The sequence below is a fragment of the Cystobacter fuscus genome (genome assembly GCF_044360685.1).
Lineage (GTDB): Bacteria > Myxococcota > Myxococcia > Myxococcales > Myxococcaceae > Cystobacter > Cystobacter fuscus_C.
The window spans coordinates 8049665-8105197 of sequence record NZ_CP043491.1 but is presented as its reverse complement, the minus strand read 5'-3'; the positions used below and the strand labels follow the sequence as shown (position 1 = coordinate 8105197).

The following is a 55533-nucleotide window of genomic DNA, read 5'->3' as shown; positions in this document are numbered from 1 at the left end:
GCTCGATGACATCATCGCCGACGACAAGCGGGCGGGGGAGATCATCCGCCGCACGCGGGCGCTGCTGAAGAAGGACCAGGGGCCCTTCGTCTCCCATGACTTCAATGCGCTGGTCCGGCAGGTGGCGCAACTGGCCGGCAATGATGCGCAGCTACGGGGCGCTACCCTCACGCTGCAACTGGCGGACACCTCGCTGCCCGTGAGGGGCGATGGGGTTCAGCTCCAGCAGGTGGTGCTCAACCTGATCATCAACGCGCTGGATGCGGTGAACCCGTGCCCGCCCGGGGAGCGGCAGGTGTGGGTGCGCACCCAGCGGACGGAGGGGCGCGTGGAGCTGGTGGTGGAGGACACGGGTGTGGGCTTGAGCCCGGAGGCGCGCGAGCGCCTCTTCGAGCCGTTCTTCACCACCAAGCCGGCGGGACTGGGCATGGGCCTGTCCATCAGCCGCTCCATCCTCGAAGTGCATCAGGGCCGACTGCAGGCGGAGCCCCGGCCGGGCCGTGGCACCCTGTTCCGGTGCTCTCTTCCTTCTGATTGAGGAAGGCGCCCGAGAAGGTGTCCCCCGAGAAGGTGTCAAAGAACTCGTACCCTCCCGAGAAGGTGTCAAAGAACTCGTACCGGAGAAGGTGTCAAAGAACTCGTACCCCCCCGAGAAGGTGTCCGAGAAGGTGTCAAAGAACTCGTACCGAGAAGGTGTCAACCGAGAAGGTGTCAAAGAACTCGCACCCCGAGAAGGCCCGAGAAGGTGTCAAAGAACTCGCACTGACATCTCATCTCCCTACGAATCGTCTGACACATGGGACCGGTCGTCTGACACCTGGGATGGGATCAGACACCTGGGATCAGCGGGTGTTTGACCTCGAGAGCCCGAAGACCTCGCGCAACCCTTCCGGGAGCCGGGTGGGTGTGCGCCCGAGCAGCGTCTCGAGGTCGGAGCTGGTCTCGTCCAGTTGGTTGCTTCGGATGTCGGAGCAGAAGCCGAGGTACCGGCGGGCGAGGTGTTCCGTCAGGCCGGCCCGCACGGCGTCCGCGACGTACTCCTCTTCGGAGATCCGCGTGTAGCCGACGGTCCTGCCCGATACCTCGGAGAGGGCGGCCGCCACGTCGTCGAAGGTGTAGCCGCGGGAGGCGGCGACGACGTAGGTGCGGTCCGCGCCCTGGTGGTCGAGCATGGCATTGGCCAGGGCTTCGCCCATCTCGCGGCGCAGGGCGTAGGCGACCTTGCCGTCGTCGGCCGGCAGCCGGATGCCGGTCTCGAAGACCCGCGGGCCACCGACGTAGAGCGGAACGGTGTCGAGGTACAGGGCGTTGCGGAACAGCACGTGGGGCAGCCCGCTGCGCCGGATGCGATCCTCGGTCTCGAAGTAGTCGTGCATGAGCGTGTTCTCCGAGGCCTGGACGTCCCTCAGCGACCGGCTGGCGAAGCCGATCAGCCCGACACCGGCGCGCCGGGCCGCGTCGATGACGTTCTGGTGCTGCTGCACGCGGCGCTGGGGGGTGTTGCCCGCGATGAGCAGGACGCGGTCGACACCAGCCATCGCCAGGTCCAGGGCGGCGGTGTCGTCGTAGTCGCCAACCCGGACCGAGACGCCGCGCGCCGAGAGGTCCGCGGCCTTGCTCTCGTCCCGCGCGAGCGCGGCGATGTCCGCTCCGGCGGTGCGCTCCAGCAGGCGGCGGACGACGGCGGACCCGAGCTGTCCGGTGGCTCCAGTGACGAGGATCATGCGCGTTTCTCCCTGACGAGGTGCAGATGCATAGCGTGCTATGTAAATGGATAGCACGCTATGTGGTAGAACGACAAGCGATGGATATCGACTACGACACGGGCTACTTCGTCACCCGGACCGCCAGGGCGTTCATGCGCGTCGCCGAGGCGCAGCTACGTCCGCTGGGACTTGGCGTCGCCCACCTCCCGGTCCTGATCTGCCTGGCCGAGGAGGGGTCGCTGACCCAGGCGGAGATTGCTCAGCGCACGCACGTCGAGCAGCCCACTGCCGCCGCGCTGCTGCAGCGCATGGACAAGGCCGGCTTGATCGAGAAGTCGCCCGACCCGAGTGACCGCCGGGCCACCCGCATCCGCCTCAGCGCCCGTGCCGAGAAGCTCCTGCCGCGGGCGCTCGAGCTCCTCGGGCGCTCGAACGACGAGGCCACGGCAGGCCTCTCCGCCAAGGAGCTCGAGACGCTCCACGGCCTGCTGCGCCGCGTGCTGGCCAACCTCTCCGTGATGACCGACGACCGGGGCTAGGGAGGGACTCACGCCATCGCGCGAACCTCGCGCAGCAGCGCCTCGACGTCCTCGTGCGAGTTGAGCAGCCCGGGCGCGGCGCGCACGTAGCGCGTCACGTAGTGCGACACCGTGGTGATGATGCGCTTCTGCTCCAGGCGCTTGACCACCTCCGCGGGCTTGAGCGCGGGGACCTCGAAGCTAAGGGGGTGTCAAAGAACTCGAGCGACGAGACCCGGCACCACACGCGGCGGGAAGGAGAACAGCGGAAAGGGCGTCAAGAAGTCCCCCTTCCTCCACCGAGCCGCCGCCTCTCGGAACGCCGCGACGAAGGTCCGGTACCGCTCACGCAACTCCCGCAGCGCCTGGCGCGTGGAGGCATGCCCCAGAGGCCGCGGGCTGCGCTTGAGGTGCTCGGGCCGGGTATGGGGGTGCTGTGCCTTCACGGCGCTCGCCCCGAACACAGGCTTGTTGCGTGCGCGAGCCTCGGCTTCCACCTGCTCCACCAGTCCCCGTACCACACGCTGCCTTTCCTCTTCCCCCAATCCTTTCCAACACGGCAGGGGCGCCACCTCCAACTCCACGGGCTCGGCCCATTGCTCCGCGAAGCGTCCCCGCGCTCCAGCCCTGTCTTCGCTCCCCCTCTGGCTCCAGCGTTTTGTCCAATTGAACCACTGGAACACTCGCCGCGCCGGCCCCAGCAATTGCGGCAGACACGTCAGGCCCGGCCACTCGGTGCTCCTCTCCACCAGCCCCTCCTTCACTCCATGGGCCAGCACGTAGCGCAGCCGGCCCACCAGGGCCGTGTCGTCCAGCACCGGTTCCGCCGAGTACCGCCTCTCCCAGAAACCGCCGCTCCAGTCCACCAGCCTCCCCACCTTCTTGGACAGGTTGGAGCGCAGGTACTGCATGAAGGAGGCGAGCGCGGCCCCCCGTGCCCACACCAGCAGGTGGAAGTGGTTGGAGGCGAAGGTGAAGGCATGCAGCCGGACGGTACCCGCGCTGTGTTGGACGGCTCGCGCCAGCACGCCTCCCACCACCTCGTTCACTTCCACGCTGGGACGCAGCAACAGACGTCCCTGGAAGCACCTGGACGTGACGAAATAGAGCCCCTCCTCCTGGAACATCCTCAACGGCCAGCCCATCCCCATCCCCCGCGAGCACTCCGTCGGGTCGGTGCACCCCGTGGGCCAACTCCAAGTCCTCGGAAAGACTTGAAGCGCAATCGGGTACCCGTCCACGCCGAGCCTCGTTCTCGAGCAAGTCCCTCGTTTCGAGTCCTTTGACACCGTCTCGGACACCGTCTCGCGCAGCCTGGACGAGCGCGGTGACACCTTCCCCGAGTAGTGGCGATGGCTTGACTCGACCGCGCCTCGTCAGACGCGCCTTCCAGAGGTGATGTTCAGACTTCCTCGTCAGGCAGGAGCGTGAGCAGCAGTTCGTCGTCGGGTCCGAGTGGTCGCCAGCCGGGTGGCGGAGGTGAGGCACGGAGTGCTGCCCTGACCTGATCGACGCGATCCTCATGGGTTTCTGGAGTGTAGGCAGACCACATGCCGAGTGCCTTGGCGACCTTGAAACGGTTCGCGTCGTCCATGACAGTCGGCCATCCATCAGGGAGCGCCTCGTACAATTCGCGCACGAACTGTCCGCGCACCAGGCGCGTGAGCCGCTTGCTCCGCTCTGCTTCGGCTACCAGCCCACTGAATACCTGCACGCCGGTGATGTCATCCTCGCCGAGTTCCTCGGCGAGCGCTACCAACGAGGCGGTGGGACGCGCCTCGGCGAATGAGGTGAGCGATTCATAACCACGCTCGCGAACCCGCTCATAGAGACGGACCTTCCAATTGCCCTCCCAAGGATGAGCCCCGCTCATCGCCCACTCCAGGGAGTGAAGTTCACCGGGATTCTGTCGCGTTTCATCGTCGCCACGACGATGTCCAGGATCTCATTTCGCGTCAACATCCGGCCGGCATCGGTCTCGGCGTTTCTCAGCGCCCTCATGATCATCCGATTCCATTCGCCGGGCCATTGGCGACCCAGGCGCCAGTCACCACCACCATGGATGGCTTCGTGATGCGCCTGCTCCATCTCGACGCAGAACTGATCGATGTCCATTTCTCCGGTGAAGCCGCGCTTCTCGAACCACTCGCGGAACTCCTTGGGCAGGACGTGGTGTCGCGGTGGCTCGTTCATGCCAGCCCCGGTCCTGCTTGTTACACGCATGCCTCGTACCTCGGGCCCATCACCGAGTGCGTCGCGCACGCCCTTGGGCAACTCGTCGTGAGACTGCGCCATCATCACCTGGCCCGCCTGAATCCGTACGACCGCGCCGACGGCGGGAAGGGAGAGGACGCCCGCCCGCACCAACTGGCGCATCATCTCCACCCATTCGGCAGACACGATGAGGCGAGTGCCCATCATCACTCCGTCGCCTCCCATCATCAGGGCCAGTCCGAGCGTGGCGGGAGCCGACGGCGGCAGGGAGGGCAGAGAGAACTTCAACGCCGAGAGCAGGGTGAGCGCCTCGATGGACTCCTTGAGCACCAGGATCTTCTGGAGCTTCTCCGCCCCCATGCGCATGGCCTCTCGTGTCGCCGCGAATTCGCGGGTGAGATGGCCTACCAGCATGGGGATGTCTTTCGCCGCCGCCTCCACCTGTCCTGACTCCCCGGAGGAGAGTGCCACCATGGCGGGCTCAAGCATCTTCTGGACGCGGTCCAGGTCCACGAAAAGCCGCTCCACGCTGTAGAACTGCTGTTTGAGGGCGACGTCGGTGAGGTGGAGGAAGTCGAGCCAGACGGCGAGCAGGAGTGAGCCCAACATGGCGGCCTCGAGACGTGGACCGGCGAGGCGCAACAGGGCGAGTTGCATGTCCGGGTCCTTCACCTCCGAAGCGGCGTTGGCCAACCGGGTGGTGGCGGCGAGTTCGGCATCCAGCCACCGCAGTTGCTGGACTCCATGGTCGACGTAGCGGATGAAGAGGCCGGAGGCTCTGCCGGCGATGCCAGGAGTGCTGGCAGCGAGTCTGGAGAACTCGCTGGAGAGCCGACTTGTGGAGCCGGACACGTCGAGAACGGCACCGCGAAAGGCCAGCTGGGCCGCGAGGGCATTTCGCCACGCGGACTCCACAGCGCCGCCAGGGGCTGCCGCCATTACGGCTTCCCGGGAGCCACGGCGACGTTGAGGCTGCCCCGGTGCCTCGGGCGCATCAGGGGAGGAGGGGTAAGAGGCGAGGGCGAGTGGAGGCTTCGCACTCGCCCCTTCGCCTGATGATGGCACCACGGCCTCTCGCAGCGTGTAGCGCAGGTTCATCCCACGGCTGTGCGGTGGCGTCAGCGACGCACATCCTGTGGATGATAGCACCGTGACGAGCACCAATCCCAACCACCGTCCCCGTGGTGAGTCACTACGCATGGTCTACCCCATTCTGGGCCTGTTCGTGGAGAGGAACGTTATATTCCTTCTTCTCGCATGTTTTCGCTCTCCCTCTGCCCGAGGAGAGGGCGGAGAGGGTGTCAAAGAACTCGGGCGACGAGACCCAGCACCACACGCGGCGGGAAGGAGAAAAGCGAAAGGGCGTCAAGAAGTCCCCCCGCCTCCACTGAGCCGCCGCCTCTCGGAACGCCGCGACGAAGGTCCGGTACCGCTCACGCAACTCCCGCAGCGCTTGGCTCGTGGAGGCATGCCCCAGAGGCTGCGGGCTGCGCTTGAGATGCTCGGGCCGGGTGCGGGTGCTGTACCCTCACGGCGCTCGCCCCGAGCACAGCCTCCCACCACCTCGTTCACTTCCGCGCTGGGACGCAGCAACAAACGTCCCTGGAAACACCTGGACGTGACGAAATAGAGCCCCTCCTCCTGGAACATCCTCAACGGCCAGCCCATCCCCATCCCCCGCGAGCACTCCGCCGGGCCAGTGCACCCCGTGGGCCAACTCCAAGTCCTCGGAAAGACTTGAAGCGCAATCGGGTACCCGTCCACGCCGAGCTGCGTTCTCGCGCAAGTCCCTCGTTTCGAGTCCTTTGACACCGTCTCGGGAGCGTTCTCGCGCAAGTCCCTCGTTTCGAGTCCTTTGACACCGTCTCGGGGGGGAGTCCTTTGACACCGTCTCGGGACACCGTCTCGGGTGGAAAGTCAGATGATTCGACGGGGTTCCTTCGGAAAACCGAAGGATGACCCTCTGGAGGGTGGCGACCTGGACCAATGCCCCTCAGGAGAGTGGGAGGGTGACAGCCAGTCCGCACCTCCTGCACCGCGGCCATGCGGCCCTCGCTGCTCATGCCCGGAGGGATGAGCACTCATGACCTATGAATACGAGTCGCATGCACCATCGACGAGAGGAGCCGGGACGTCTCCAGCGGATCTTCCGGGAGAACGGGCTCTCGCTCGTCATGTTCGGTCTCTTCCTGATGTTCTGGCTGGGACAGAGCCTCGCGGGCCTGCATTCCTACAACCAGGATCAGCGTGAGCACGGACAACCCAGCGTGAGCTACTCCAGGTACCTGCTCTCGGGCGAGTTCATCGAGGCCACGTTCGAGAACTGGGAGAGCGAGTTCTTCCAGATGGGAGCCTTCGTCCTGCTCTCCTCCTTCCTCAAGCAGAAGGGATCGGGCGAGTCGAAGAGGCTCACAGGTGACAACGAGGTGGACCGGGATCCTCGGAAGGAGGTACGCCCGGACTCTCCCGGCCCCGTTCACCGGGGCGGGCTGGCCCTCGCGCTCTACTCCCGATCTCTCACGCTCGCGCTGTTCGGGCTGTTCCTGTTCTCGTTTGCCCTGCACGCCATCGGAGGAAGGATGAGTTTCAACGAGGAGCAACTCCAGCACGGGCAGCAGGCCGTGAGCTTATGGCAGTACGTGAGCAGTTCACGGTTCTGGTTCGAGTCCTTTCAGAACTGGCAGAGCGAGTTCCTCTCCGTCGGGGCGCTGGTGGTCCTTTCCATCTTCCTGCGCCAGAAGGGCTCGCCGGAGTCCAAGCCCGTCCATATGCCCCACCGCAGCACAGGAGAAGGCTGAGAGGGGCTGTACGGCCCCTCCTCTGGCCCCGCGCACAGCCTGGGTGGCACCCGTCAGCGGCCCGCTTCCTTGACCCCTCTGCACCCGCTCGCCACTCTCAAAAGTGCACCCATCCCTCTTATGTTTATGTTGGCGCCGCCACCTTCAGCGCTCGCTCGAGTCCTTCTTCGACTCACGAATCCAGGACATCATCTCGCGCAGACGCCGGCCCACATCCTCGATGGGATGCTCGCGGCCCTGCTCGCGCAGCTTGTCGAACACCGGCCGGCCCGCCTGGTTCTCGAGGATCCACTCGCGGGCGAAGACGCCGGTCTGGACCTCCTTGAGCACCTTGCGCATCTCCGTGCGCACCGAGTCGTTGATGAGGCGCGGTCCGCGCGTGTAGTCGCCGTACTCGGCGGTGTCGCTGATGGAGTGGCGCATCCAGCCCATGCCGCCCTCGTACATCATGTCCACGATGAGCTTGAGCTCATGCAGGCACTCGAAGTAGGCGACCTCGGGCTGGTAGCCCGCTTCCACCAGCGTGTCGAAGCCGGCCTGGACGAGGGCGGTGACACCTCCGCAGATCACTGCCTGCTCACCGAAGAGATCCGTCTCGGTCTCTTCCTTGAACGTGGTTTCCAGCACGCCCGCACGTGTGGTGCCGATGGCGCGCGCATAGGACATGCCCAGCGCCTTGGCCTTGCCCGTGGCGTCCTGGTGCACCGCGATGAGCGCGGGAGTTCCCCTGCCGTCCTGGTAGAGGCGGCGCACCATGTGTCCGGGTGACTTCGGGGCGATGAGCGCCACGTCCACATCCGCCGGAGGGCGGATCTGCCCGTAGTGGATGTTGAAGCCGTGGGCGAAGAACAAGGCCTTGCCCCGGGTGAGGTGGGGCGCGATGTCCGCGTCGTAGATCTGCTTCTGGGTCTGATCCGGGGCGAGGATCATGATGAGGTCGGCCCACTGGGCCGCCTCGGCGACGGACATCACCTCGAGACCCGCCGCTTCCGCCTTGGCGCGCGAGCGGCTGGCGGCATGCAACCCCACCCGCACCTTCACGCCGGATTCCTTGAGGTTGAGGGCGTGGGCATGTCCCTGGCTCCCGTAGCCGATGATCGCGACCTTGCGGGCGTGAATGGGCTCGAGGGAGGCGTCCTTGTCGTAATAGATGGTGGTCATGGTTTGGTCCTTGAGGCGGTAAGGGTGTGAAACGGTGGGGGTGGGACTAGGGAACGGCGGCCACCTGCCGCCGCTCGGTGGAGGGAGCCTGGGATGAAGCCTGGGGTTGAGGCGGCCGCGTGATCGCGCCCTCGGAGGCCGAGGACACCAGCGCGGCGTACTTCGCGAAGACACCCGAGGTGTAGCGGGGCGGAGGCGGCTGGAATCCCCGCAAGCGCTCGGCGATCTGCTCCGCGGAGAGCTCCACGGACAGCTGCCGGGCCTCCACGTCGATGGTGATGATGTCACCCGTGCGCACCGCCGCGATCGGGCCGCCCACGGCCGCCTCGGGGGCCACGTGGCCCACCATCAGGCCGCGGGTGGCGCCGCTGAAGCGCCCGTCGGTGAGCAGCGCCACGGAGTCACCCAGCCCCTGCCCGACGAGCGCCGCGGTCACTCCCAGCATCTCGCGCATGCCCGGGCCGCCGCGCGGTCCCTCGTAGCGGATGACCACCACGGAACCCGGCTGGATGCGGCGCTCCTTCACCGCCGCGAAGGCATCCTCCTCGCGGTCGAACACCCACGCGGGCCCCCGGTGGTGGCCGCGCTCGTGCCCCGACATCTTCACCACGCACCCTTCCGGGGCGAGGTTGCCCTGCAGGATGACGAGCCCGCCCGTGGAGCGGATGGGCTCGCTCAGGGGCCGGATGACCTGCTGTCCCGTCTTCTCGGTGGCGCTGATCGAGGACTCGGCCCAGGTGCGTCCCTCGATGGTCCGGGCGCTCCCGTCCATGAAGCCGCCCGCGATCAATCGCCGGGCGAGCAGCGGCACGCCTCCGGCACGGTCCATGTCCACCGCGGCGAAACGGCCACCTGGCTTGAGGTCCGCGATGAGGGGGGTGCGCCGGCTCACCTCGTCGAAGTCCTTCAGGGCGAGCGGCACGCCCATCTCCCCCGCCAGGGCGAGCAGGTGCAGCACCGCGTTGGTCGAGCCACCTGTGGCCGCCACGGACGCGATGGCGTTGTCGAACGAGGCGCGCGTCACGACGTCCCGAGGGCACGTGCCCCGCTGGAGCACGTCCATGATGAGCCGGCCCGCGGCGACGCTCGCCGCGTCCTTGCGCGCATCCTCCGCGGGAATGGTGGCGTAGCCCACCGGGGCGAGCCCGAGCATCTCGATGGCCAGGGCCATGGTGTTGGCGGTGTACTGGCCGCCACAGGCGCCCGCACCCGGGCAGGCGACGTTCTCGATCTCCGCGAGCGCCTCGAGGGACATCTTCCCGGCGGCCACCGCGCCCACGGCCTCGAACATGTCCTGCACGGTGACGTCCTTGCCCTTGTAGCACCCGGGGGCGATGGAGCCGCCGTAGAGGACCAGCGAGGGGATGTTCAGCCGGAGCACCGCCATGGCCGCGGCGGGGATGGTCTTGTCGCACCCCACCAGCGTCACCACCGCGTCGAACATGTGGCCGCGGCACATCAGCTCGATGGAGTCCGCGATCACCTCACGGCTGACCAGCGAGGCGCGCATGCCCTCGGTGCCCATGGTCACCCCGTCACTGACGGAGATGGTGTTGAACTCCATGGGCGTTCCACCCGCGGCCCGGATGCCCTCCTTCACCTTCTCCGCCAGGCGGCGCAGGTGGAAGTTGCAGGGCATGGTCTCGGTCCAGGTGTTGGCCACGCCGATGAGGGGCTTGGAGAGATCCTCGTCGGTGAAGCCAATGGCCTTGAGCATGGCGCGTGCGGGTGCGCGTTCGAAGCCTTCGGTGATGGCGCGGCTGTTGCGGCGTGTGTCTTGGGACATGGGGGTTCCTGGAAAGCCGTGAAGGAGAAGGAGGTGCTAGCGAGTGGGCCCGCCGAGCCGGTCGAGCACGGCCCGGCCCGCCTCCTGGGTTGCCACGGGCCGGGTGCCCGGAGGAACGAGATCGGCGGTGAGGACACCGGTCTCGAGTGAGGAGGCCACCGCGCTCTCCACGGCACGCGCCTCCTGCTCGAGCCCGAGCGAGTGGCGCAGCAGCATGGCCACGCTCAGCAGCGTCCCGTAGGGGTTGGCCACGCCGCGGCCGGCGATGTCCGGAGCGGAGCCGTGGATGGGCTCGTAGAGCCCGCGCCGGTTCGCGCCCAGCGAGGCCGAGGGCAGCATGCCGATGGAACCCGAGAGCATGGCCGCCTCGTCCGTGAGGATGTCGCCGAACATGTTCTCCGTGACGATGACGTCGAAGTCCGCGGGGCGTTTGATGAGGTGCATCGCACAGGCATCCACCAGCATGTGCTTCAGCTCGATGTCCGGGAACTCCTCGCGGATGACCCGCTCGGTCACCGCGCGCCACAGCCGCGAGGTCTCCAGCACGTTGGCCTTGTCCACCGAGGTGAGCCGCTTGCGGCGGGCCCGCGCGAGCGAGGCGGCGGCGCGAACCACCCGCACCACCTCGTCCACCGTGTAGACACAGGCATCGAAGGCCCGATCCTCCTCGCGGCGTTTCTCGCCGAAGTAGATGCCACCGGTGAGCTCACGCACCACCAGCAGATCCACGCCGCGCAGCACCTCGGGCTTGAGCGTGGAGGTGTCATGGAGGGAAGGGAAGGGCGCCACGGGCCGCAGGTTGGCGTAGAGGCCCAGCTCCTTGCGCAACGCGAGCAGCCCCTGCTCCGGACGAACCTTCGCGGGCGGGTCCCACTTCGGCCCTCCCACGGCGCCCAGCAGCACCGCATCCGCCCGCTGGCAGAGCGCGAGCGTCTCCGGAGGCAGCGGCGCACCGGTGAGATCGATGGCCACGCCTCCCATGGGGGCCTCCACCAGCTCGAAGGAGTGGCCGAAGCGCTCCGCCACCGCCCTCAGCAGGCGAGTGCCCTGCGCCACCACCTCGGGTCCGATACCGTCTCCCGGAAGAACCGCGATGAGCGCCTTCATGGACGGGCCTCCTCGAAGCGGGTGATGGCCTCTGCCTGGCCGAGCAGGAACCCCAGCTCGTCCACGCCGTTCATCAGGCAGTAGCGGGCGAACGGATCCAGCGGGAAGGCCGCCTCCGTTCCATCCGCGAGCCGCACCGTGCGGTGCTCCAGATCGATGAACACCTCCGCGCCCGGCTCGGCCAGCAGGCGGCCGTGGAACCCGGCGTCCACCCGCACTGGCAGCAGACCGTTCTTGACCGCGTTGTTGGAGAAGATGTCCGCGATGGAGGAACTGATGACCGCGCGGAAGCCCCAGTCCACCAGGGCCCACGGGGCATGCTCGCGCGAGGAGCCGCAGCCGAAGTTGTCACCCGCGATCAGCACCCGGGCGCCCCGGGCCTCCGGCTGCTCGAGGATGAAGTCCGGCCGGGGGCTGCCGTCGGGCTGGTAGCGCCAGTCCGCGAAGAGCCAGCGGCCCAGGCCGGCGCGGTGGGTGATCTTCAGGAAACGGGCGGGGATGATCTGATCGGTGTCGATGTTCTGCCGCGCCAGGACGATGGTGCGCGAGCGAAGCGTGCGGAACGGTTCCATGGGATTCACCTCAAGAGCTCGCGGGGATCGGTGACCTTGCCGGTGATGGCGGCGGCGGCGGCGGTCAGGGGACTGGCCAGGAAGGTCCGGCTGCCCTTGCCCTGCCGCCCCTCGAAGTTGCGGTTGCTGGTGCTCACCACGTACTGACCGGGCTTCGCCTGATCCCCGTTCATGGCGATGCACATCGAGCAGCCGGGCTCCCGCCACTCCGCGCCGGCCTCGCGGAAGATGTCGTGCAGTCCCTCGGATTCCGCCGCCCGTTTGATCTCCTGGGAGCCTGGCACCACGAGCGTGCGCACGCGGGAGTCCACCTTGCGACCCCGCAGGACATGGGCCGCGGCCCGCAGGTCCGACAGCCGCGAGTTGGTGCAACTGCCGATGAACACCACGTCGATGGGCTGGCCGATCAGACGTTGCCCTGGCGTCAGCCCCATGTAGCGCAGCGCGCGCTCCAGCGAGTCGCGGGCGCTCGTATCCGTGAGCTGGTGGGGAGCGGGCACGGTACCGGTGACGGGAATCCCCATGCCGGGATGGGTCCCGTACGTGAGCATCGGCTCGAGCGCGTCGGCATCCAGCGTCACCGACGCGTCATAGGTGGAGCCCGGATCCGAGGGCAGCGCGCGCCAGTGCGCCACCGCCTTGTCCCACGCCTCACCCTGGGGAGCGCGTGGGCGGCGGGCGAGATACTCGAAGGTGGTGTCGTCCGGGGCGATGAGACCCGCGCGCGCGCCGGCCTCGATGGACATGTTGCACACCGTCATCCGCTCCTCCATGGAGAGGCCGCGGATGGCGCTTCCCGTGTACTCGAGCACGTGTCCCGTGCCACCGCCCACCCCGACCTTGGCGATGATGCCCAGGATGATGTCCTTGGCGCTCACGCCAGGGCGGAGGCGGCCCTCCACGCGAACCTCCATCGTCTTCGGCCGGCGCTGCAGCAGGCACTGGGTGGCCAGCACATGCCCCACCTCGCTGGTGCCGATGCCGAAGGCCAGCGCGCCGAAGGCACCGTGAGTGCTGGTATGGCTGTCGCCACACACGATGGTGGAGCCGGGCAGCGTCAGACCGAGCTCGGGCCCGATGACGTGGACGATGCCCTGCCGCTCGGTGCCCAGCGCGTGCAGCTCCACGCCGAACTCGCGGCAATTGTCCTCGAGCTGGGAGAGCTGCGCCGCCGCCTCCGCGTCCGCCACGGGGAAGCGCCCTTGTGCATCCCGGGGGAGGGTCGGGGTGGAGTGGTCCATGGTGGCGATGGTCCGCTCGGGCCGCCGCACGCGCAGGCCCCGCTCGCGCAGCAGGCTGAAGGCCTGGGGTGAGGTCACCTCGTGCACCAGGTGGAGATCCACGTAGAGCACCGCGGGCACCTCGGCCGTCTCCGGCCGGACGAGGTGGGACTCCCAGATCTTCTGGAACAGGTTTCGGGGTCCAGGAGGGTTCATGTCACGCGCTCACTTCCATGGAGGGGACGTCGTGGCTGGAAACGGGGAGGGGGGTGGTGTTGGCCGCGCGGTTGAGGGCTTCGAGCAGGGCCCGGGCGCTCGCGACGATGATGTCGGTGCTCACGGCCCGGCCGCGGAAGCGGCGGGTGCCTGCTTCCACCTCCAGGTCGACATGCCCCTGGGCATCCTCGCCGTCGGTGACGCTCGTCACCTGGTAGCGGCACAGGCGGACCTGCTGGCCGGTGATGCGCTCGACGGCCTTGAACACGGCGTCCACGGGCCCATCGCCGCACGCGGCATCGCGGACCCGGCGCCCATCGGAGTGCTCGAGGCAGACGGTGGCGGAGGGGACGGTCCCCACCCCGGAGACACAGCTCAGCGTCTCCAGCTTCCAGGCCGGCTGCTCCCGAGGGCCGATGAACCCCTGGATGAGGGCCTCCAGGTCCGCGTCGAAGACCTCCTTCTTGTGATCCGCCAGCCGCTTGAACTCCTCGAACAGCTTGTCGATCTGCGGGCCATCGAGCTGGTAGCCGAGCTCCTTCACCCGCTGGCGCAGCACGTGGCGGCCGCTGTGCTTGCCCAGCACCAGGCTGTTGCCGGTGAAGCCCACGTCCTCGGCACGCATGATCTCGTAGGTGCCCCGGTGCATCAGCACGCCGTGCTGATGGATGCCCGCCTCGTGGGCGAAGGCGTTCTGCCCCACCACCGCCTTGTTGCGCTGGACCTGGAGGCCCGTGACGTTGGAGAGCAACCGGCTGGTGGGATAGAGGCGCTCGGTGCGGATGGCGGTCCGTACACCGAAGAAGTCATGGCGCGTGCGCAGGGCCATCACCACCTCTTCCAGGGCACAGTTGCCCGCCCGCTCGCCGATGCCATTGATGGTGCACTCCACCTGCCGCGCGCCTTCCACCACCGCGGCCAGGCTGTTGGCCACCGCCAGCCCGAGGTCGTTGTGGCAGTGCACGCTCAGCACGACGCGCTCGATGCCGCGCACGTGGCGCCGCAGGTATGCGATGAGGGAGGAGAACTGAGCGGGCATCGTGTAGCCCACCGTGTCCGGAATGTTGATCGTGGTGGCGCCGGCCTCGATGACGCGCTCCACCACCTCGGCGAGGAACTCGGGCTCGGTGCGCCCCGCGTCCTCGGCGGAGAACTGCACGTCCTCGAAGCGCTCGCGCGCATAGCGCACGGCCTCCACGGCGCGCCGGAGGACCTCCTCCTGGTTCATCTTCAGCTTGAACTCGCGGTGGAGCGGACTGGTGGCGAGGAAGACGTGGAGGCGCCGGCGCTCGGCCGCGCGGAGGGCTTCCCACGTGCGGTCGATGTCTTCCCGGTTGGCGCGGGCCAGGGCGCACAACGTGGGGCCCTCGACCCGCCCGGCCACGGTGGCGACGGCCTCGAAGTCCCCTTGCGAAGCGACCGGAAATCCAAGCTCGATGACGTCCACCCCGAGGTCTCGAAGCGCGAGTGCCACCTGTAGTTTCTGCGCCACGTTCATGCTGGCGCCGGGCGACTGCTCGCCGTCGCGCAGGGTGGTGTCGAAGATGATGACGCGATCCTTCGTGCTCTCCGTACTCATCCGTTCGCCTCTTCTCCTGTTCGGGGGACCGCTACCTGCCGGGTACGTAGGTCAACCACTCCGCGGCGCGTGGCAGCTCGCCACGGACGGCCGCGTGATAGGCCTGTTGAATCTTCTGGGTGATGGGGCCGGTGCGGCCGCTTCCGATGGTGCGGAAGTCGATCTCCCGCAGGCCGATGACCTCGGCGGCCGTTCCGGTGACGAAGACCTCGTCGGCCGTGTAGAGCTGATCCCGAGAGATGGGCTGGGCGCTGACCTCCAGGCCCATCTCGCGAGCCAGGATCATCACCGTGTCCCGGGTGATGCCCTCGAGGATCTGCCCCTCGGGCGGCGTCATCACCCGGTTGCCCCGGACGATGAAGATGTTCTCGCCGGTGCACTCGGCCACCATGCCCTGCGTGTCCAGCATGATTGCCTCGTCGAACCCCAGGCGGACCGACTCCGTCTTGGCGAGCACCGAGTTGGGATAGTTCCCCGCGACCTTCGACTTGGTCATCACCACGTTGGGGTGGTGCCGGGTGAACGAGGAGACGTTGGCGCGCACGCCCTTCTCCGCGGCCTCCGCGCCGAGGTAGGCGTTCCAGGACCACACGGCGATGCCCACGTGCGCCTGGCCGTTGTCGATGTTGAGGTTCCACCCTCCGCCACCGAGGTAGAGCAGCGGGCGGATGTAGCATTCCTCATGGCCATTGGCCCGGACCGTCTCCTGGCAGGCCTCGATGAGCTGTCCCACGCTGAAGGGCAGCTCGCGCCAGCCGAGGATCGTCGCGGACCTGTGGAGCCGCTCGATGTGCTCGCGAAGACGGAAGATCGCGGGCCCCTTCGCCGTCCGGTAGCAGCGAATGCCCTCGAACACCGCCATGCCGTAGTGCGTGGCGGGCGTGAGGAAATTCATCTGCGCCTCGGCGGCGGCCACCAGCTTCCCGTTCGTCCAGATGTACTTGCAATCCATGTGTGCTGCCTCTTTGGGTAATACGAGGGGTTCTTCCTCACGCCTCGGGAGCGGAGGGAGCGACTGAGTTGCCAATGACAGGGTTGTCCTACGCCGCCTGCTCCGGGGGCGCCGCGTCCAGCACTTCCGCGATGGGAGACCGGGCGCCCCGCGCCATCGCGACGGCGCCGGTGCGTACCAGCTCGATGATTCCGGAGGGGCGTAGCACCTCGATGAGCCCATCGATCTCGTCCGGCGTTCCGGTGAGCTCCACAACCAGTGCCGAGGGCGTCACGTCGATGGCGCGCGCGCGGAACATGTCGCAGACCCGCAGGAGCTGCGCGCGGGTCTCCTCGGTGGCCTTCACCTTGATGAGGGCCAGCTCGCGAACCAGCGGGCCCTGGTGCGTGACGTCCTCCACGTAGAGGACGTTGATGAGCTTGTAGAGGTTGGCTTCCAGCAGACGCGCCTCGCGGTCATCCACCACCACCACCAGGGTGATGCACGAGATGGCGGGGCGCTCGGTGCGTGCCACCGTGAGCGAGTCGATGTTGTAGGCGCGGCGCCTGAAGAGCGAGATGACGCGGTTGAGGACGCCCGGGCGATCCTCGACGTGAACGATGAAGGTCCGTTGATGGGATGGGCTCATGGCATTGGCTCCTCAGACGGCTCCGCTGCTCCACGGAGACATCGCGCAGACCTCGCTGTCGTCCTGGGGACGGCGGATCATCTCGTCGAGGTCCGCGCCCGAGGGGACCATGGGGTAGACGCTGTCCTCCTGCTCCACCCGGAAGTCGATGATGGTGGTGCAGGGACTGGCCCGCGCCTGGGCCACCGCCTCCGGAATCTCCTCCCGCCGGGTGACGCGCAGGCCGTTCAAGCCGTGCGCCTCGGCGAGCTTCACGAAGTCCGGGTTCAGCAAGGGGGTGGCGGTGTAGCGGTTCTCATAGAAGAACTGCTGCAACTGCCGCACCATGCCGAGATAGCCATTGTTGATGATGGCCACGTGGAGCTTGATGCCTTCCTGGGCACAGGTCGTCAGCTCGGCCGCCGACATCTGGAAGCCCCCGTCGCCCACCACCACCCAGACCTCCTCGCCGGGCTGGGCCAGGCGTGCGCCCATCGCGGCGGGCAGGGCGAAGCCCATGGTTCCCAGCCCTCCGGAGGTGATGAGTTGCCGCGGGCGCTCATGTCGGTAGTACTGGGCCTCCCACATCTGATGCTGACCCACGTCGGTGACCATGAGGGCCTTGCCCTGGGTCAGCCACCACAGGTCATGGATGACGTGGGCCGCGTGGAGCCTGCCGTTGTGCGGCATGTATTGGATGTCTCGCGCCGCCGAGCTGCTCTTGAGGGCCTTGATGTGCTGCACCCAGGGGGTGCAGGTGCGCTGCGCGACGCGGGGAAGCAGGTCCGTGAGCGTCCGGCGCAACTCCCCCGCCAGCGCGACGTCCACCTGGACGTTCTTGTTGAGCTCGGAGGGATCGATCTCGACGTGGATCTTCCGCGCCTTGCGCGCATACGTCTTCAGGTTGCCGGTCACCCGGTCGTCGAAGCGCATGCCCAGGGCGATCAGGAGATCGGACTCCTGGATGGCGGTGTTGACCCAGGCCTCCCCGTGCATGCCCATCATCCCGAGGCTGAGCGGGTGCGTCGCCGGAAAGCCGCCCAGGCCGAGCAGCGTGCTGGCCACCGGAATGCCCGTCTTCTCCACCAGCTCCCTCAGCTGCGCCGAGGCCTCGGCCTTGATGATGCCGTGACCGGCGAAGATGAGCGGCCGCTCGGCCGTGGCGATGAGCTCGGCGGCGCGATTCAGGTCCTCCGCGGACGGGTGGTGCGCGGGGCGATGGCCGGGCAACCGCACGGGCCGTGGCTGGGACTCGAGGGCGGCGGTGGCCTGCTGCGCATCCTTGGTGATGTCCACGAGCACGGGTCCGGGACGGCCCGAGCGCGCGATGAAGAAGGCTTCCCGGAGGGTGGGCGCGATGTCCTCGGCTCGCGTCACCAGATAGTTGTGCTTGGTGATGGGGAGGGTGACGCCCGTGATGTCCAGCTCCTGGAAGGCGTCACTGCCCAAGAGCGAGGAGGGGACCTGGCCGGTGATACAGACGAGGGGAGAGGAATCCAGCATCGCGGTGGCGATCCCCGTCACCAGGTTGGTGGCCCCCGGACCCGAGGTGGCCAGACACACCCCGACCTTCCCCGAGGCGCGCGCATAACCATCCGCCATGTGTGCTGCCCCCTGCTCATGGCGCACGAGCACGTGGCGGATGGGTCGCTGATGCAAGGCATTGTAGATGGGCATGATGGCCCCGCCCGGGTAGCCGAAGACGACATCGACTCCCTCACTGGCGAGCACATCCCAGACGATTTCGGCTCCGGTCCGTTGGGCCGTGCTCCTGGCGTATTCCGGAGCGGAGCTGTCCGAGTCATCACCTTGCCCCGTGGGTGCCTGCTCTCTCTTGGGGCTTGTGCCAGCTTTCGTCATTGCGTCTCCACTGCGAACCACGAGGGGTTGAGGACGCCGAAAAACGAGAAGCCCCGCCTCCGTTTCCGGGGGCGGGGCTTCTCGTTCAGGCCTGGATGCTCTCCAGTGTCAGAACGGTGGCCCGGCCCCCTGCGCAAGAAGAAGCGCAAGCAGCAGCACGGCTACCAGGACGACTACGAGCACCTCCACGCCGAGCGAACGCACGCCACGGTTCGTCGCCGGGCGGAGGTTCAGCTCGAGGGTGGAGAGGGCGTTCGTCATGGTTCGTTCAGTCAGAGGTCCGCGAGCATGCACCCAAACGGCCCCCAAAGGCAAATCAAAAAAGAGTCGGTTCACTTCCCATCACGTTCATCGCCGTGGGATGACTTTTGATTTCTCAATCGAAACGAAAAACCTGCCCACGGCCCGTCGGACGCCTTCAGCTGACGCCTTCAGCTGACGCTTTCAGCGGGCGCGTGCGAGCCGGCGCACCGCCTCGCGCAGCTCCGTGGGGTTGAGCGAGGCGAAGCCCAGGCGGAACGCCTCCGGCCCCTGTCCCTCCAGCGCGAAGGAATGGCCGGGCATCACGTGGACGCCCTCCGCGCGCGCCCGTTCGGCCCACCCGCTCGCGTCGCCCCTCTCCCGGAGGCGCACCCACAGGGCCAGCCCGCCAGCCGGCACCTCGAAGTCCACGTGCTCATCCAGGGCTCCGCGCAGGGCCTCCGCGAGCGCGTCCCGGCGCGCCAGGTACTCGCGGCGGGCGCGCCGGGCATGGCGTTGCAACTCCCCCTCCTCCAGCAACTCGGCCACGGCGCGCTCGAGGGGGGCATCCCCCTGGCGGTCCACCACCGCGCGCAGGGCGGCCAGTTGCCGCACCACGGGAGCGGGCGCGACGACGTAGCCGAGGCGCAACCCCGGAGCCATGATCTTGGAGAGCGAGCCCACGTAGACGACGCTCCCCGAGCGGTCCGCGCTCGCCAGGGGAAGCACGGGGCGGCCCTCGTAGTGGTACTCGTGATCGTAATCGTCCTCGACGACGGCCATCCCGGACTCCGCGGCCAGGCGCAGCAGCTCCACCCGGCGCGCGGCGGTGAGCGTGACGGTGGTGGGGTACTGGTGGTGCGGGGTGACGAAGACGGCCCGCACGGGCCCTTGGGTGAGCAGCGTCCGCAGGGCGTCCACTCGCACGCCCTCGCCATCCACCGGCAGCCCCACCAGGCGGGCGCCAGCGAGCCTCAGCGCGTCCCAGGCTGGCCGATAGCCGAGCGCATCCACGGCGACGACGTCCCCGGGGCGCACCAGGGTCTGGGCCACGAGGAAGAGGGCCATCTGACTGCCCCGGGTGACGAGCACATCGTCCTCGCCCGCGGCCAGGCCACGCGTCTCACTCAGCATGCGGGCCAGCGATTGGCGCAGGAGTGGCTCGCCGCGCGCATCCCCCGCCCCGAGCGTCGTCCGGGCGCGTCCCGTGAGGACGTGGCGGAAGGCGCGTGCCAGGGCCAGGGAGGGGGCGAGTCGCACGTCCGGGGTCCCGTCGTTGAAGATCAACACCCCCCGCGAGGCGGAGGCCGCCACGTCCTCCCGGACGCCCCGTGGCGCCTCGAGTGAGAAGGCGGGCTGCTGCGGCATCCGCTGCCTCGGTGAGCTGCCGAACCCCTTGGGCGTCTTCACCGGCAGGGTGGTGGAGACGAAGGTGCCGCGCGAGGGCTCCGCCGAGGCCCATCCCTGTTGAATGAGCTCGCGGTAGGCCGCATCCACGGTGTTGCGGTGGATGCCGAGCCGCTGCGCCATGGCGCGCGTCCCTGGCAGCGCGTCCCCTGGCGACAGGCGCCCTCGCTCGATGTCGCGCACGATGGCGCGCGAGAGCTGCACGAAGAGGGGGATGTTGGACGCCGGGTCGACCTCGAGGTTCATCTTCCAGGAGCGGAGCACCGGCCTAGTCTACTTCAAATAACCGGCACTTTCTGGGGTGCCGGTCGTTCTCTTAGGTTTCGTCCGTGCCCGACGCCCGGAGAGCAACTCCTCCGGAAACAACCGCGGCGGGCCCTTGGGAGACGCCATGAACCAGACCGTGGAAACGAAGAAGAAGTACGAGTCCGCCGACTTCGACAAGACGCCGCCCCGCCCGCGCGTCGTCATGCCGGAGCGGCTGGCCCACCCGAATGTCGAGGATGCCGGCCGCAACGAGGGCTACTCGAAGGAGCGCAAGCACCCCGTCTTCTTCGTGGACCTGCCCTCGCATGCCATCAGCATGACGATTGGTTGGCTGGAGCCCGGCCAGTCCTCCAACAAGCACCGCCACACCTACGAGACCATCCTCTACGTGCTGGAGGGGGAGGGGTACTCGGAGATCCAGGGCAAGCGCATCCCCTGGAAGCAGGGGGACGCCGTCTACATCCCCGTGTGGGCGTGGCACAACCACGTCAACACGCACCCGACGGCCCGCGCGCGCTACCTCGCCTGCGAGAACGCCCCCATGCTGCAGAACATGGGCGGCGTGGCGCTGCGCGAGGAGGTGGGTGAGAAGGGCCAGTCCCTGCTGCGCAACGGCGAGGAGGGATGACCATGAGCCGCAACGTTCCCATGCGCGGTATCATTGGTTACACCATCACCCCCTTCCGGGCGGAGGGAGGCGTGGACCTCGACACCCTCCGGCTGATCACCGAGCAGATGGCGGCCTCTGGTGTACATGCCATCGCCCCGCTCGGCAGCACGGGCAGCCTGCCCTACCTGGATGATGGGGAGCGCGAGGCCGTCACCGAGTCCACCATGAAGGCCGTGCGCGGCCGGGTGCCCGTCATGGTGGGCGTCTCGAGCCTCACCACCGAGCGCACCGTGCACCACGCGCGCTTCGCCGAGAAGGCGGGCGCGGCGGCGGTGATGATCATCCCGATGAGCTACTGGAAGCTCTCCGAGGAGGAGATCCTCCGGCACTTCGACCGGGTGGCGCGCGCCATCTCCATTCCCATCATGGCCTACAACAATCCGGCCACGGGTGGGCTGGACATGACGCCCGAGTTCCTCGCGCGGCTGCTGGAGATTCCCAACGTCACCATGGTGAAGGAGAGCACCGGCGACGTGGGCCGCATGCACCGGTTGCGTCAGGTGGTGGGCGAGGACGTGGCCTTCTACAACGGCTCCAACCCGCTCGCCCTGGCCGCCTTCGCCGCCGGAGCGCGAGGCTGGTGCACGGCGGCGCCCGCCCTCATCCCGGAGCTCAACCTGCGGCTCTTCCATGAGGTGGTGGAGAAGGGCAATCTCACCGCGGCCCGGCGCGTCTTCCAGAAACAGTTGCCGTTGCTGCAATTCATCGTGAAGGGCGGCCTGCCCCGCACCATCGCCGCGGGGCTGGAGCTGCGCGGCACCCGGGTGGGCCCACTGCGTGCCCCGCTCCTGCCGCTGCCCGAGACGGAGCGGGAGGTGCTGCGGCGCATCCTCGACAAGCTCGACGCCCACGACCCGGAGTGACGGCCACTGGCTTCCCGTTCCCTCATCCAGAGCACGGCGAAGTCCACGTTCATCGCCAGCCAGTCCGTCTGCTGTCGGGGCGGGCTTGCATACTCCGAACAGTCCCACCAGGATTCATTAGGTCCTGACTTGATCGGAAGATGTAGCCATGCGTTTCCGAGCATGCAGCGCCCTGCTGCTCTACGTCTCGGCCTGCGCTACGCCAGCGCCCACCCCAACAGCGCCAGCGGCCCGCGGCCCGAGGCTCGCCAACCTCCAGCGCGCGGCGAAGCTGCCCTGGACGGACGGGGGGCGTTGCGCCGTCCGCGAAGCTTCCGAGCCCTGGCCCGTGCTGGCGGAGCGGTGCTATCAGGCCCTCGACCATGACCGGATCGAGTTTCACGACCTCACGGGACGATGCGCGATTGCGTCTGCGGGTGTCGCTGCAATGGGGCTCGGGGTCTGCGTCCTGGCGGCCCCGGAGATCGTCGTGGGCGCGGTAGTTGTGGCGGGCGTTGTCGTGGTGGGCTTCGCGATCTCAGAGGCGCTGGAGGCTTACGAGAAGAGGGGCCGTCCCCAGGTTCGGCCGCCGCCTACGCGGCCGGTGCCGGAGACGCGGCCGGTGCCGGAAGCGCGGCCCGTGTCTGAAGTGAAGCCCGTGCCTGTAACGAAGCCCGCCCCGCAGGAGACCTTGCCGAAAAAAAGGCCCAAGCCGGAGCCAAAGGGGCCGGATTTCCCGCCTGTGGAACCACCCGAGGCTTCGGATCAAGACCGCCGCAGGTGCGAGCCCGTCCCGGCGAAGCGTCACCTTGGAGGAAATAAACTGCACGACACGTGCGCCGACAGAATTCCGAACAACAGTTTCCCCAGCAGGGATGTGTTCGTGAATGGGAAGAACTTCGACGCGCTGCAACTGGCCGCGCGCACACTTTGGGAAGTCAAGACCGACAACTTCGACACGTACCCGCCCGAACTTCGGAGAATTGTGCTTGAGGACCAGGTGCCGGAGCTACAGCATGAGCGCGCCCTCGCTCTGGCCTGCGGATTTGACTTCAAGGTCGGCGTGCGCAGCGTAGCGCATAAAGCTGCCCTGCTCAAGCAAGACCCCACCCTCAAAGTTGTCATCATGGAGTGGTGCTGAAATGCCTGCAACGCAAGAAAACGACATTGGTATTATCGTCTACGCGCCTGCGCTCGTAGGCGCCGACAGCCGCCCTTTGGCTGTTGTTCGTGGAATGGAACGCGCGTTCCCTGGCTTACGCCTGGAGTGGACGATTTCTCGCGAGGGGACGCTGGTCCGGCTACCGCAGCGCGAGTCATGGCTCTCCCAAGGGAGGCCGACCGGAAGGGGGTTTCGGCTCATTTGCAATGGCGACGAGAGCTACCGGGTAACGGTGTCTGGATGGGAAAGCCCTGCGGGGACCTCGCCGGGTGGTCAGGCACAGTTTGAAGTCCATGCCGCCCTGCCGTTCGACGCAACCGGCATCGCAGCGGCAGCGAACGTGCTAGAAGCTGTTGCGGAGGGCGCTCGCGCGTTCTGGGGGCGCGTGGATCCGGATGGGATAGCCGTGACAGTCTCAGAGCAGTTTCGCCACCCGGGGGAGAAGCCGCATGTCCCGCCTAAAGGGCTGCCCTCGCTCAAACTCCCATGGGAACTCCCCACGCCTGAGATTCCACATTATCTGGGGTGGCTGAACTACTGGTCGGCAGCCGCCGCACGGGCCGTCGGCTTTCCGGACTCGGCCCGCGACTCGGAACTGCTCTCGCGCTCGCGGCGTACAGCGACGGGCGGGTGGGTCGTCAGGCTCACCGATGCGCCGCTCGACCTGGACAATCCCACCCACTTGGACGCACTTAAACGGGCCTACGAGCGCTTCCCGGAGATTGGCGGGCGCGCAGCCCCTTGAGACTTGGCACGGCTCGCGCTGGCCGTGCTCAGGGCCCCGCCTGCTGGCCGAGAGGGTGGAGAGGGTGTCCCGAGAGGGCGCCGAGAGGGTGTCAAAGAACTTGAGCAGCACGAGCTGGAGCGACACGAGGCGGGAAGGAGAAGGGCGGGAAGAGCGCCGAGAAGTCCCCTCGACGCCACCAGGCCGCCGCCTCTCGAAATGCCGCAACGAAGGCCCGGTACTGCTCGCGCAGTTCCTTCAGTGCCTGCCGCGTGGAGGCATGCCCCGACCAACAAGTGGAAGTGATTGGAGGCGAAGGTGAAGGCGTACAGCCGGAGGGTGCCGGCACTCTGCTGGACGGCGCGGGCCAGCACGCCTCCCACCACCTTGTTCACCTCCGCGCTGGGGCTCAGCAACAGTCGTCCCTGGAAGCACCTGGAGGTGACGAAGTCGTCACCCTCCTCTTGGAACATCCTCAGCGGCCAGCCCATCCCCTTCCCCCCGCGTGCGTTCCGCCAAGCCGGATGCACCGTGCGCGCCAACTCGCAAGTCCGCGGAAGCATTTGAAGGAGGTGGGTTCAGCGCTACTTCTGGAACCAAGTGGGCTGGCAGGCCCCTCCTTTACGGCCTGCCCACTCCTGACGCAGTAGTGCTAGGCCGGGCGCGCGAAGGCCGTGGCGCGCGACACCTCTTCCCAGCGGGTGACTTCCGCGCCCAGCCGCTCCAGCCTCGCCCGGGTGCGCCCGATGGCGTCCGCGCCGAGCACCAGGTGCATGGGGGGCTCGGGCGCGCGCACCGCTTGAATGAGGGCCCGGGCCGCGGCGCGCGGATCTCCTCCCTGCTGGCCGATGAGCTTCTCCAGCGCGCGCACCGCCTCGCCGCTCGTGGCCTCGTAGGCGGCGAGGCGCATCTCGGTGCGGCGCAGCGACTGCTCGGAGAGGAAGTCCGTGCGGAAGGCGCCAGGCTCCACGCTCGTCACCCGCACCCCGGAGCCCACGAGCTCCTGGGCGAGGCTCTCGGACAGCGCGCTCAGGGCGGCCTTGCTCGCCGCGTACAGGCCCGAGCCCGCCATGGGCGCGAGCGCGGCGATGGAGGAGATGTTCACCACGTGCCCGCTCCCCTGGGCGCGCAGCAGGGGCAGCGCCGCCTGGAGCACCCGGAGCGCTCCGAAGAAGTTCACCTCGAAGAGGTGCGCGGCCTCCGCGTCGCGCGTCTCCTCGATGGGGCCCAGCAGGCCATAGCCCGCGTTGTTCACCACCACGTCCAGCCGGCCGTGTACCGCGTGGGCGGCGCGCACGGCGGCCGCGGGGGCCTCGGGACGTGACAGGTCCAGCGGCACCGCGTGGACCCCGGCGCCGAGGCCGCTCGTGCCGTCGCGCGTGGTGCCGACGACGAGGTCGCCGTGGGCGCGCACCTCCTCGGCCAGGGCCCGGCCGAGGCCGCGGGAGATGCCGGTGATGAACCAGATGCGAGAGGGCTGTGTCATGGAGTCGCTCCGTGAAGAGAGGTTCGAGCAGGAGGATGCGCGCGCGCGCCCCCGCCGGGAATGCACGGGCGGGTGCATGGGTCATGAAGCGCGGCGGACAGAATGCGGGCGGGACTACTCGGGAAAGGCCTCGCGGAGCACGTCGATGAGGGCGCGCAGGGCGGCGGGCGGGTGGCGGCCCGCGGGGTAGTGCAGGTGGAAGCCCGGGAAGGGCGGCGAGTAGTCCTCCAGCAGGGGGACGAGCACGCCCGCGTCGAGGAAGGGCTGGAGGAAGCGGTCCGACCAGAAGGTGATGCCCAGTCCGGCGATGGCGGCGTCCACGGCGAGCCGCCGGTCATTGAGGATGAGGGGGCCCTTCACGGCGACCTCGAACCAGCGGCCCTCGTGGGCGAACTCCCAGGCATAGAGGGCGGGAGTGCCGGACTGGCGCCAGTTGATGCAGGCGTGCTGGAGCAGCTCTTGCGGTGTGCGGGGCGTGCCATGGCGCGCGAGGTAGGCGGGCGAGGCCACCGCGAGCTGGCGCATGGGACCGCCCAGCCGTACCGCCACCATGTCCTGCTCGAGCCGCTCGCCCAGGCGGATGCCCGCGTCGTAGCCGGCCGCGACGATGTCCACCACGGCGTCATTCACCGTGAGGTCGAGCACCACCTCCGGACAGGCCGCGTGGTAGCGCGCGAGGACGGGCTGGAGGAAGTGCTCGGTGGCCGAGCGCGGGGCGATGAGGCGCAGCACCCCGGTGGGGTGCTCGCGAAAGTCGTTCACCTCCTCGAGCGCCGCATCGAGCTCGGAGAACACGCGGCCGAGCCGCGCGAGCAGCCGTGCACCGGCTTCGGTGGGGGCGACGCTGCGGGTGGTGCGGTGCAGCAGTCGCACCCCGAGCCGGGCCTCCAGGTGGCGCAGCGTCTGGCTGAGCGCGGAGGGGGTGACACCCAGCTCCGCCGCCGCCCGGGCGAAGTGACCATGGCGGGCGATGGTGGCGAAGGCCTTGAGGTCGGCGAACTCGCTGCCGCGCATGAGTGGGTTGTAGCGCGGGAAGCGTCCGGGAGGAATGGTTCGCTTGCGCGCTCTGCCGCACGGTCCACCAGTTCCAGTTGACTACTGTTCCAAAAGGGAACGAGTGGCCCTGTCTTCGCTTAGATTCCCCCGCCGTGCGCCACCTGAGCGAGGTAGATGGTGGCCCGGCGTACACCATTCCTTGGGGGAACCGACATGGGCTTCTTCTGGCGGGCGAGCATCCTGGTACTGGCCGCAATGGCCCTGAGCTGCGCCAGCCCCACGCGGCGTTGCCGGAGCTACGCCACGCAATACCTGTCCTCGGGTGAGGGCATCACCAACGGCTACTCCAACATCCAGACACCCATCCGCGTCGACTGCGAGTTCGACAGGGAGTTCCTCGAAAAGAAGTGCACGGCCCACTACCTGGACCAGTATGCGAGGCCCTCGGTCCACACCCAGACTGTCCGCTATGCCAGCCTGCGGGACTTCGTCGAGGAACCCACCCCGGTAGGCCGCGTGCGAGCCATCTACGTCCAGGACACCTACGACGGCTTTGACTCGGGGACCAGCGTGGCGCCATACCTCCTCTCGAGGTGGCAGGGGGAGACGTCCTACGTCTACGACTCGGCGGGCCGACTCACCAGCCACGACGTGAATGCGTGGGATCAGGCCGGGCGTCCCCGCTCACAGTCCCCCACGGACATCTGCACCAGCGATACGGGGAACCGGCTGGTCTACGACGACACCGCGCGCACGGTGACGCTCTTCTACAACACGCGCACAAGCACCCGTCCCCCTGACAACACCGTGCCCTGCATCCCCGCCAGCCGCCGGTGGACGTTCGACGAGAACGGCAACACCACCTCCTATGGGCTCACGGAGTACGCCGTGCAGGAGGTGGAGGAGATCTGTGTGGACGTGGAGGACTGAGTAGCGCGGGCCGGGACGTCAAGGGCTCAGGAGACCCGCCCCGCCTCGCGGAACCACGCCACCTCGTCAGCGAGCGTGTGCGCCAGGGGCCGGAAGCTCGCGCCCAGTTCCGTTCGGGCCTTGCTCGCGGAGACGGTGTTGCGGGCGTGCATGGTGCTCACGCCCTCCACGGTCATCGCCGTGCTCTTCCCGCTCAGCCGCGCCCACAGCTCGAAGGTGGCGGCCACGCCCAGCACCAGCGGGTAGGGGAGCTTCTTCGGAGGCTTCCGGCCCGAGAGCGCCGCCAGCTCCCGCATCACGTCCACGAGCGAGGCGTACTCCCCGGACAGGATGTACCGCTCCCCCGCGCGTCCCTGCTCCGCCGCGCGCAGCATGCCGTCCGCCACGTCACGGGCGTCCGTCGCGGGGGCCCCGCCCTCGAAGACGCCAGGCAGCTTGCCCTGGAGGAAGTCCAGCACCAGTTGCCCGCTCCCCGTGGGCGCCGCGTCGTACGGGCCGAACATCCACCCCGGCAGCACTTCCACTACCTCCATGGGGCGCAACTCGGGCGCGAGCGCTTGGAGGCGCTCGCTCGCGACCACCTTGCTCCGCGCGTACAGGTTGCTCTGGGCCAGCCGGTCCGGAGGGGTGCTCTCGTCCCCGGGGCCACCGTCCTTCGCGCGGCCAATCACGCTCGACGAGCCGGTGTGCACGAAGCGGCGCACCCCGGCGCGCGACGCCACCCTCGCGAGCTGGAGGGAGGCGTGGACGTTGAGCCGCTCCAGCGCGGGCCAGTGGTCCCCGGGGCCGAAGTACTCCCGGAAGTAGGCGGCCGTGTGGAACACCACGTCGCAGCCGCCCAGCGCCGGGGCGAAGGCGTCCACGTCCTCCAAGTCCCCCGCCACCACCTCCGCGCCGGTGTCCCCCAACAGCCGCCGGGCCTTCTCCGGCGAGCGGGCCAGCGCGCGCACCTCATGGCCCCGCTCGCGCAGCAGCCGCACCAGGTTGACGCCCAACAGCCCCGTGCTTCCCGTCACGAACGCCTTCATGCCGCCTCCAATCTGAACAGTGCTCAAATCAAGTAACGCTCCATCTAAACGGTGTCAAGATGAGCGTCCGGAGCCCGGCGGCGGTAAGGAGGGGGAAGCGATGGCGCAGCGAGGCACGGGTGAAAAGAGGCGGGCTCGGTACCACCACGGCGACCTGCGGCGGGCGCTGGTGGAGGCGGCGCTCGAGGTGTTGGCGCGGGAGGGCGTGGCGGAGCTGTCGCTGCGCGAGGTGGCGCGGCGGGCGGGGGTCAGCGCGGCGGCGCCCTATCACCACTTTCCGGACAAGCAGTCACTGCTGGCGGCGGTGGCGGAGGAGGGCTTCGTCGCGCTGAACGCGGCGATGAAGCAGGCCCGGGAGGCGAGCGGCGGCTGGGCGGAGCGCCTGGAGGGGATGGCGGCGGCCTACATCCAGTTCGCGGTGAAGCACGCGGCGCACTACCGCGTCATGTTCCTGCCGGAGCTGAAGGAGCCGCGCTTCGAGGAGTACCACCGCCTGGGCACGGAGTCGTTCGAGCTGATGCGCGGCGCGGTGGCCGAGGCCCGCCCGGAGCTGTCCGAGCCGGACACGTGGGTGGTGGCGGTGTCCGCCTGGAGCGCGGTGCATGGCTTCACCTCGCTGTGGACGGAGGGGTTCCTCGGGCACAAGGCGGCGCGCCTGCCGGAGCTGGAGGGGATGGGCCGCGCGGTGGGCGTCTCCGTCGCGAGCCTCGTCCTCCACGCGCCCGCCACGAAGCGCTGAGCAGAGAGGGTGTCGCAGAGAGGGTCTCAAATGCCAACCATTGAGACACTTCCGAACGGAGCAACAGCTTTTCGTAAGGAATTCTCTGGACCCACTGTCTTTTATGGATCGTCCACTCGTGAACAGTTCCATGTGAGCGCTCACAATCGGGTTATTCGAGCATTGACGGGTTGACGCGACGTCGCTACGGTGACCAGGAGTTAAGTTCAATCGAGCGGATGTTTTGACCCGGGTCGGGCGGCGTCCGGTATCGCGGCTGCTTGCCCATTCCCTCTAACGATGAAGATGAGGACTCCAATGCGAGGAACACGCTGGTACGCGGCGCTCGCTGCAATCACTCTCTGCCTGAATAGCGCCACCGCCGCGGCTTCCGCCGGGGGTCGACCGTCCACGGACTCAACCCAAGGGGTGGCCGCCGCGGCCGCGTTGCCATCCAGTTTCCGCTGGTCGTCCAGCGGGGTGTTGATTGGCCCGAAGTCCGACGCTTCGCACAACATCGTCGCGGTCAAGGATCCGACCGTGGTGCGCTACAACAACAAGTGGCACGTGTTCGCCTCGACCGCCAATTCGGCCGGCAACTACAACATGATGTACACCGGCTTCGCCGACTGGTCGCAGGCGTCCTCGGCGTCGCAGTACTACCTGGATCGCTCGGCGATCGGCCCCGGATACCGCGCTGCGCCGCAGGTGTTCTGGTTCGCGCCGCAGAACCGCTGGTACCTGGTCTACCAGACCGGGCTGCCGTCGTACTCCACCACCACCGACATCGAGAGGCCCGAGACGTGGTCGGCGCCGCGCAACTTCCAGAGCTCGATGCCCGACATCATTCGTGCCAACATCGGCAACGGGTACTGGGTGGACTTCTGGGTCGTCTGCGACACCCAGAACTGCTACCTGTTCTCCTCCGACGACAACGGCCATCTCTACCGCTCGCAGACCACGGTGGCCAACTTCCCCAATGGGTTCACCAACACCGTGATGGTGTTGCAGGACTCCAACAAGTACGCGCTGTGGGAGGCGTCGAACATCTACAAGATCAAAGGCACCAACACCTATCTGCTGATCGTCGAGGCGATCGGCAGTGACGGCAAGCGCTACTTCCGGTCGTGGACCGCCAATGGCATCACCGGTTCGTGGACGCCGCTGGCGGCAACGGAGAGCAACCCGTTCGCGCGCGCGAACAACGTCACGTTCCCGTCGGGTGCCTGGACCAACGACATCAGCCACGGAGAGATGATCCGCTCCGGCATCGACCAGACCATGGAGATCGACCCGTGCCGCTTGCAGTACCTCTACCAGGGCAAGAACCCCTCGGCGGGCGGTGACTACAACCTGCTCCCCTATCGGCTCGGGCTGCTCACCCAGACCAACTCCTCCTGCTGACCACGGCGTCAGCGAAACTGTCATTCGAGTTTGTCCACACCCAGGCCGGCGCCGCGTTCCGGGGCCGGCCGCCCATGACTGCTACTGGTTCGATGGTACTCCAGGCCATCGGACCGAATGCTCTTCTCACAAACACGGGGATCAACATGAAAACGTCATTCGTAATGCGGGCGATCCTGCCTCTTCTGGGCGCATGTCTTTTCGGTGCGAACGCATCGGCGCAGGACATCGCCATCGATCCATCGAAAACGCATCAGGTCATTCGCGGCTTCGGCGGCATGAACGGCCCGGGATGGATCGATGATCTGACTCCGGCCCAGGTCGATCTGGCCTTCGGCAGCGACGTCGGCCAGCTCGGCCTGTCGATCATGCGGATGCGCATCGACCCGTCGAGCTCCAGGTGGAATCTGCAGGTGTCCTCGGCCGCGCGCGCGCGTGCCAAGGGGGCGCTCCTGCTGGGGTCGCCGTGGTCGCCTCCCGCCTACATGAAGTCGAACAACAACCTGAACAACGGCGGCAAACTGCTGCCACAGTATTACGAGGCCTATGCGACGCACCTGCTCGGCTTCGCCAGCTACATGGCCAACAACAACGCGCCGCTGTACGCGATCTCGTTGCAGAATGAGCCCGACTGGCACCCGGACTATGAGTCGGCGGATTGGAGCGGGACCGACTTCGTCAATTTCCTGAATGCCCAGGGCGCCAGGTTCGGCTCGCTGAAGGTGTTGGCCTCCGAGTCACTGAACTTCAACCCGGCGGTGACCGATCCCATCCTCAACAGCGCCACCGCCAGCCAGCACGTGGACATCGTCGGCGGCCACCTGTACGGCGTGCAGCCGAAGGACTATCCGCTGGCCCGGAGCAAGGGCAAGGAACTGTGGATGACCGAGCACTACACCGACAACACCGATGGCAATGTCTGGCCGTCGGCATTGGAGGTGGGCAGCGAACTGCACAAGAGCATGGTCGCCAACTACAGCGGGTACATCTGGTGGTACATCCGGCGCAGCTACGGCCTGATCTCGGAGAACGGCAGCGTCAGCAAGCGCGGTTACGTGATGTCCCAGTTCGCGCGCTTCGTCCGGCCCGGCTCCGTGCGCATCGGTGCCACCGAGAAACCGTATTCAGACGTCTATGCGACCGCGTACGCGACGCCGGACGGCAAGATCGTGCTCGTCGTCGTCAACACCAGCACGCAGCACCGAGTCCTCAACGTCAGCGTGCCGAGCGGCCGCGTGGCCAGGTTCACCAAGTACGGCACCTCGTCGAGCCTGAACGTCGGCTACGGCGGCGGCTATCAGGCCCAGAACGGCAAGGCGTCGTTCTATGTCGATCCGCAGAGCATCGCCACGTTCGTCGGCGAGGCCACCGCGAGCGCGATCGGCGCGTCCGAGGGCACCTCGTCCGGAAACTGAGCCGGACGCGGTCGGCTTCTCCGCCTCCCGGACGTTCGGCCCGGTGCTCCGCGAAGTAGCTCCGCGCTCCCGCCATGTCCTCGCTCAGGGCCTCTCACGGTGATGCTGGCTCGAGCGTGGCCGTGGCGGCGAGCAGGTCCACCACCGCGTGGTGGTAGTCCATCAGGGCCTTGACCTCCTTGAGCTCGGCGTCGGCCGCGGCCTGCTCCCGCTGGTTGACGACCAGCAGGTGGGTGGCGCCTTGCTCGAAGCGCGTGAGCTCCGCTCGAGCCAGCCGCCGCGCCACTTCCGCGGCGTTCCGGGCGAGCCCCACCCGCTCATGGGCGGCCCGCAGGGCCGAGACCGCGTCACGCACCTCGGTGGCGATCTTGTCGCGCGCCAGCCGGGTCTTGGCCTCCACCGCCGCTCGTTTCGCCTCGACGGCTCGCTGTTGTCCGCGCGCCGCCCGCGCCTGCAGGGGAATGTCGAGCGTGAGAGAGGCCTGGAACTCGGTGGGTCTCAGATTGGCCGGTCCCGCCCCCATGTCCCGGGCCACGCTCAGGCCCAGATCCACCGCTGGGGCCGCCTGATTGCGCGCCAGCGTCTCGTCCACCTGGAGCACGTCGCGCTGGAGCGCCAGTTCCCGCAGCTCCGGCCGCCCCCGCAGCGCCCGCTCGAGCCACGCGTCCAGAGAGTCCTCGAGCGCCGTTTCCGGAACGGGCAGTCCGTCCGGCAGCCGGGAGGCGGGGACGACGTGCGGCTCTCCCTGGGCATCCCGCAGGGACAGCGACAGCTTGAGGGCCGCCTTCTCCAGCGCTCGCCGGGCGGCGATCCGGTCCGCGTCTCGCTCCAGGAGCACGCGCTCGTTCTCCGTGTGCTCGATTCGTGGAATGTCTCCTGCCTCCGCCCGGCGGGCGAGCTGGTCATGGCGCGCGGCGGCCAGTTCATACTGGTCATGGGCGATGCGCAGCTGCTGTCCCGCGGCCACCCAGTCCCAGTAATGGTAGGCCGCTTGACGTTGCAGCTCGATCCGCTCGCCCGTGAACGTGAACCCGGCCATCTCCCGCCGCAGCCTCGCCTGGGAGAGGCTCGCCCGCCGCTTGTCGATGGTGCCGTTGCGCCAGAGGGGAATCTCGAGACCGGCGCGCAGCTCGCCCTCCGAGAGCGTCTCGTACCCGCCGTAGTACACGGGGAAGTCCCCCCGTCCCAGGCGGTAGCCCGCGAACAGGCGCGTGCCCAGCAGGGGCGTGGGCTGCTCGATGGCCGCATCCAGCCGCTCGTGGGGGTAGTAGCTGAAGGGCACGTACGTCCCCTTCGCCTTCACCAGGGTGTCGAAGCCTCCCTCGGCGGACAGCAACTCGGCGTCCGCCGTGGCCAGGCCCTGCCGGGCCGCCGCCACGCCCGGGTGATGCTCGCGCGCGGAGTCGAGCACCTCCTGGAGCGTGAGCGGGGTCAGGCTCGCGGCGCGCGTGGACGGCGCCGTCAGGTTCATCGTCAGCAGCAGGGCCAGGACGCTCCCGGAGGCGTGGCGCGGGCTCATGACGCTCCTCCCGCGGAGGACTTGCCGCCGGACGTATCCTTGCCGGAGGCGCCCGGCTCGGAGGTGGAGACGGACGGAGGGAAGCCGTTGAACTGGCGCCACATCTCGTAACCCAGGCGGACCTCGTCCAGGAGGATCCACCCATTGGCGCGCACGCCCTGGCGCAGGAAGCGGCCCGAGGGCCACGCCTCCCCCTCGTCCGGCACGACGACGATGCGGAAGCCGCCCCGGCCGTCGTCCGCGGCGTCCACGAAGGCCACCGTGCCGCCAAAGGTGCCCACCGCCACCGAGGGCCACCCCGCGAACTGAACGGCGGGCCAGCCCTCGAATTGCAAGCGCACGTGCCGTCCGGGAGAAATGAGGGGAGCATCCCGGCCCGGGACATGCAGCTCGACGGCGATCGAGTCCGTGTCGGGCACCAGCACCGCGAGCGGATCTCCCACCTTGACGACCTCGGCGCCCTGCCGGGGCATGATCCGCAGGAGGGTGCCCGCGCGCGGGGCGCGGATCTGCTGGGTCGACTGGCGCGCGAGCACGCTGTCGAGCTTGGCCAGCTCGATGCGCTCCTTGGCGAGCTCGGCCTTGGCGTACTCGTATTTGGCGAGGCCGTCGTTGACGAGGGCATCCGCGTCCGTCTGGATGCGTTGGCGCTCCGAACCGAGCGCCGCCAGCTCGTTGCGGGCGGCGTTCAGGCTGGCACGCGCGCTCTCGGTGTCCGTGCCCGCCTTGGTGTACTCCAGCTGGGCGAGTTCCAGGGCCCGGGTGGCCGTGAGGCCGTCCTTGTGCAGGGTGCGCTGGCGCTCCAGGTTGAGCCGTGCCGTCTCGCGCGTCACCTCCGCCGCGGCGAGCGACTGCTCGGCGGAGCGGATGCGCTCCCGCACCATGAGCACGCGCGAGCCCGCCGCGTCGATGCCCGCCAGGCGCGAGGAGCGCAGCGCGTCCACGCGTGACTCGTAGGCCAGCATCTGGCTCTGGGCGGCGCTGATGCGGGCCTCGATGGCGCCGCGCTGCTCCTGCAGCCGTGTCATCAGCTCCGGATCATTGTCGGACAGCTCCACGATGAGCTCGCCCTCCTTCACCCGCGAGCCCTCCTGTACCGCCCAACGGGTGATGCGGCCGGCGACGGGGGCCTGGAGGGTCTGCTGGCGCTCCAGCGGCGCGTAGGCGATGACACGGCCGTGGCCGGTGATGTTCTGCTGCCAGGGGGCCACCAGCAGCGCGAACACACCGAGCAGCAGCGTCAGCATCAGCACCCGGGCCACCGTGCGCGCCACCCGGGTGCTATGGCGCACCAGACGCATGGCGGGCAGCGAGGGCAGGGCAGGGGAGGGGGTCGGATTCATGGTCGGACGCGGGTTCAAGAAGGAAGCGCCTCGTGGGTTCGGGACTCGGGATTCAGGGGGTGGAGCTGGCCGTCACTCAGCACGAGGGCGCGCTCGCACTGGCCGAGCAGCTCCGGCTGGTGGGTGATGAGGAGCAGGGTCCAGGGGGCATCGGGCGCCAGCAGGGTCTGGAGCACGCGGCTCCGGGTGCGCATGTCGAGCGTGTCCAGCACCTCGTCGAGGATGAGCAGGCGAGGACGGAGCGCGAGCGCGCGTGCCAGATGCACCAGCACCACCTGTCCCGAGGACAGGGGCAGGCCCCCCGTGGTGAGGGGCGTGTGGAGTCCGTCCGGCAGCTGGGCGAGCACGTCCCCCAGGCCCACCGACTCGAGCACCTGACGCACCTGGCTCAGGGTCAAGGTGGGCTGTCCCATCCGGACGTTGTCCACGAGCGTGCCGGCGAAGATCTCCGGCGCCTTGACGAGCGCCACGTCCCGGCGAAGCGTGGCGAGTGACAGGTCGCGCGTGTCGCTGCCGTTGAGCAGGATGCGGCCACGCGTGGGCAGGCGCAGGCCGTAGAGCAGGTCCACCAGGGTGCTCTTGCCCCCGGCGGTGTCGCCCGTGAGGGCCACCTTCTGCCCGGCCCGCACCTCGAGGCTGACGCCGCGCAGCACGGGCGCGTCCTCGCGGTAGTGGAACCTCACGTCGCGCAGCTCCAGGCTCGCGGGCTCGGACGCGGGCGGATGGCTCTCCCCGGTGGCCTGCTCCAGGGGAAGATCCACGAGCTGGCCCAGCTTGTCCGAGGCCGCCAGCAGATCGTAATAGGCCTCCAGGTGCTTGCCGAACTTGGCGAAGGCGGCCAGGACCGCGGTGACGATCAGCTCGGCGGCGACGAGCTGGCCCAGGGACAGCTGCCGGTCGATGACGAGCCAGCCGCCCAGGCCCAGCAGCAGCGCGCTCGCCACCGCCTGCAGGCCCAGGGCGCCCAGCACCTGCCGGAACAGGTACTTGAAGTGCTTGCGCCGAAGGCCCAGCCAGTCGCGGGCGAGCGTGTCGGCGCGCTCCAGGGCATGGGCCGCCGCGCCGTGCTGGCGGAAGGTGATGGGGTGGCGCACCAGCTCCTGGAGCCAGGCGGCCACGGCGTACTTGGCCTTGGACTCCTTGAGCCCCGCCGCGGCCGCCGAGCGTCCGTAGCCGAAGAGGATGCCCGCCACCGACAGCAGGAGGAAGAAGTCGAAGGCCAGCAGCAGCGGATGGTAGAACGCCAGCATCAGCAGGCCGATGCCCGTCTGGAGCACCACCGATAGACCCTCGAGCAACAGGGTGGCGCTGGCCTTCTGGATGGTGACGACGTCGAAGAAGCGGTTGACGAGCTCGGGGCCATGCGCCCGGTCCATCGCCCGCGCGTGAACCCGGGGCAGCCGGTGGCTCAGGTCGCTGACCACGCGGATGAACAGGCGCTGCTGGAGCAGCTCCACCACCCAGTACTGCATGGCGCGCAGACCTCCGGCGAACACCAGTCCACCGAGCAGCAGGATGCTCAGCACCACCAGCGGCTGGAGCAGTGCGCCGAACGCCACGGTGTTGACCAGGGACTGGACGGCGATGGGCGTGGTCAGCGCGAAGAGCCCGACGCCCACCGCGTAGACGAGCACCGCCCGGAGATCCGCCGCCTCCAGTCGCACCAGTTCGCGCACCCGGGCGAAGGGCGAGGGCGTCTGGTTCTCCTCACCCCGTAGGGCCTGGAGGGACTCCGACTCCTCGGCAATCACCCAGGTGAGCGGCGCCGGACCCCAGGCGGCGAGCAGGGAGGAGAGCTCCCGGTGCTCCAGCCAGGCCTGTCCTTCGGACCGCAGGTTGGTGCGCACGTGCACCTTGTCCGTCTCCCACTCGTCGATGAGGAGCCACCGGGCCCCCTGCTCCGAGAAGGACACCGTGGCGAGTGGCCCCTGGTGGCCCCCCTCGCGGAGGACCTCCTCGAGGGGTCGGCGCAGGAGCGTCAGCGTGAGGCCAAGCGCGAGGCCCGCGTGCTGGAGATGCCGGCTCCACGTGTCCGCGAGGGGCCCGGGGTCGTGTCTCCCGGCATCCTGGAGTGCTCCGCGCACGGTGCCGTGTCCGGGCTCGAGCCCCGTGGTGTGGGCGAGCTCGGTGAGGACGGCCTCAAGCACTTCGGCGGCGGACGCGGAGGGGCCCTGGCCGGCTGGCATGGGGGACTCGCCTGGGGTGGGCGTGGTCGTGGCGGAGAAAGTCTGGTCAGACATGAGAAGGGAGGGCCCGTGGAACGCTTGTCATGAAAGGGGTTGTCCGGATTGGCGAAGGATAGTGGCGATTCCTGTGCAGGAAAGTCAGATAATTCGACGCGGTTCCTTCGGAAAAACCGAAGGATGGCCGTCTGGAGGGTGCGGTTCCTGGAGGCGAGGGGGGCTCCCACGGCGCAGCGCCTGCCCGCCGAGCAGGTCGGCAGGAGTCTTGTCACTCGGGGTGATGCCGGATGCGCTCCCCGTCCTGTGATGCGGCTCATCCAAAACAAGCGAAGGGCGTCACATCGCGAAAAAGGGCCAGGTGCGAGTCTGCTTTTCACCGAGGCGCTCCCCGGCGACTCGATAGACATTGGAACCTCGGGCGCCAATGACTGCAACGGTCATGGCACGCATGTCGCCGGGACGGCCGGTGGCTCTCAGTGGGGAGTGGCGAAGAATGTCCGGTTGCACGCGGTGCGCGTGCTCGGCTGCGATGGCAAGGGCTCCACGTCGGGCGTCATCGCGGGCGTGGACTGGGTGACGGCCAACCACGTGAAGCCCGCGGTGGCCAACATGAGCCTGGGTGGAGATGCCAGCCGAACTGGCACGACAACTACCTCTGTGTGCCCAACGACAGCCCGCTGCAGCTGGTCTGGTCGGGGAGTGGCCCGATCAGCGGAAAGGTCTGCGTCCAGTGGTTCGAGGCCGAGGATCCCCACACCTGGAACGACAACTATCTCTGTTACTGAGGGGGGCGCCCCGCGGTGGGTCCAGGGCCCAGCTCTACCTGGCCCTGGACTGTGCCGCTCCTGAGGGTTGACGGTGCGCGGCTCGCTCAGGCTCGCTCAGTTGATGTAGTAGCGGGCCATGAAGTTCAGGCGCGCCATGTTGCCCTTCTCCCCGACGAGCGTCCGGCGTTCGGCCAGGCTCGCCTCGAGCCCCAGGTCGACGTTCTTCATCGGCGTGAAGATGGGGCCGAAGTTGATCTGCTGGACGAAGCGGTTGATGCCGAAGCGGCCCCCGTCGAGCCCGTTCGTCGCGGCGAGCTCGGTGAAATCATCCTCAAGGTGGCGCGACATGCCGTAGACCACGTTGAAGCGCAGCCAGTCGGTGGGCTTGAACTGATAGCCGACGAGGACGCCGATGGCCTTCTCGAGCCGGATCCGGTTGGCTTCCGTCTCGTAGAGGGCGCCCTCGGAGTAGTTGAGGTAGCGCCCGATGCCCTTACCCCCTGTCACGCCGAAGGTGAGAATGTCGCTGCCGCGGACCTTCACGAGCCCGCTGACCGCGGCGCCCCAACCGCGCCGGATCGCGTCCACCTCCTCGCCATCATTGACGCGGAGCTCCTGCGTCACGGCGCGCGCGCTCAGCGCACCCCACTGGAAGCCCTTGTCCCAGCGCACGACGAGGTCGGGCAGGCGCGACAGGCTCGAGGCCATCACGGTGCCATCCGCATCGAGCACATAGCTCGACGAGTTCTCGAGCGCGGCGGTGAAGGTGCCCAACGACTGGGTGACGTAGGCGTAGCGGATCTGCGGTTGGCGGATGATGGTCGCGCCCACGGGGCCGTTGAAGTCCACGGTCTCGGGGTAGTTGTCGATGTCCATGAAGGTGGACCAGGTCTGCCCGATGAGCAGTCCGCCGAACTGACCGTACGCATGACGCAGGCGGAAGCCGTAGCTGCTCGTCAACTGCTGCGTGATGACGTTCCGGGGAGAGCCGTACTGCGCGGTGTCGCCGGTGCGTGGCTCGTTGTTGAAGTCACCTTCGATCTTCACCCCGAGGACACCAAAGCGGGTGGGCATGCCCGCCTCGAGCCCCACCCGTGACGTGCGGGCGTGGACGAAGTCACGGTTCTTGCGGTTGCCCCCGGGCGTGCCCTCGAGCGGCACGTACGGGGAGAACGTCGCGTAGTCGATGTCGGAGTTGTCGCCCTGGAAGTCGTGAATCCAGTTCAGCTCCGCCCAGCCGTAGAACCGCATCGAGATGTCCGTGCCGGGCACGCGGAAGGAGCCGGGGATGTCACCCGCGACGACCGCGTCCTCTTGTTTCACCTCGATGACATCGAGCCGCTCCTCCGCGGTGGAGGCGCTGGCCTCGGGCCGTGCCGCCTTGAGGGCGTCCAATTCCTCGCGAAGCCGCTTCAACTCCGCGCGCAGATCCTCGACGTCCGAGGGCCGCGGGTCTTGCTGTGCCTGCTCGGCGGCTGGGGCGGCGGAGCCCAGGAGCAGGACCGCGGTGGAGAGTCCTCCGAACGTCCGACGCATCCTCATCACTTTCATCTCCTCGGAGCCAATACGACTGCGCTGTCTGCGTTGTTAGTGCGCGAGCTGTCCCAGGAAGCCCCGGATCCGCTCGTTCTGCTGTCTGTCGAAGAACTCGTCGGGAGGAGCCTCCTGAAGCAGGCTGCCCTGATCGAAGAACAGGATCCGATCACCGACGTCACGGGCGAAACGCATCTCGTGCGTGACGACGATCATCGTCATGCCCGAGCGGGCGATGTCCTTCATCACGTCCAGCACCTCGTTGATCATCTCGGGATCGAGGGCGCTGGTCGGCTCGTCGAAGAGCAGGATTTTCGGCTGCATCGCCAACGAGCGCGCGATGGCCACACGCTGCTGCTGACCGCCCGAGAGCTGGTGCGGGTATTTGTTCGCGTGCTCCTTCAGGCCCACGCGGTCGAGCAGCTCGAGCGCCGCGCGCTGGGCGTCCTGGCGTGGCGTCTTGCGGACGCGGCGGGGCGCGAGCGTGATGTTCTCGAGCACGGTGAGATGCGGGAACAGATTGAACTGCTGGAACACCATTCCCACCTCGCGGCGGATCGCATCGAGGTTCTTCACGCTGTCATTCAGCTCGATGCCATTCACCACGATTCGCCCGGAGTCGTGCTTCTCGAGCCGGTTGAGCGTGCGCAGGAACGTCGACTTCCCGGAGCCGGAGGCACCGATGATGACCGCGACCTCGCCCGCGTTGAAGCGGGTGGAGACATCGCGCAGGACATGCGCGGCGCCGAAGTGTTTGTTCACGCCCTCCACGGTGATGAGCGGTGTTTGTCGCGAGGCGGTGGGGGGGGGCTGGTCGAGCGGCATGTTCATGCGTGGGCCTCAGGACCGCTGCTCGACGTCGAGCCGCTGTTCGATGGCACCCGAGATCTGCGTCAGCACGGTCGTGAGGAAGAGGTAGATGCACGCCGTCGCGATGAACACCGGCACGGGCTGGAACGTGGCGGCCTGCACCCGGTTGCCGATGTTGGACAGCTCGACGACGCCGATGACGTACGCCAGCGAGGAGTCCTTGAGCAGCGCCACCAGGTTGTTCACCAGGGGCGGCAGCGCGATCTTGAAGCTCTGCGGGAACACGATGTGGAGGAAGGTCTGCGCGGGCGACAGGCCCAGGGACCGGGCCGCCTCGGTCTGCCCCTTGGGAACCGCGAGGATGCCGGCCCGGAGCGCCTCGGCGTTATAGGCTCCCACGTTCACCGCGAGCGCCGCGGCCGCCGAGTTGAAGTCCGAGAGCTGGACTCCAGGGAGGATCATCGGCAGGGCGAGGAACACGAACAGCACCTGCACGAGCAGAGGTGTGCCGCGGATCACCCAGATGTAGAGCCCGGCCACCCAACGCAGCGGAGGGAAGGGCGCCAGCTTCGCCAGGGCGGCGAGCACGCCGAGCACGACGCCGACCAGCCCGGCGACGAGCGTCAGCTGCACGGTGACGCGTGCGCCTTCCGCGAACTCCTGAGCGGCGGGGCCGATGGGCTCGGGCACCAGTGCGAGGGGAATGGCGAGCAGCCACAGGAAGGCCACCAGGACGACGAGCGCCAGGGCAATGGTGGCGCTGCTGCGCTGCTGGCGCGTCCAGGCCTGGGGCCAGACGGAGAGAAGACCGTTCATTCAGGCGTCCGGCGCGGAGTGATGTCGTCGAGGCGAGCGCTCACCGGCAGCGGATGTCTTCGTTGAAGTACTTCTTGGAGATCGCCTCGTACGTGCCGTCGGCCATGACTTCCTGGAGGGCCTTGTTGATGGCCTCCGCGAGCGAGGTGTTTCCCTTCTTCACCGCGGGGGCGATGTGCTCGATGAACACGAAGTCGCCAATCGTCAGGCCCGCGGAGGGGGCCGCCTCCAAGGCGGCCTTGGCGACGAACTTGTCCGTCACCCACGCATCCACGCGACCACTGACGAGCGCGGTGCGCGCGTCGGTATCCTTCGGGAAGTTCTTCACGTCCTTCACCTTGGCGAGCTTCTGGACGTTCTCCAGATAGGTGGTGCCCGTCTGCACCGCCACCACCTTGTCGGCGAGATCCTCCGACTTCCGGATGGCCGGGTTCTTCGTGACGATCACCCCGCCCGAACAGTAGTGGGGATTGGTGAAGGTGACGGCCTTGGCACGCACGGGAGTGACGCCAAACGACGCGATCACCACATCCCAGCGATCCTGGCGCAGGCCGGCGAGGAGCGCATCGAACGCCAGGGCGCGCCACTCGATCTGCACCCCCATCTTCTTGGCCATCGCCTCCGCGAGATCGATCTCGAATCCCGTGAGCTTCGGGCCCTGGAAGAAGTTGAAGGGAGGGAAACCGCCCTCGGAGGCGACGATGATCTTGCCGTCCTTCTTGATCTCCTCGAACGTCCGAGCCTCGACAAGGGTGGTTACGAGGCACAACGTCAGGGCGACCAGTTGGCTCAGCAATTTCATGTGAACAACCCCTCCTCGGATGCAGGCGCGCGGAGACTATTGCACCCACCCCGCTCGAAACAAGGCTGACGATCAGAACTTCTCGCCGCGAAGTGCGGGCCCGGGAGTGCTCCTTCGCCGCCAGGCCGCCGGGGTCGAGCCCAGGAACGCCAGCACCTGGCGCCCGAGCCTGCCCTGATTCCGTGGCTCTTCCGCACCTGCCCACGAATACGCACCTCCGGAGGCGTCCCAGCAGGCCGTGCTCGCGTGCCCGCCCATGCGCTCGATGGAGTGAGTACCTGAAGTGCGTGAAGGGCCTTCATCCAAGGTCCTGAGCCGCGGAGCGAGCGCGGCCTGCTTTGTCAGCCTCCGCTTCTTACTCACTCCGTGCCCTCCCCAGGGGGGACGTCCTGACGGGAAATCAGGGTGTACTCGCCTGATCGGAAGGCAAAGACACGGACCTCGTGGAACGGTTCGATCTCATTGAGGGTGTCTTTGTCGAGGTGATCCCTGTCGTCTTGAGCCTTCAGGCGAGACCCTCGCGTGGTCACGACGAGTTCGGGCAGCGAGTGCTCGGGGTCCGGAACGAACTTCCACTCGGAAGTGTAGCCATGGCAATCGCTCGCATTTTCATCCTGCTCGTCCCCCGGGCAGAAACCCCCCTCGGTCTCCGGAATGGTGCCCACCACGTCGGGGCCCTCCTGTCCCTCCAGGTCGGAGATCAGGACGAGCCCGGAGGACCACTCGCGAGCGGTGCTACCGGGCTCGGTCAGGACGGCGATGAACCCTCTCTCTTCGACCCCTTGCAAGGAGAACTCCGGTGCCTCGCGAAACATGGTCATGACCCGGTTGGCGCGCTCCAGCCGCCATCCGTCCTCCGTCTTGGGCATCTTCTCTTGCTCGCCCACGCGGTAGGCCGCCCTCCACTTGGATCCGTGCTCCGTCTGGAGAAGGCGACCATCGATCAATTGATACCAGCCGTTGTCATAAAACTGCTTGAGCCGTTCCCGCTCCGCACCCGAAGGCGCCCACCGGGACTTGCCAGTCGCCGGGTCGAAGCTCCCATACAGCGCGACCATGGCCTTTTCGGGAAGGAACTCCCCGCTCAACGCAGGCCCCATTCCCGCCGCACCCCCGCCGCGCGGCTCGCGATGAGCCGAATACTTCTCCGGCTGGGAAGAATAGAGGGCCTCCCCCCAGGGACGCGGGAACATCCTTCACCTCCGGTATCTCGGAGTGAACGATCCACTCACCATCCGGACATCATCGCCGTGACGACGTGCTGGCATACTTCAACGGAGGTCAGGCCAGCCCCGCAGCACCCACGCTGGACGGAAGGACGTGTCGATGCGCTTGCACACCTGGAGTGCGCTGCTGTTGCTGCTCACCGCCTGCGCGAGCACGCCCGCCCCGCGGTCGAGGCCACGGCCCCACTCCTTCGCGTCGGCTCCCACTTCGGGTCCGCGCATCCAGTTCGTCTCCGCTCCGATGGAGCCGGCACCGGAACGGTCGCGGATTGGAAAGGCGGACCTGGACAAGGCCAGGGCGCTGCTTTCTCGGGCCCGCGAGGACCTGGAGCCCCGTCAGTGGGAATCGTTGGACCGCAAGCTCGCCGCGGCGGAACGGGCCTTCGAGCGCTTCTCCCGCGCCGCGAGGACGAGCGGGCAAGCCACTGAGGTGGCGAGGGGCTTCGAGGGCCGTGTCCAAGCTGGACGCGCGAGCGAAATCCCTTTGGCGCTCTCCAGGGTAGGCCCGGTGCTCGTGGCCCTCGTCCTGCTCTGGCCCTCCAACACCGCCGGGCAGGAGTCCGACAGCCGCCCGCCCTGGGTCGACGCTCAACTGGAGTTTGAGGCACGGCTGCGGGACGTCTCGGAGGCCTCGCGGCAGCTCATGGCGGAGCTTGCGGCCCAGCCTCGTCCGGCGAAAGCACCGGCCCGGGAGCCCTTGCCGCAGAAGCAGCCCGCGTCCGCCCTCGTGGAGGAAGACGACCCGAGATGCAAGCCCATCCCATTGCCGCGCCACTTCGGCGGGCATGCCCCGCACAACAAATGCGCCGACAGGATTCCTCACAACAGCTTCCCCGGCGGGGATGTGTATGTGAATGGGAAGAACTTCGATGCGCTGCAGTTGGCCACGCGTACGTTGTGGGAAGTCAAGACTGATGATTTCAACATACACTCGTCTCATTCCCAGAGGTTCTTTGCCAAAATGAAGCTGCCGGAAATACAGCGCGAGAAAAGACTCGCAGAAGCATGTGGGTACAACTTTGCCGTTGGTGTTCGGAGCGCCGCACACAAGGCCGCGCTGCTTGAGCTAGACCCTGAACTCACAATCGTTATCATGGATTGGTGTTGAATGACAGCCACACCAAGCTCCCTTACCCTTGCCGTTTACGCGCCTGCGCTCGTGGGCGACGATGGGCGCCCGCTTGCCATAGTTCATGGTATGGAGCGCGCACTGCCCGGTTTGCGGCTGGCGTGGACCCTTTCTGACAAGGGAAGCTTCATTGCATTGACTCACCGCGATGAATGGGTTGCGGCAGACAGGACAGACGGTGGATTTCCATTCCTTTGCAACGATGACGAAAGCCGCCCCGTGACGCTGACCGGATGGGAAAACCCAAGCGGTCTTGCCATGGGGAGTCCGCCGCGCTTTGAAGTCCATGCGTCGCTCCCACTGGACGCAGCCGGCGTCGCAGCGGCAGCGGATGTGCTGGAGGCTATAGGGGAGGGCGCGCGCGCGGTTTGGGGGCATGCGTCGCCAAACGGCCATGGTCAGATAGTGGCGCAGCAGTTTCGCCGCCCAGGTGATGAGCCGCATGTTCCACCCCATGGATTGCCCTCGCTCAAACTTCCACGGTACAACCCTACGCCTGAGATTCCCCATTACCTCGGGTGGCTGAACTACTGGTCGGCCGCAGCCGCAGAAGCCCTCGGGTTCCCGGACCCGGCCCGCGACGCGGAGTTGCTTTCACGCGCCCGGCGCACCGCGACGGGTGCGTGGGTTGTCAGGCTCACCGATGAGCCGCTCGATCTGGATGACCCCGCCCACTTGGACGCGCTCAAACGGGCCTACGAGCGCTTCCCGGAGATCGGCGGGCGGTCTGTCTCTTGAGCCCGGCACCATTTGGAATGGGCGTGTCGGCCCTCGCGCGCCTTGTGCTCGCTTCAGCTCAGGGCTCGATGGACTGTGCCGGCTTGCCTTCCCGGTCCCGGTCCTTCGAGATGGGCAGATAGCACTTGCCCTTGTACTCGGCCTGGACGTCCTTCAGACAGGGCGGACGTCTTTCCACCGTGAACCAGCATCCCCCGTTGATCTCCACCTCATCGAGTTCGGGATAGCAGGGCGCGGTCGATTGATTCCGGAAGGGTTTGCTGGGCATGGGATAAGCGATGGCCCCCTTGCCCGGGCGAGTCGAACCGCCCAGCGTCGACACATCAGGCGATGGGAGTTCCCCGGTCTCCAGGGTGGATGATGCGTGCTCCGGGCCGATGGAACCTCGCTCGGAGCAAAGCCAGACACCGAGCCCCAGCGACAGCAGGACGAGGGCCGCGAGCGCCAGTCCACGTCCGAAGCGCGGCTCCCGGGCCGTCGGAGGCGGAGCCGAGGGCATCGCGTGCGGTCTGGGCCTGGAGGCGACATGGGCTCGCACCTGGGGATCGTCCTCCACACGAGTGATCGCCGCGGTGGTCAGGACGAGGAGGTTGGCCACATCCGAGAGATCGGGTGGGGCGGCAGCCTCCTCCACCTTCACGGACACGGTGGACCACCTCGGGTCGAAGGCGAGCTGGACCCGCAGGGGACCCTCGGGCTGCCAGTTCACGTTGGCACCAGGCTGCAACAGGAGCACCGGCGCCCCCGTTCCTTCCTGCCAGGCCTCGTAGAGCCGCCCCAGGCCCGGTCCCAGCTCCTCATGACTCGCGCCGAGGTAGAACGAGCCCAACCTGTCCCGCGTCCAGTGCTTCTCTTCCGCCATGTGTCGCTCCTTTTCCGCGTACGCAAGCGGAGTTGACCTCTGAAGTCAACTGTCCCGAGGATTCCTGTCGGGTTCGCTTCATCCCGAGCGGGCGCGCAGCCGCGCCACGTGGGCGGCGATCTCCCTCAGGGACTCCAGGTGCGCGGGGGTCCAACTCGTGGGCGCGCTGGCCGGGTGCAACTCCGTGTCGTGCTCGTCGCCCAGTCCCGTCGTGCGGGAGGCGCGCACCCGCGTCATGATCTGCTCGCGCAGCTCACTGGGGGCTTCGACTCCCTCGATCAGTCCGACATGGCTGGATTGCTCCAGCTGTTGGCGAGGGCCGCTGCCTCCACCACCGGCCGTCTCGATCACCAGATCCGAGAAGCCGAAGAGCCGCTGGAACGGGCCCTGGGTGATCTTCACGTTCTGGACGTTCTCGAAGGTGATGGTGGTCTCGTGGATCGTCCACACGCCGCGCCGGATGCGCAGGGAGCGGTCCGACAGGACGTACCAGGTGGTGTCGTAGCCCAGGTGGATGGAGACGTAGCTGGCGAGGCTCGTGCCAAGGATGACGAGGAACACGGGCACGAGCACCGCCACCGCCAGGAGCGGGCGGGTGATGAGGATGACGAGGCCCGCGGCGGAGAGCGGGAGCAGCGTGGCGAGCACGCCAATCCAGAAGCCCACCGTGCGGTAGCGCAGCCAGCCATCGCACGGACGCATCGTCAGGATCTGGCTTCCGGGAAGGGATGGCGGCTGGCGCGGCACGTGGAACAGCTCCGTCAACACGGCCCAGACGCCCTGGTACACCCACGCGGAGGCTTGTCTCGTGAGCGGCGCTTTCATGAGGAAGAATCCTCCCGGGACGAGGGGGAGCCGGCGATGACCGCCAGGTCCGCCGCGATGCGCCGCAGCAGGACCAGGGCTTCATCCGAGGGCGCCGTGGGCGCACCCGCGAGGGCGGGCGGGGTGGCGGACTCGGCGAGTCCCCGGGCGCCGCGCATCTTCGTGTAGAGGAAGTCGCGCAGCTGCTCGAACTCGAGGATGCCCTCGATCTGCATCTCGGGGGTCGCGCTGCCGCTGGCGGTCTGGATGCTGACGGTGGCCAGCCCCATCCAGCGCTGGAGGAGGTTGCGGGTGACGTGGATGTCCTGGATGCGCCGGTAGGTGAGGTGGATCTCCCGCCGGAACAGGATGCCCCAGCTCATCGACACCCCGTCCTCGCCGAACGCGTACTTGAGCGTCTCGTACCGGAAGAAGCTCACGAGCCAGGCGATGGGAAAGGCCACCAGCGCGGCCAGCGACACGAGGGTGTAGTAGCGCAGCAGCACGGGGGCGGGCCGGGTGAGGCCGCGCGGATCAAACGGAGGAGGGGCGGTTGGTGCCATCGTCCGGCAATCGTACCCCTCCTCGGGAGCTGGTGCGCCCGCACCGGTTTCGTGGACACACAGCGCATAAGGCACGGTTCCCCTGTCGCGTCCCCCTTCTCAGGGGCGGGTGTGCGTGGCGAGCCACTGTTCCGTCCGGGCCTTCTCGGGATGGTCGAGCCGCTGCCAGTAGGAGTGGGCCTCGGTGGCCAGCTCCCGGGCGCGCGTGGAGGTGGTGTCGAGCATCCAGAGCGTCTGGGCCAGCTCGAATTGAACCTCGGCGCGGGTGGTCTCCTGGGCCCTCGTCAGGGCCTGCTCGAGCAGGGGGAGGGACTCGGAGGCGCGGCCCTGGAGCCGTCGCATCCGCCCCAGGCCGAGCAGGGATTCGGCGATGCTGGGGTGTTCGGCGCCCAGGACCTTTTCCTTCAGCGCCAGCGCCTCTCGCTGCCGCGCTTCCGCTTCCGGGTAGCGTCCCAGGTCCGCCAGCACGGTGCCCAGCAGGGTCAGGGGCTCGGTGCGGAAGGGATGCTCGGGCCCCAGTTGCTTGTCGATGAGGGCCAGGGCCCGCTCCAGGGGGACGAGTGCCTCCTCGAGCCGGTCCAGTTTCCAGAGCACCATGCCCCGGCTGACGAGGGCATGGACCAGGTAGGGGTGCTCGGGGCCCAGCACGTCCTCCCAGAGCTCCTGGGCTCCCACGATGTGCTTCAGGGCCTCCGCATAGGCGCCTTGTTGGAACAGGGCGAAGCCGAGGTTGCTGTGGTAGCCCGCCACGTAGGGGTGGCGCGGCCCGCGCACCTGCTGACACAGCGCGAGCGCGCGCTCGAAGCAGGACCGGGCTTCGTCGTGGCGGCCCACGCCGTTCCACCACGTGCCCAGGGCGTTGAGGGCCTCGGCGCGGGCCAGGGCGTTCTCGGTGCGCGAGGCGACCGCGGAGGTGATCAGCGCCAGTTCGCGCGCCTCCGGGTAGCGGCCCTGCCGGTTGCCCACCAGCAACGTGAGCAGACCCCAGGTCTGGGCGTGTAGCGCGTCGTCCCGGCCCTCGGCGGCCAGGGGGATGGCCTCGCGGACATGGGCCTCGGCGCGCTTGAACTCCCCGGCGCCCTCGAGGTTCTGGGCGAGCTGGAACAGGGCCCGCGCGCGCAGCGGGGGATAGGGCACCTCGGCCACCCGGGGCAGCAGCGCCTCGCCGAACGTGATGCCCTCGGCGTACTTGCCCGACTCGTAGAGGGCCTCCAGCTTGTCCACCTCGTGCTGAAGGGACTCGGCCTGGACGCGCACCTGGGGAGCCTCCGGGGGCGGCACGGCGGCCGTGAGCACCCGGGCGTCCGCGCAGTACTCGAGCGGGGGCAGGCCCTGGGCGGCCTCCACGGCGCGGGGCAGCAGCTCCGCGTCCGGGCCCCGGCCGAGCAACCCGGTGAGCGCGCGCAACCGGCCGCGTGCCCGCTCCAGGCAGTACTCCTTGAGCACCGCCAGGCTTCGCGGCTCTCCGGCCTGGTCGCGAGCCTCCTCGCACGCCTCGGTGCTCATCCGCGTCCAGGTGCGGGTGTAGTCCTCCAGCGTCTGGAACACACGGTCGGCGGTGGCGGGCGCGTAGTCCAGCCGAGTGCCTTCCAAGGCCCGCCGCACCTGCTGCCGCACGGAGTCGTCCCACACGCCCGCGAGCTCGCGCTCCAGGTGGGCGCACTCCGGCCCCTCGTCGCGCTGCTGCATCCATCCCCCGGCGGCCAGCGCCGCCAGTCCCAGTCCGGCCGAGAACCGGACGAGCCGGCTCATCCGCTCGCGGCGCCGGACGTCGGGGTCATCCGACAGGGCCTCGAGCAGGGCGGACATGGAGGCGGGGCGCTGGAGGGGATCGACGGACAGGCCCTGGAGGACGGAGCGCATCACCCAGGCGGGCAGGTGGGCGGGAGGGGGGTTGATGCGCCCCTCGAAGCGGGCCCGGGTGCGCTCGACGTCCGTGTCCCCCACGAAGACGGGCCGGTCGCAGAGTGCTTCGTAGAGCGACACGCAGAAGGAGAACACATCGCCGCGCGCGTCGGCCGGGGCGCCGCGCAGGACTTCGGGGGCGAGGAAGCGGGGGGTGCCCACGACATAGCCGGCGAGGGTGAGCTCGGAGTCCCAGCAGGCCCCCGGCCGCGCGGGGGCGGGTGGGGGAGTCAGGGGGGCTTCGGCGAGGGGCCGGGTGCGCGCCACGCCGAAGTCTGTCACGCGCACGCGTCCGTCGCGGCCGACGAGCACGTTGTCGGGTTTGAAGTCGCGGTGGATGAGGCCGGCCTCGTGGGCGGCGGCCAGTCCGCGTCCCGCGGCGAGGAAGGGCTTCAGCACCTCACGCCAGGGGCGGGGCCGCTCCTGCATCCACTGGCGCAGCGTCTGCCCCTCCACGTACTCCATGGCGATGAAGAACGAGCCATCCTCCAGGCGGCCCGAGTCGTAGACGGCCACCACGTTGGGGTGGTTGAGGCGGGCCATGGCCTGCGCCTCGCGCACCATGCGCAGCTCCGAGCGGGCATCGTCATCCGGCTCGGAGCGGGTGCGCAGCAGCTTGAGGGCGACGCGCCGGTCGAGCTGGGCGTCATAGGCGGCGAGGACGACGCTCATGCCGCCCTCGCCGAGCGGCTCCAGCACGGTGTAGCGCCCGGCCAGCGTCGTGCCCGAGGCGGGCACCTCGCGGGGGACGGACGCGGGCCGCTCCTCGGACACCGTCATTGTCTTTTCGGAGGACTCGAAGGCGCCTTCCTCCTCCGCTGGCCACTCCGTGTCGCTCATCCCACTGCTCCCAGCGTTACCGGATATTCACGTAAAAACGGGAACGCATCCGATACGCTGGAGAAGCCGAGGACAAGGGTGGGGAGCGCCTCCGGTCTCCCGGAGAGAAGGCTCTGTCACCAAGAGAACAATGGCCTCGGAATGGCAGCAGAAGCCGGGGCCCGTCACACGCTTCACTGTGTGCAGAGTTCGCGGTCCCACTCATACAACTTCTCGAGAAGTGCCATGCAGGAAGGACGGCAATTGCAGTGGATCGGACTGACCGGGAGCCATGAGGCGAGTCCAGCAGTCCTCTTGGACACTCTTAACCTGACTTTGGTGGTTCGTTCTTCATCAATTCTTCGGGTAGAGGCATTCTGACGAACCGGAGTCCCGTTCCTTTCCATTGCGGCATGACTTGGAATCCTTGCCCCGCGATCCTGACGAGATCTCCGTCCCTTGCCGTTGCACCTGCCAGCCATATGTCGGCTTCGTCTCTCGTTGCGAAGGTCTGGGCAACGACGATGTAGTCAATGGCTGGGGTGTAGAACGATCGAAAGAATTCGCGATAGTCGTCTAGTTTTTGGATTTCACGGACGTAGAAAAGAGCCACTGCCGCGATTCGGAGTGCTTCGTCTTCAGGAGATCCTTCTGCATACTTTTCGTTGATGGTACGCAGGATTTCAAAGACGGAGTTGGTATCAAAGTTGTGATTGTATGTCATTTCGGCGTCCGGACCATAGGGCGAGATGACATATGGGGATGCTCACCACTCGAGTGGGTGGTGAGCACAAGCCGCTTCGCCTCGGGTCGTTACACCCCGCGCGAGTCGAAGTGCGCGAGCACCTTGCGGGCCTTGGCCACGTCTTCCCCTCGGCCCTGGTGCTCGAAGAGCGGGATGACCGTCTCGAGCTCGGCCCGCGCGCCCTTCCAGTCCTGCATGAAGGTGCACGCGATGCTCAAATCCCACCGCGCCCGCGACTCATAGGCATGGTCGTGCAACTGCGAGTACAGCTCCGCGGCCTGCTGGAGGTGGGGCCGCGCCGCCTCGTGGTTGCCCAGGAGTCCCTCGGCCTCGCCTAGCAGCAGCTCGCACAGCGCCAGGGCCTCCATGTCGATTTCCGGCTCCTTGCGCAGCACCTGCAAGGACTCGGCGAAGCGCTTGCGCGCGGCCTCGTACTCGCCCGCCTCCATGCGGATGTCGCCGATGTCCAACAGCAGCCGGGCCACTCGCGGCCCGTTCTTTGCCTGCCGGTAGAGCAGCAGCGCCTCCTGGAACTTCTCCTCGGCGCCCTTGGGCTGGCCAATCGCGCGCAGCGACTCGCCGATGGCCGCCCGGCACAGCGCCTCGTTCTCCTGATCCTTCAGGCCGTTGAAGAGCAGCGTCGCCTGGGCGATGTGCTCCACGGCGCCCCGGTGGTCTCCGAAGTGGGCACGCGCCACCCCGAGCCCGAAGAGCACCTGGGCCTGGCCCTCCTTGTCCCCCGCCGTCTGGAAGAAGCCCAGGGCCTCCTCGTAGTGGCGGCGGCTCTCGGCGTGCTCCTCCAGCATGCCGTGCAGCTCGGCCAGGTGGACGAGCCCCCGGCCCGTCTCCGCCGGGTCTCCGGTGATGCGCGTCACGGCGAGCGCGTTGCGCTGTTCTTGGATGGCTTGGAGGATGTGGGCGCGTTCGGTGTCGTGGTGATTCATGGAGGGCGGGGGGGCTAGTTTTCCTCGGCCTTGTTACGGCGGCGCGGCGCCTTGTCCAGCGATTCCGCACGGCCGGCCTCGTGGACCAAGAGGGGCGAGAAGAAGCAATCCTTCTTGGTGTACTCGTCGAAGGAGAAGGCGAAGCGGTAGCTGGCGGCCGCGCGCTGGTTGCAGTCGGTGCGCTCGCAGAAGCGGCAGGAGATGCCGCTGGGGACGGCGTCCTTGCGCAGGTCCGTGGTGGGCAACCCGTACGCCAGGTACTTGGCGTTCTCCGCGTGGGTGCCCAGGCCGATGGAGTAGGCCGTGCCACGCACGATGGAGCCCTCGATGGGCTGCAGCTGCACCTTGGCGAAGCAGAAGTAGGACGTGCCGTCCGGCATCATCGAGTACTGCCGGGTGATCTGCGATGGGTTGAGGAAGGCCAGGTGCACGGCCCACTTGCCGCACGAGCCGCCGCCGGTGGCGAACTTGATGCCGGTGCCGCTGTAGCGCTTGGAGATGTTGCCGGCGATGTCCGCGCGCAGGAAGTGGAAGGGCAGGCCGCGGCGCTTGGGGTCCGACAGGTTGCACAGCCGGTGCGCCACCGTCTCGTACGTGGTGCCGAAGAGGTTGGACAAGAGCTCCACGTCGTAGCGCGTGCGCTCCACCTCCTTGAAGAACTCCCCGTAGGGCAGCATCAGCGCGCCGGCGAAGTAGTTGGCCAGGTTCACCTTGATGAGCCGCAGCGTCTCCGCGTGCCGGGTGCGCGCCGCGCCCACGATGCGCTCCACCAGCTTCTCCTGATCCAACATCAGGATGCCGAGCGACGCGGCGAGCTGGAACTTGAGCGGCTGCTCGGTCAGGTCCGGCGAGAGGATGAGCTCCTTGGTGTCCGGCTCCAGGCGGCGCACCACCGAGGAGCCACTGGAGGCGGCCTCCACGCGCACGCGGTAGCCGAAGCGCTCCTCCAGCATGGGGATGAGCTGGGGGCTCGACAGCAGGCGCCCGAGCTTGAAGTCGCGCCGCAGCGCCTCGGCCTGCTCCTCCAGCTCTGGGAAGTAGTTGTGGTGCGACTCGAGGAAGTCGCTCACCTCGTCGAACGGGGAGTAGTCGAAGCGCGGCCCCTCCGAGCCGCCCGGCCCCGCGTTCATGCGCGAGCGCTCCTCGGAGTTGAGCTGCGCGAGCACGTTCTCCAACTGCGTGCGCGTGTTCTTGTAGAGGTTGAAGAGCGCCGCCACCGTGCCGGCCAGCTTCGGCTCCGCCGACAGGCTCTGCAGGGACTCGGAGTCGATGTCGAGGCTCTTGAGCAGCGGCTCGTCCAACAGCTTCGCGAGCGCCTCGTCCACCCGGCCCTCGCCCAGCGTGGACATGAACTGCTCGGGATCCTGATCGAAGTAGCGCAGCGCCTTCCACAAGAGCGGGAAGGGCATGACGCGCTTGCCCTTCTCGATGAGGTTCAAGTACGCCGGGGACACCCCCAGATCCTTCGCCGCGTCCGTCTGCTTGATGTTCCGGGCGAGCCGCAGGCCGCGCAGCTTCAGTCCCACGTTGGCGTTCAGTGCGTTCTCGTTCATCGCCATCTCTGGGCCGGCGCCCATGGGCCCGCCGGCTTCTCCGTTCCTCGAACTGTGCGGGCGCGTTTACTGATTTGCAATCAGCGTTTTCGCAGAAAATATCCCGTCGCCCCAAGGCACCGGGAGCCTCCCCAGGGGGACGCTCCGGCGGCTTTCGACATTCCAACTCATTGATTCAACAGGGGGTTTTTGGGCCTCATGGACTGGAGTCCAAGGGAGCGGGCGGGCTGTCAAATTCCATTCACCTCGTTTACCGCCACCTGGACAGGGTGGCGGAAAACCCAGCAACTCCCGGGAGGGCGGGCGTTCGCACGGGCATGCAATGCCCCGAGCCATGTTCCTGCCCGGTGTAACCCCGCCGGGCCCCGGGCGTATGGTAGCGCGGGCCCCCTTCGTCTCCGGGCGGAGGGTGTTCTCCACCAGGTGCACCGTCCCCGGCCCGACTCCTGAAAGGAAACGCCATGAACCTCAAGACCCTGACCGCCCTTGTGGGCTCCCTCTCCCTCGGCACGCTCGCGACCGGCTGTGCGACCGCCAAGACCGCGGCCGCTCCGGCCGAGCAGGAGAGCACGGGCGCTCACGCGGCCAGCGCCGTCCCCGCCGAGGGCACCGTCGCCCCCGCCGCGGAGGGCACCGCGACGCCCTCGACCGAGAAGTCCAGTGAGAACAGCTGTGGCGCGGGCGGCTGCGGCGCCAACGGCTGTGGTGGCAAGAAGTAGCCGTTGAAGTCGCCATCGAGGATGGCCCCCGGTGCTCCGGGGGTTGTCTTCCGGGCGGTGGGGAGCCCTCTTCCCGCCGCCCGTGTCTTTTCTTCACGGGAGCCGACATGCCGGTGGCACACGCGCGAAGGTGGGGCGGCGAGCCGCTCGGGGTGGGAATCGGGCTGCGGCGCGAGTTCTATGCGCGGCTGCCGGAGACCCCCCGCGTGCTGGATTGGGTGGAGATCGTCCCGGAGAACTTCCTCACGCTCGGTGGCCGTCCCCAGCGGGCGCTGGATGCGTGCCGCGAGCGCTGGCCGGTGTTGCCTCATGGGGTGGCGCTGAACGTGGGCGGACCGGAGCCACTGGACGAGGCCTACCTCTCCGGGCTCCAGGCACTGGTGGAGCGGCTGGACGCGCCCTTCTTCTCGGATCACCTCTGCTACGCGCGGCTGGGGGGCGGCTACCTCTACGATCTGCTGCCGCTGCCCTTCTCGCCCGAGGCGGTGGAGCACGTGGTGCCGCGCGTGCGCGAGGTGCAGGCGCGCGTGGGGCGGCCCTTCCTGCTGGAGAACCCGAGCTACTACGCGCGCATGCCCGGCGGCACCCTGGCGGAGGCGGACTTCCTGCGGCACGTGGCCGAGGAGGCCGACTGTGGCCTCTTGCTGGACGTGAACAACGTGTACGTGAACGCGTGCAACCACGGCTATGAGCCGCGCGCCTTCGTGGACGCGCTGCCGCTCGAGCGCGTGGGGCAGCTCCACCTCGCGGGGCACGAGCGGCGGCCCGACGTCCTCATCGACACGCATGGGGCGCCCGTCTGCGACGAGGTGTGGTCGCTCTACCGCTACGTGCTCGAGCGCACCGGGCCGGTGCCGACGCTCATCGAATGGGATCAGGACATCCCCTCGCTGGAGGCGGTGCTGGACGAGGCGGATCGGGCGCGCGAGTTGCTCCAGGGGGTGGCGCGATGAAACCGGGGCTGCGTGGCTTCTTCGAGTCGATGGAGGCGTACTTCGCGGACCCGGAGCCGGAGGCGCTCGAGCGGCTGTACGCGGCGCACCCGGGTTGGGACGCGCCGCGCTCGCGCGTGGCGCTCTATGGCCAGATGGTGCGCCACCATGGCGAGGCGACCCTGGACAAGCTCTACCCGCGGGTGCGTGGGTGCGTGGAGCCGGCGCTCTGGGCGGAGCTGGTGCGGGCCTACGGCGCCTCGCGTCCTGTCCGGCCCTTCGAGATGAACCGCCTGGGCGAGGGCTTCGCGGGCTTCCTCGCGGACGAGGCGGGGGCGCGGGGGCTGCCGGACTTCCTGCCCGCGCTGGCGCGCTTCGAGTGGACGGACTTCGCGGTGTACACGTCGATGGAGCCCGTGCCCGCGCGCGTGGAGCGCCTGACGGTGAACCCGACGCTGATGATGTTGGAGCATCCCTTCCGGCTGTGCGCGTTCATGCGGGCCGGGGTGGGGGCGCGGCCGGAGCCCGGGCAGGAGCTGGCGCTGCTCTGGCGCCATCCGGAGCGGCTGGTGACGATGTACCTGGAGGCCGAGGAGCGCTCGTTGTTGGTGCTGAAAATGGCCGTGGAGGGGTTGGAGCCCCGTCAGGTGGCGGAGGCCACGGGTGTGGAGGAGGCGGTCATCCGTGCCGCCGTGGACACCCGGGTGGCCGACGGTCTCGTCCTGGCGCCGTGATGGCGCTTCGCGCTTCCCCCGGCGGAAGCGTTGGGCAGAATGGCCGCGCGTTGTTTCCCCAGTGAGAGGACCCAGTCATGCGCGTCATCAACTTCAATCCCGGCCCCGCGGGGCTGCCCCTGCCCGCGCTCGAGCGAGCGCGCGACGAGCTGATCGACTTCCAGGGCTCGGGCATGTCCGTGATGGAGCACAGCCACCGGGGCAAGGAGTACGAGGCGGTCCACGACGAGACCATCTCCCTGCTCACCGAGCTACTGGGCATTCCGGACACCCACCAGGTGCTCTTCCTCACGGGAGGGGCGTCGCAGCAGTTCGCCCAGGTGCCGATGAACTTCCTGCACCCGGGCACGAGCGCGGACTACCTGATGACGGGCGTGTGGAGCGAGAAGGCCTATGACGAGGCGTGCATCGTGGGCAAGGCGCGCATCGCCGCCACCACGGTGGGTCCGGACAAGCGCTACGTGCGCGTGCCCCGCCAGGACGAGCTCCAGCTGGATCCCCG

53 protein-coding genes (2 of these 53 only partly in view) are annotated in these 55533 nt (G+C 68.0%); 18 read left to right on the top strand and 35 right to left on the bottom strand.

Going from position 1 to position 55533, the window contains the following annotated elements; genetic code table 11:
* Positions 1–538, top strand: partial view of a sensor histidine kinase gene (locus F0U63_RS33055; protein ID WP_395836112.1) — the end only. It extends 686 nt beyond the left edge of the window; 538 of the gene's 1224 nt are visible here — the last part of the coding sequence; the start codon falls outside the window, past its left edge; its stop codon occupies positions 536–538.
* Between the two features lie 304 nt (positions 539–842).
* On the opposite strand, the gene F0U63_RS33050 is transcribed toward F0U63_RS33055, so the two are convergent.
* Positions 843–1724, bottom strand: coding sequence for an SDR family oxidoreductase (locus F0U63_RS33050; RefSeq protein WP_395836110.1), 882 nt, complete (start codon positions 1722–1724; stop codon positions 843–845).
* A 62-nt stretch (positions 1725–1786) separates the two neighbouring features.
* Here F0U63_RS33050 and F0U63_RS33045 point away from each other — a divergent pair, with 62 nt between their 5' ends.
* Positions 1787–2245 carry a MarR family winged helix-turn-helix transcriptional regulator gene (locus F0U63_RS33045; protein WP_395836108.1) on the top strand — a complete coding sequence of 153 codons (459 nt, stop codon included), beginning with the start codon at positions 1787–1789 and terminating at the stop codon, positions 2243–2245.
* Positions 2246–2253: 8 nt separating this feature from the next.
* Here F0U63_RS33045 and F0U63_RS33040 read toward each other — a convergent pair whose 3' ends face one another.
* From F0U63_RS33040 to F0U63_RS33025, 4 genes are all read right to left on the bottom strand, one after another.
* A complete protein-coding gene (locus tag F0U63_RS33040) occupies positions 2254–2394 on the bottom strand; it encodes a hypothetical protein (RefSeq protein WP_395836106.1) in 141 nt (46 codons plus the stop codon).
* Positions 2395–2436: 42 nt separating this feature from the next.
* Positions 2437–3375: a transposase gene (locus F0U63_RS33035; protein ID WP_395836104.1), complete on the bottom strand. Its 939-nt coding sequence runs from the start codon at positions 3373–3375 to the stop codon at positions 2437–2439.
* A gap of 251 nt (positions 3376–3626) precedes the next feature.
* Entirely contained in the window at positions 3627–4097 is a 471-nt protein-coding gene (locus tag F0U63_RS33030) for an NUDIX hydrolase (RefSeq protein WP_395836102.1), read from the bottom strand.
* Entirely contained in the window at positions 4094–5377 is a 1284-nt protein-coding gene (locus F0U63_RS33025; protein ID WP_395836100.1) for a DUF2380 domain-containing protein, read from the bottom strand. The genes F0U63_RS33030 and F0U63_RS33025 overlap by 4 nt, the downstream gene beginning before the upstream one ends.
* Positions 5378–6543: 1166 nt before the next feature.
* Between F0U63_RS33025 and F0U63_RS33020 the strand changes: the two genes are divergently transcribed.
* A complete protein-coding gene (locus F0U63_RS33020; protein WP_395836098.1) occupies positions 6544–7236 on the top strand; it encodes a DUF6766 family protein in 693 nt (230 codons plus the stop codon).
* 144 nt (positions 7237–7380) lie between these two features.
* On the opposite strand, the gene ilvC is transcribed toward F0U63_RS33020, so the two are convergent.
* From ilvC to F0U63_RS32965, 11 genes are all read right to left on the bottom strand, one after another.
* Positions 7381–8397, bottom strand: coding sequence for a ketol-acid reductoisomerase (gene ilvC / locus F0U63_RS33015; RefSeq protein WP_395836096.1), 1017 nt, complete (start codon positions 8395–8397; stop codon positions 7381–7383).
* Between the two features lie 46 nt (positions 8398–8443).
* On the bottom strand, positions 8444–10183 hold the full coding sequence (gene ilvD, locus F0U63_RS33010; RefSeq protein ID WP_395836094.1) for a dihydroxy-acid dehydratase: 1740 nt from the start codon (positions 10181–10183) through the stop codon (positions 8444–8446).
* 36 nt (positions 10184–10219) lie between these two features.
* The gene (gene leuB / locus F0U63_RS33005; RefSeq protein WP_395836092.1) at positions 10220–11290 is read right to left on the bottom strand and encodes a 3-isopropylmalate dehydrogenase; all 1071 of its coding nucleotides are present in this window, start codon (positions 11288–11290) and stop codon (positions 10220–10222) included.
* Positions 11287–11862 carry a 3-isopropylmalate dehydratase small subunit gene (gene leuD, locus F0U63_RS33000; protein WP_395836090.1) on the bottom strand — a complete coding sequence of 192 codons (576 nt, stop codon included), beginning with the start codon at positions 11860–11862 and terminating at the stop codon, positions 11287–11289. The genes leuB and leuD overlap by 4 nt, the downstream gene beginning before the upstream one ends.
* 5 nt (positions 11863–11867) lie before the next feature.
* Positions 11868–13298 carry a 3-isopropylmalate dehydratase large subunit gene (leuC, locus tag F0U63_RS32995; protein ID WP_395836088.1) on the bottom strand — a complete coding sequence of 477 codons (1431 nt, stop codon included), beginning with the start codon at positions 13296–13298 and terminating at the stop codon, positions 11868–11870.
* Position 13299: 1 nt separating this feature from the next.
* Positions 13300–14877 (bottom strand): 2-isopropylmalate synthase, encoded by a 1578-nt coding sequence (locus F0U63_RS32990; RefSeq protein ID WP_395836086.1) that lies wholly within the window; start codon positions 14875–14877, stop codon positions 13300–13302.
* Between the two features lie 31 nt (positions 14878–14908).
* Positions 14909–15829: a branched-chain amino acid transaminase gene (locus F0U63_RS32985; protein WP_071900854.1), complete on the bottom strand. Its 921-nt coding sequence runs from the start codon at positions 15827–15829 to the stop codon at positions 14909–14911.
* 88 nt (positions 15830–15917) lie between these two features.
* Positions 15918–16457, bottom strand: a complete 540-nt coding sequence (ilvN, locus tag F0U63_RS32980; RefSeq protein ID WP_395836084.1) for an acetolactate synthase small subunit — start codon at positions 16455–16457, stop codon at positions 15918–15920.
* Positions 16458–16469: 12 nt separating this feature from the next.
* Entirely contained in the window at positions 16470–18296 is a 1827-nt protein-coding gene (gene ilvB, locus F0U63_RS32975; protein ID WP_395836082.1) for a biosynthetic-type acetolactate synthase large subunit, read from the bottom strand.
* 108 nt (positions 18297–18404) lie between these two features.
* Positions 18405–18557 (bottom strand): hypothetical protein, encoded by a 153-nt coding sequence (locus F0U63_RS32970; protein WP_395836080.1) that lies wholly within the window; start codon positions 18555–18557, stop codon positions 18405–18407.
* 183 nt (positions 18558–18740) lie between these two features.
* Complete coding sequence (locus tag F0U63_RS32965; RefSeq protein WP_395836078.1) at positions 18741–20207, bottom strand: PLP-dependent aminotransferase family protein; 1467 nt, start codon at positions 20205–20207, stop codon at positions 18741–18743.
* A gap of 127 nt (positions 20208–20334) precedes the next feature.
* Between F0U63_RS32965 and F0U63_RS32960 the strand changes: the two genes are divergently transcribed.
* From F0U63_RS32960 to F0U63_RS32945, 4 genes are all read left to right on the top strand, one after another.
* On the top strand, positions 20335–20838 hold the full coding sequence (locus F0U63_RS32960; protein ID WP_395836076.1) for a cupin domain-containing protein: 504 nt from the start codon (positions 20335–20337) through the stop codon (positions 20836–20838).
* Positions 20839–20840: 2 nt separating this feature from the next.
* The gene (locus F0U63_RS32955; RefSeq protein WP_395836074.1) at positions 20841–21743 is read left to right on the top strand and encodes a dihydrodipicolinate synthase family protein; all 903 of its coding nucleotides are present in this window, start codon (positions 20841–20843) and stop codon (positions 21741–21743) included.
* A gap of 328 nt (positions 21744–22071) precedes the next feature.
* The gene (locus F0U63_RS32950) at positions 22072–22863 is read left to right on the top strand and encodes a DUF6310 domain-containing protein (RefSeq protein ID WP_395836072.1); all 792 of its coding nucleotides are present in this window, start codon (positions 22072–22074) and stop codon (positions 22861–22863) included.
* A 1-nt stretch (position 22864) separates the two neighbouring features.
* The gene (locus F0U63_RS32945) at positions 22865–23629 is read left to right on the top strand and encodes a DUF5953 family protein (RefSeq protein ID WP_395836070.1); all 765 of its coding nucleotides are present in this window, start codon (positions 22865–22867) and stop codon (positions 23627–23629) included.
* 631 nt (positions 23630–24260) lie between these two features.
* On the opposite strand, the gene F0U63_RS32940 is transcribed toward F0U63_RS32945, so the two are convergent.
* Positions 24261–25094, bottom strand: a complete 834-nt coding sequence (locus tag F0U63_RS32940; protein WP_395836068.1) for an SDR family NAD(P)-dependent oxidoreductase — start codon at positions 25092–25094, stop codon at positions 24261–24263.
* A gap of 114 nt (positions 25095–25208) precedes the next feature.
* Positions 25209–26108 (bottom strand): LysR family transcriptional regulator, encoded by a 900-nt coding sequence (locus F0U63_RS32935; RefSeq protein WP_395836066.1) that lies wholly within the window; start codon positions 26106–26108, stop codon positions 25209–25211.
* A 195-nt stretch (positions 26109–26303) separates the two neighbouring features.
* Here F0U63_RS32935 and F0U63_RS32930 point away from each other — a divergent pair, with 195 nt between their 5' ends.
* On the top strand, positions 26304–27020 hold the full coding sequence (locus tag F0U63_RS32930) for a hypothetical protein (RefSeq protein WP_395836064.1): 717 nt from the start codon (positions 26304–26306) through the stop codon (positions 27018–27020).
* 26 nt (positions 27021–27046) lie between these two features.
* On the opposite strand, the gene F0U63_RS32925 is transcribed toward F0U63_RS32930, so the two are convergent.
* On the bottom strand, positions 27047–28048 hold the full coding sequence (locus F0U63_RS32925) for an SDR family oxidoreductase (RefSeq protein ID WP_395836062.1): 1002 nt from the start codon (positions 28046–28048) through the stop codon (positions 27047–27049).
* Positions 28049–28148: 100 nt separating this feature from the next.
* Between F0U63_RS32925 and F0U63_RS32920 the strand changes: the two genes are divergently transcribed.
* From F0U63_RS32920 to F0U63_RS32910, 3 genes are all read left to right on the top strand, one after another.
* On the top strand, positions 28149–28787 hold the full coding sequence (locus tag F0U63_RS32920) for a TetR/AcrR family transcriptional regulator (protein ID WP_395836060.1): 639 nt from the start codon (positions 28149–28151) through the stop codon (positions 28785–28787).
* A 408-nt stretch (positions 28788–29195) separates the two neighbouring features.
* Positions 29196–30170, top strand: coding sequence for a non-reducing end alpha-L-arabinofuranosidase family hydrolase (locus F0U63_RS32915; protein ID WP_395836058.1), 975 nt, complete (start codon positions 29196–29198; stop codon positions 30168–30170).
* Positions 30171–30316: 146 nt separating this feature from the next.
* Positions 30317–31585: a glycoside hydrolase family 30 beta sandwich domain-containing protein gene (locus tag F0U63_RS32910; protein WP_395836056.1), complete on the top strand. Its 1269-nt coding sequence runs from the start codon at positions 30317–30319 to the stop codon at positions 31583–31585.
* A 94-nt stretch (positions 31586–31679) separates the two neighbouring features.
* On the opposite strand, the gene F0U63_RS32905 is transcribed toward F0U63_RS32910, so the two are convergent.
* Genes F0U63_RS32905 through F0U63_RS32895 form a run of 3 tightly spaced genes read right to left on the bottom strand, consistent with a single transcriptional unit; the run spans position 31680 to position 36687 of the window.
* Positions 31680–33104 carry a TolC family protein gene (locus F0U63_RS32905; RefSeq protein ID WP_395836053.1) on the bottom strand — a complete coding sequence of 475 codons (1425 nt, stop codon included), beginning with the start codon at positions 33102–33104 and terminating at the stop codon, positions 31680–31682.
* Entirely contained in the window at positions 33101–34447 is a 1347-nt protein-coding gene (locus F0U63_RS32900) for an HlyD family secretion protein (protein ID WP_395836051.1), read from the bottom strand. The genes F0U63_RS32905 and F0U63_RS32900 overlap by 4 nt, the downstream gene beginning before the upstream one ends.
* 14 nt (positions 34448–34461) lie before the next feature.
* The gene (locus F0U63_RS32895; protein WP_395836049.1) at positions 34462–36687 is read right to left on the bottom strand and encodes a peptidase domain-containing ABC transporter; all 2226 of its coding nucleotides are present in this window, start codon (positions 36685–36687) and stop codon (positions 34462–34464) included.
* A gap of 123 nt (positions 36688–36810) precedes the next feature.
* Between F0U63_RS32895 and F0U63_RS32890 the strand changes: the two genes are divergently transcribed.
* Positions 36811–37479 carry a S8 family serine peptidase gene (locus tag F0U63_RS32890; protein WP_395836047.1) on the top strand — a complete coding sequence of 223 codons (669 nt, stop codon included), beginning with the start codon at positions 36811–36813 and terminating at the stop codon, positions 37477–37479.
* 32 nt (positions 37480–37511) lie between these two features.
* Here the strand turns inward: F0U63_RS32890 and F0U63_RS32885 are convergent, their stop codons facing one another.
* From F0U63_RS32885 to F0U63_RS32860, 6 genes are all read right to left on the bottom strand, one after another.
* Positions 37512–38939 (bottom strand): DcaP family trimeric outer membrane transporter, encoded by a 1428-nt coding sequence (locus F0U63_RS32885; protein ID WP_395836045.1) that lies wholly within the window; start codon positions 38937–38939, stop codon positions 37512–37514.
* Positions 38940–38984: 45 nt separating this feature from the next.
* Complete coding sequence (locus tag F0U63_RS32880) at positions 38985–39755, bottom strand: amino acid ABC transporter ATP-binding protein (protein ID WP_395848466.1); 771 nt, start codon at positions 39753–39755, stop codon at positions 38985–38987.
* A gap of 15 nt (positions 39756–39770) precedes the next feature.
* Entirely contained in the window at positions 39771–40556 is a 786-nt protein-coding gene (locus F0U63_RS32875; RefSeq protein ID WP_395836043.1) for an amino acid ABC transporter permease, read from the bottom strand.
* 40 nt (positions 40557–40596) lie between these two features.
* Positions 40597–41358, bottom strand: coding sequence for an ABC transporter substrate-binding protein (locus tag F0U63_RS32870; RefSeq protein ID WP_395836041.1), 762 nt, complete (start codon positions 41356–41358; stop codon positions 40597–40599).
* Positions 41359–41717: 359 nt separating this feature from the next.
* Positions 41718–42551 carry a hypothetical protein gene (locus F0U63_RS32865; protein WP_395836039.1) on the bottom strand — a complete coding sequence of 278 codons (834 nt, stop codon included), beginning with the start codon at positions 42549–42551 and terminating at the stop codon, positions 41718–41720.
* Positions 42552–42629: 78 nt separating this feature from the next.
* Entirely contained in the window at positions 42630–42806 is a 177-nt protein-coding gene (locus F0U63_RS32860; RefSeq protein WP_395836037.1) for a hypothetical protein, read from the bottom strand.
* Positions 42807–42933: 127 nt separating this feature from the next.
* Here F0U63_RS32860 and F0U63_RS32855 point away from each other — a divergent pair, with 127 nt between their 5' ends.
* Together F0U63_RS32855 and F0U63_RS32850 are read left to right on the top strand one after the other, a co-directional pair.
* Positions 42934–43692, top strand: coding sequence for a DUF6310 domain-containing protein (locus F0U63_RS32855; protein WP_395836035.1), 759 nt, complete (start codon positions 42934–42936; stop codon positions 43690–43692).
* On the top strand, positions 43693–44451 hold the full coding sequence (locus F0U63_RS32850; protein WP_395836033.1) for a DUF5953 family protein: 759 nt from the start codon (positions 43693–43695) through the stop codon (positions 44449–44451).
* A gap of 58 nt (positions 44452–44509) precedes the next feature.
* Here the strand turns inward: F0U63_RS32850 and F0U63_RS32845 are convergent, their stop codons facing one another.
* From F0U63_RS32845 to F0U63_RS32815, 7 genes are all read right to left on the bottom strand, one after another.
* Positions 44510–45313: a hypothetical protein gene (locus tag F0U63_RS32845; RefSeq protein WP_395836031.1), complete on the bottom strand. Its 804-nt coding sequence runs from the start codon at positions 45311–45313 to the stop codon at positions 44510–44512.
* 78 nt (positions 45314–45391) lie between these two features.
* Complete coding sequence (locus F0U63_RS32840) at positions 45392–46138, bottom strand: PH domain-containing protein (protein WP_395836029.1); 747 nt, start codon at positions 46136–46138, stop codon at positions 45392–45394.
* Complete coding sequence (locus F0U63_RS32835; protein ID WP_395836027.1) at positions 46135–46680, bottom strand: PH domain-containing protein; 546 nt, start codon at positions 46678–46680, stop codon at positions 46135–46137. The genes F0U63_RS32840 and F0U63_RS32835 overlap by 4 nt, the downstream gene beginning before the upstream one ends.
* Positions 46681–46779: 99 nt before the next feature.
* The gene (locus F0U63_RS32830) at positions 46780–49425 is read right to left on the bottom strand and encodes a tetratricopeptide repeat protein (RefSeq protein ID WP_395836025.1); all 2646 of its coding nucleotides are present in this window, start codon (positions 49423–49425) and stop codon (positions 46780–46782) included.
* 304 nt (positions 49426–49729) lie between these two features.
* A complete protein-coding gene (locus F0U63_RS32825) occupies positions 49730–50128 on the bottom strand; it encodes a hypothetical protein (RefSeq protein ID WP_395836023.1) in 399 nt (132 codons plus the stop codon).
* Between the two features lie 89 nt (positions 50129–50217).
* The gene (locus F0U63_RS32820) at positions 50218–51093 is read right to left on the bottom strand and encodes a tetratricopeptide repeat protein (protein ID WP_071900828.1); all 876 of its coding nucleotides are present in this window, start codon (positions 51091–51093) and stop codon (positions 50218–50220) included.
* 14 nt (positions 51094–51107) lie between these two features.
* Positions 51108–52646: a short-chain fatty acyl-CoA regulator family protein gene (locus tag F0U63_RS32815; protein ID WP_395836021.1), complete on the bottom strand. Its 1539-nt coding sequence runs from the start codon at positions 52644–52646 to the stop codon at positions 51108–51110.
* 461 nt (positions 52647–53107) lie between these two features.
* Here F0U63_RS32815 and F0U63_RS32810 point away from each other — a divergent pair, with 461 nt between their 5' ends.
* The 4 genes from F0U63_RS32810 to serC form a co-directional block, all read left to right on the top strand.
* Positions 53108–53365: a hypothetical protein gene (locus F0U63_RS32810; RefSeq protein WP_395836019.1), complete on the top strand. Its 258-nt coding sequence runs from the start codon at positions 53108–53110 to the stop codon at positions 53363–53365.
* A 107-nt stretch (positions 53366–53472) separates the two neighbouring features.
* Positions 53473–54318, top strand: a complete 846-nt coding sequence (locus tag F0U63_RS32805; protein WP_395836017.1) for a DUF692 domain-containing protein — start codon at positions 53473–53475, stop codon at positions 54316–54318.
* Positions 54315–55031, top strand: coding sequence for a DUF2063 domain-containing protein (locus tag F0U63_RS32800; protein ID WP_395836015.1), 717 nt, complete (start codon positions 54315–54317; stop codon positions 55029–55031). Before F0U63_RS32805 ends, F0U63_RS32800 begins: the two co-directional genes overlap by 4 nt.
* A gap of 77 nt (positions 55032–55108) precedes the next feature.
* Positions 55109–55533, top strand: the 5' end (the start) of a protein-coding gene (gene serC / locus F0U63_RS32795) for a 3-phosphoserine/phosphohydroxythreonine transaminase (RefSeq protein ID WP_395836013.1). It continues 664 nt past the right edge of the window; the window shows 425 of its 1089 coding nt (coding positions 1–425); its start codon is at positions 55109–55111; its stop codon lies beyond the right edge, outside the window.

What these genes read in the sequence shown, in the direction of transcription:
- ilvB (WP_395836082.1), bottom strand. Translation starts at nt 18,296, where the DNA reads ATGACGAAAGCTGGCACAAGCCCCAAGAGAGAGCAGGCACCCACGGGG.
- F0U63_RS32825 (WP_395836023.1), bottom strand. Translation starts at nt 50,128, where the DNA reads ATGACATACAATCACAACTTTGATACCAACTCCGTCTTTGAAATCCTG.
- F0U63_RS32805 (WP_395836017.1), top strand. Translation starts at nt 53,473, where the DNA reads ATGCCGGTGGCACACGCGCGAAGGTGGGGCGGCGAGCCGCTCGGGGTG.
- F0U63_RS32850 (WP_395836033.1), top strand. Translation starts at nt 43,693, where the DNA reads ATGACAGCCACACCAAGCTCCCTTACCCTTGCCGTTTACGCGCCTGCG.
- F0U63_RS33030 (WP_395836102.1), bottom strand. Translation starts at nt 4,097, where the DNA reads ATGAGCGGGGCTCATCCTTGGGAGGGCAATTGGAAGGTCCGTCTCTAT.
- F0U63_RS32840 (WP_395836029.1), bottom strand. Translation starts at nt 46,138, where the DNA reads ATGAAAGCGCCGCTCACGAGACAAGCCTCCGCGTGGGTGTACCAGGGC.
- F0U63_RS33025 (WP_395836100.1), bottom strand. Translation starts at nt 5,377, where the DNA reads ATGGCGGCAGCCCCTGGCGGCGCTGTGGAGTCCGCGTGGCGAAATGCC.
- F0U63_RS32990 (WP_395836086.1), bottom strand. Translation starts at nt 14,877, where the DNA reads ATGAGTACGGAGAGCACGAAGGATCGCGTCATCATCTTCGACACCACC.
- F0U63_RS32880 (WP_395848466.1), bottom strand. Translation starts at nt 39,755, where the DNA reads ATGCCGCTCGACCAGCCCCCCCCCACCGCCTCGCGACAAACACCGCTC.
- F0U63_RS32945 (WP_395836070.1), top strand. Translation starts at nt 22,865, where the DNA reads ATGCCTGCAACGCAAGAAAACGACATTGGTATTATCGTCTACGCGCCT.
- F0U63_RS32955 (WP_395836074.1), top strand. Translation starts at nt 20,841, where the DNA reads ATGAGCCGCAACGTTCCCATGCGCGGTATCATTGGTTACACCATCACC.
- F0U63_RS32985 (WP_071900854.1), bottom strand. Translation starts at nt 15,829, where the DNA reads ATGGATTGCAAGTACATCTGGACGAACGGGAAGCTGGTGGCCGCCGCC.
- F0U63_RS32810 (WP_395836019.1), top strand. Translation starts at nt 53,108, where the DNA reads ATGAACCTCAAGACCCTGACCGCCCTTGTGGGCTCCCTCTCCCTCGGC.
- F0U63_RS32895 (WP_395836049.1), bottom strand. Translation starts at nt 36,687, where the DNA reads ATGTCTGACCAGACTTTCTCCGCCACGACCACGCCCACCCCAGGCGAG.
- F0U63_RS32815 (WP_395836021.1), bottom strand. Translation starts at nt 52,646, where the DNA reads ATGAACGAGAACGCACTGAACGCCAACGTGGGACTGAAGCTGCGCGGC.
- F0U63_RS32860 (WP_395836037.1), bottom strand. Translation starts at nt 42,806, where the DNA reads ATGCGCGGACCCGAAGTGGGAGCCGACGCGAAGGAGTGGGGCCGTGGC.
- F0U63_RS32930 (WP_395836064.1), top strand. Translation starts at nt 26,304, where the DNA reads ATGGGCTTCTTCTGGCGGGCGAGCATCCTGGTACTGGCCGCAATGGCC.
- F0U63_RS32925 (WP_395836062.1), bottom strand. Translation starts at nt 28,048, where the DNA reads ATGAAGGCGTTCGTGACGGGAAGCACGGGGCTGTTGGGCGTCAACCTG.
- F0U63_RS32845 (WP_395836031.1), bottom strand. Translation starts at nt 45,313, where the DNA reads ATGGCGGAAGAGAAGCACTGGACGCGGGACAGGTTGGGCTCGTTCTAC.
- F0U63_RS32920 (WP_395836060.1), top strand. Translation starts at nt 28,149, where the DNA reads ATGGCGCAGCGAGGCACGGGTGAAAAGAGGCGGGCTCGGTACCACCAC.
- F0U63_RS32900 (WP_395836051.1), bottom strand. Translation starts at nt 34,447, where the DNA reads ATGAATCCGACCCCCTCCCCTGCCCTGCCCTCGCTGCCCGCCATGCGT.
- leuB (WP_395836092.1), bottom strand. Translation starts at nt 11,290, where the DNA reads ATGAAGGCGCTCATCGCGGTTCTTCCGGGAGACGGTATCGGACCCGAG.
- F0U63_RS32970 (WP_395836080.1), bottom strand. Translation starts at nt 18,557, where the DNA reads ATGACGAACGCCCTCTCCACCCTCGAGCTGAACCTCCGCCCGGCGACG.
- F0U63_RS32830 (WP_395836025.1), bottom strand. Translation starts at nt 49,425, where the DNA reads ATGAGCGACACGGAGTGGCCAGCGGAGGAGGAAGGCGCCTTCGAGTCC.
- F0U63_RS32905 (WP_395836053.1), bottom strand. Translation starts at nt 33,104, where the DNA reads ATGAGCCCGCGCCACGCCTCCGGGAGCGTCCTGGCCCTGCTGCTGACG.
- F0U63_RS32865 (WP_395836039.1), bottom strand. Translation starts at nt 42,551, where the DNA reads ATGTTCCCGCGTCCCTGGGGGGAGGCCCTCTATTCTTCCCAGCCGGAG.
- ilvD (WP_395836094.1), bottom strand. Translation starts at nt 10,183, where the DNA reads ATGTCCCAAGACACACGCCGCAACAGCCGCGCCATCACCGAAGGCTTC.
- F0U63_RS32910 (WP_395836056.1), top strand. Translation starts at nt 30,317, where the DNA reads ATGAAAACGTCATTCGTAATGCGGGCGATCCTGCCTCTTCTGGGCGCA.
- F0U63_RS32890 (WP_395836047.1), top strand. Translation starts at nt 36,811, where the DNA reads ATGGCCGTCTGGAGGGTGCGGTTCCTGGAGGCGAGGGGGGCTCCCACG.
- F0U63_RS32800 (WP_395836015.1), top strand. Translation starts at nt 54,315, where the DNA reads ATGAAACCGGGGCTGCGTGGCTTCTTCGAGTCGATGGAGGCGTACTTC.
- F0U63_RS32820 (WP_071900828.1), bottom strand. Translation starts at nt 51,093, where the DNA reads ATGAATCACCACGACACCGAACGCGCCCACATCCTCCAAGCCATCCAA.
- ilvN (WP_395836084.1), bottom strand. Translation starts at nt 16,457, where the DNA reads ATGAGCCCATCCCATCAACGGACCTTCATCGTTCACGTCGAGGATCGC.
- F0U63_RS33050 (WP_395836110.1), bottom strand. Translation starts at nt 1,724, where the DNA reads ATGATCCTCGTCACTGGAGCCACCGGACAGCTCGGGTCCGCCGTCGTC.
- F0U63_RS32885 (WP_395836045.1), bottom strand. Translation starts at nt 38,939, where the DNA reads ATGAGGATGCGTCGGACGTTCGGAGGACTCTCCACCGCGGTCCTGCTC.
- F0U63_RS32940 (WP_395836068.1), bottom strand. Translation starts at nt 25,094, where the DNA reads ATGACACAGCCCTCTCGCATCTGGTTCATCACCGGCATCTCCCGCGGC.
- leuD (WP_395836090.1), bottom strand. Translation starts at nt 11,862, where the DNA reads ATGGAACCGTTCCGCACGCTTCGCTCGCGCACCATCGTCCTGGCGCGG.
- F0U63_RS32870 (WP_395836041.1), bottom strand. Translation starts at nt 41,358, where the DNA reads ATGAAATTGCTGAGCCAACTGGTCGCCCTGACGTTGTGCCTCGTAACC.
- F0U63_RS32960 (WP_395836076.1), top strand. Translation starts at nt 20,335, where the DNA reads ATGAACCAGACCGTGGAAACGAAGAAGAAGTACGAGTCCGCCGACTTC.
- F0U63_RS32875 (WP_395836043.1), bottom strand. Translation starts at nt 40,556, where the DNA reads ATGAACGGTCTTCTCTCCGTCTGGCCCCAGGCCTGGACGCGCCAGCAG.
- F0U63_RS33020 (WP_395836098.1), top strand. Translation starts at nt 6,544, where the DNA reads ATGCACCATCGACGAGAGGAGCCGGGACGTCTCCAGCGGATCTTCCGG.
- leuC (WP_395836088.1), bottom strand. Translation starts at nt 13,298, where the DNA reads ATGAACCCTCCTGGACCCCGAAACCTGTTCCAGAAGATCTGGGAGTCC.
- F0U63_RS32835 (WP_395836027.1), bottom strand. Translation starts at nt 46,680, where the DNA reads ATGGCACCAACCGCCCCTCCTCCGTTTGATCCGCGCGGCCTCACCCGG.
- ilvC (WP_395836096.1), bottom strand. Translation starts at nt 8,397, where the DNA reads ATGACCACCATCTATTACGACAAGGACGCCTCCCTCGAGCCCATTCAC.
- F0U63_RS33035 (WP_395836104.1), bottom strand. Translation starts at nt 3,375, where the DNA reads ATGGGGATGGGCTGGCCGTTGAGGATGTTCCAGGAGGAGGGGCTCTAT.
- F0U63_RS32935 (WP_395836066.1), bottom strand. Translation starts at nt 26,108, where the DNA reads ATGCGCGGCAGCGAGTTCGCCGACCTCAAGGCCTTCGCCACCATCGCC.